This is a genomic window from Kitasatospora sp. NPDC056138, from assembly GCF_042264695.1.
Lineage (GTDB): Bacteria > Actinomycetota > Actinomycetes > Streptomycetales > Streptomycetaceae > Kitasatospora.
The window spans coordinates 1-57671 of the sequence record NZ_JBHJVK010000028.1 but is presented as its reverse complement, the minus strand read 5'-3'; the positions used below and the strand labels follow the sequence as shown (position 1 = coordinate 57671).

Annotated in this window: 29 protein-coding genes (1 of these 29 running past the window's edge); 19 read left to right on the top strand and 10 right to left on the bottom strand. The window is 73.4% G+C overall.

What is annotated here, in order from left to right:
* The 4 genes from ACFC1R_RS18990 to ACFC1R_RS18975 all read left to right on the top strand — a co-directional run.
* Nucleotides 1-1521, top strand: the 3' portion of a protein-coding gene (locus ACFC1R_RS18990) for a GMC family oxidoreductase (RefSeq protein WP_375939949.1). Its footprint begins 12 nt before the window's first position; only the last 1521 of its 1533 coding nucleotides appear in the window; its start codon lies off the left edge, out of view; the stop codon is at nucleotides 1519-1521.
* Nucleotides 1521-2819, top strand: coding sequence for a glycine betaine/L-proline ABC transporter ATP-binding protein (locus ACFC1R_RS18985; RefSeq protein ID WP_375939947.1), 1299 nt, complete (start codon nucleotides 1521-1523; stop codon nucleotides 2817-2819). Before ACFC1R_RS18990 ends, ACFC1R_RS18985 begins: the two co-directional genes overlap by 1 nt.
* The gene (locus ACFC1R_RS18980; protein WP_375939945.1) at nucleotides 2816-4807 is read left to right on the top strand and encodes an ABC transporter permease subunit; all 1992 of its coding nucleotides are present in this window, start codon (nucleotides 2816-2818) and stop codon (nucleotides 4805-4807) included. The genes ACFC1R_RS18985 and ACFC1R_RS18980 overlap by 4 nt, the downstream gene beginning before the upstream one ends.
* 93 nt (nucleotides 4808-4900) lie before the next feature.
* Complete coding sequence (locus tag ACFC1R_RS18975; RefSeq protein WP_375940016.1) at nucleotides 4901-5848, top strand: ABC transporter substrate-binding protein; 948 nt, start codon at nucleotides 4901-4903, stop codon at nucleotides 5846-5848.
* 70 nt (nucleotides 5849-5918) lie between these two features.
* Here ACFC1R_RS18975 and ACFC1R_RS18970 read toward each other — a convergent pair whose 3' ends face one another.
* Entirely contained in the window at nucleotides 5919-7076 is a 1158-nt protein-coding gene (locus tag ACFC1R_RS18970; RefSeq protein WP_375939943.1) for an alpha/beta hydrolase, read from the bottom strand.
* Nucleotides 7077-7387: 311 nt separating this feature from the next.
* Between ACFC1R_RS18970 and ACFC1R_RS18965 the strand changes: the two genes are divergently transcribed.
* Nucleotides 7388-8104 carry a DUF2993 domain-containing protein gene (locus ACFC1R_RS18965; RefSeq protein ID WP_375939942.1) on the top strand — a complete coding sequence of 239 codons (717 nt, stop codon included), beginning with the start codon at nucleotides 7388-7390 and terminating at the stop codon, nucleotides 8102-8104.
* A gap of 87 nt (nucleotides 8105-8191) precedes the next feature.
* On the opposite strand, the gene ACFC1R_RS18960 is transcribed toward ACFC1R_RS18965, so the two are convergent.
* Nucleotides 8192-8872 (bottom strand): response regulator, encoded by a 681-nt coding sequence (locus tag ACFC1R_RS18960; RefSeq protein WP_375939940.1) that lies wholly within the window; start codon nucleotides 8870-8872, stop codon nucleotides 8192-8194.
* The gene (locus ACFC1R_RS18955; RefSeq protein ID WP_375939939.1) at nucleotides 8869-10167 is read right to left on the bottom strand and encodes a sensor histidine kinase; all 1299 of its coding nucleotides are present in this window, start codon (nucleotides 10165-10167) and stop codon (nucleotides 8869-8871) included. The genes ACFC1R_RS18960 and ACFC1R_RS18955 overlap by 4 nt, the downstream gene beginning before the upstream one ends.
* Nucleotides 10168-10342: 175 nt before the next feature.
* On the opposite strand from ACFC1R_RS18955, the gene ACFC1R_RS18950 reads away from it, so the two are divergent.
* The 3 genes from ACFC1R_RS18950 (at nucleotide 10343) to ACFC1R_RS18940 (ending at nucleotide 14001) form a co-directional block, all read left to right on the top strand.
* Nucleotides 10343-11101 (top strand): hypothetical protein, encoded by a 759-nt coding sequence (locus ACFC1R_RS18950; RefSeq protein WP_375939937.1) that lies wholly within the window; start codon nucleotides 10343-10345, stop codon nucleotides 11099-11101.
* A 513-nt stretch (nucleotides 11102-11614) separates the two neighbouring features.
* Entirely contained in the window at nucleotides 11615-12142 is a 528-nt protein-coding gene (locus ACFC1R_RS18945) for a hypothetical protein (RefSeq protein WP_375939935.1), read from the top strand.
* A 692-nt stretch (nucleotides 12143-12834) separates the two neighbouring features.
* On the top strand, nucleotides 12835-14001 hold the full coding sequence (locus tag ACFC1R_RS18940; RefSeq protein WP_375939933.1) for an alpha/beta hydrolase: 1167 nt from the start codon (nucleotides 12835-12837) through the stop codon (nucleotides 13999-14001).
* A 143-nt stretch (nucleotides 14002-14144) separates the two neighbouring features.
* Here the strand turns inward: ACFC1R_RS18940 and ACFC1R_RS18935 are convergent, their stop codons facing one another.
* The gene (locus ACFC1R_RS18935) at nucleotides 14145-15314 is read right to left on the bottom strand and encodes a methyltransferase domain-containing protein (RefSeq protein WP_375939932.1); all 1170 of its coding nucleotides are present in this window, start codon (nucleotides 15312-15314) and stop codon (nucleotides 14145-14147) included.
* 474 nt (nucleotides 15315-15788) lie between these two features.
* On the opposite strand from ACFC1R_RS18935, the gene ACFC1R_RS18930 reads away from it, so the two are divergent.
* From ACFC1R_RS18930 to ACFC1R_RS18915, 4 genes are all read left to right on the top strand, one after another.
* Complete coding sequence (locus ACFC1R_RS18930; RefSeq protein ID WP_375939930.1) at nucleotides 15789-17165, top strand: ATP-binding protein; 1377 nt, start codon at nucleotides 15789-15791, stop codon at nucleotides 17163-17165.
* Complete coding sequence (locus ACFC1R_RS18925) at nucleotides 17162-18250, top strand: tetratricopeptide repeat protein (RefSeq protein ID WP_375939928.1); 1089 nt, start codon at nucleotides 17162-17164, stop codon at nucleotides 18248-18250. The genes ACFC1R_RS18930 and ACFC1R_RS18925 overlap by 4 nt, the downstream gene beginning before the upstream one ends.
* Before the next feature lie 347 nt (nucleotides 18251-18597).
* Nucleotides 18598-19128 carry a hypothetical protein gene (locus ACFC1R_RS18920; RefSeq protein ID WP_375939926.1) on the top strand — a complete coding sequence of 177 codons (531 nt, stop codon included), beginning with the start codon at nucleotides 18598-18600 and terminating at the stop codon, nucleotides 19126-19128.
* A gap of 813 nt (nucleotides 19129-19941) precedes the next feature.
* Nucleotides 19942-21354: a family 2B encapsulin nanocompartment shell protein gene (locus ACFC1R_RS18915; RefSeq protein ID WP_375939924.1), complete on the top strand. Its 1413-nt coding sequence runs from the start codon at nucleotides 19942-19944 to the stop codon at nucleotides 21352-21354.
* Here the strand turns inward: ACFC1R_RS18915 and ACFC1R_RS18910 are convergent.
* Nucleotides 21269-21448 carry a hypothetical protein gene (locus ACFC1R_RS18910; protein WP_375939922.1) on the bottom strand — a complete coding sequence of 60 codons (180 nt, stop codon included), beginning with the start codon at nucleotides 21446-21448 and terminating at the stop codon, nucleotides 21269-21271. The genes ACFC1R_RS18915 and ACFC1R_RS18910 overlap by 86 nt on opposite strands.
* Here ACFC1R_RS18910 and ACFC1R_RS18905 point away from each other — a divergent pair.
* From ACFC1R_RS18905 to ACFC1R_RS18895, 3 genes are all read left to right on the top strand, one after another.
* Nucleotides 21375-22643, top strand: coding sequence for a family 2 encapsulin nanocompartment cargo protein terpene cyclase (locus ACFC1R_RS18905; protein WP_375939920.1), 1269 nt, complete (start codon nucleotides 21375-21377; stop codon nucleotides 22641-22643). The two genes, ACFC1R_RS18910 and ACFC1R_RS18905, sit on opposite strands and share 74 nt — an antisense overlap.
* A 10-nt stretch (nucleotides 22644-22653) precedes the next feature.
* Nucleotides 22654-23556: a geranyl diphosphate 2-C-methyltransferase gene (locus tag ACFC1R_RS18900; RefSeq protein WP_375939918.1), complete on the top strand. Its 903-nt coding sequence runs from the start codon at nucleotides 22654-22656 to the stop codon at nucleotides 23554-23556.
* 306 nt (nucleotides 23557-23862) lie between these two features.
* Complete coding sequence (locus ACFC1R_RS18895) at nucleotides 23863-24948, top strand: alpha/beta fold hydrolase (protein ID WP_375939916.1); 1086 nt, start codon at nucleotides 23863-23865, stop codon at nucleotides 24946-24948.
* Here ACFC1R_RS18895 and ACFC1R_RS18890 read toward each other — a convergent pair.
* Genes ACFC1R_RS18890 through ACFC1R_RS18870 form a run of 5 tightly spaced genes read right to left on the bottom strand, consistent with a single transcriptional unit; the run spans nucleotide 24938 to nucleotide 31538 of the window.
* Nucleotides 24938-26242, bottom strand: coding sequence for an NAD(P)/FAD-dependent oxidoreductase (locus tag ACFC1R_RS18890; protein WP_375939914.1), 1305 nt, complete (start codon nucleotides 26240-26242; stop codon nucleotides 24938-24940). The two genes, ACFC1R_RS18895 and ACFC1R_RS18890, sit on opposite strands and share 11 nt — an antisense overlap.
* Complete coding sequence (locus ACFC1R_RS18885; RefSeq protein ID WP_375939912.1) at nucleotides 26239-27030, bottom strand: ABC transporter ATP-binding protein; 792 nt, start codon at nucleotides 27028-27030, stop codon at nucleotides 26239-26241. The genes ACFC1R_RS18890 and ACFC1R_RS18885 overlap by 4 nt, the downstream gene beginning before the upstream one ends.
* A complete protein-coding gene (locus tag ACFC1R_RS18880; RefSeq protein ID WP_375939910.1) occupies nucleotides 27027-28919 on the bottom strand; it encodes a dipeptide/oligopeptide/nickel ABC transporter permease/ATP-binding protein in 1893 nt (630 codons plus the stop codon). The genes ACFC1R_RS18885 and ACFC1R_RS18880 overlap by 4 nt, the downstream gene beginning before the upstream one ends.
* 52 nt (nucleotides 28920-28971) lie before the next feature.
* Entirely contained in the window at nucleotides 28972-29940 is a 969-nt protein-coding gene (locus ACFC1R_RS18875) for an ABC transporter permease (RefSeq protein WP_375939908.1), read from the bottom strand.
* A 14-nt stretch (nucleotides 29941-29954) separates the two neighbouring features.
* Nucleotides 29955-31538 carry an ABC transporter substrate-binding protein gene (locus ACFC1R_RS18870; protein ID WP_375939906.1) on the bottom strand — a complete coding sequence of 528 codons (1584 nt, stop codon included), beginning with the start codon at nucleotides 31536-31538 and terminating at the stop codon, nucleotides 29955-29957.
* A 211-nt stretch (nucleotides 31539-31749) separates the two neighbouring features.
* On the opposite strand from ACFC1R_RS18870, the gene ACFC1R_RS18865 reads away from it, so the two are divergent.
* The 4 genes from ACFC1R_RS18865 to ACFC1R_RS18850 form a co-directional block, all read left to right on the top strand.
* A complete protein-coding gene (locus ACFC1R_RS18865) occupies nucleotides 31750-33444 on the top strand; it encodes a DUF885 family protein (protein WP_375939904.1) in 1695 nt (564 codons plus the stop codon).
* A 300-nt stretch (nucleotides 33445-33744) separates the two neighbouring features.
* Nucleotides 33745-34107: a DUF5132 domain-containing protein gene (locus ACFC1R_RS18860; protein ID WP_375939902.1), complete on the top strand. Its 363-nt coding sequence runs from the start codon at nucleotides 33745-33747 to the stop codon at nucleotides 34105-34107.
* A 188-nt stretch (nucleotides 34108-34295) separates the two neighbouring features.
* A complete protein-coding gene (locus tag ACFC1R_RS18855) occupies nucleotides 34296-36569 on the top strand; it encodes an ATP-binding cassette domain-containing protein (protein ID WP_375939900.1) in 2274 nt (757 codons plus the stop codon).
* A 103-nt stretch (nucleotides 36570-36672) separates the two neighbouring features.
* A partial coding sequence (locus ACFC1R_RS18850; protein WP_375939898.1) for a non-ribosomal peptide synthase/polyketide synthase occupies nucleotides 36673-57671 on the top strand: 20999 nt, incomplete at its 3' end.

Below are 57671 nucleotides of genomic sequence, written 5' to 3'. Positions count from 1 at the left end.
GACTACGTCGTGATCGGCGGCGGCACCGCCGGCTGTGTCATCGCCTCCCGGCTGACCGAGGACCCGTCGGTCCGCGTCGCCGTCATCGAGGGGGGTCCCAGCGACGTCGACCGCCCCGAGGTGCTGACCTTGCGCCGCTGGCTCGGCCTGCTGGGCGGCGAGTTGGACTACGACTACCCGACCACCGAGCAGCCGCGCGGCAACTCCCACATCCGCCACAGCCGGGCCCGGGTACTGGGCGGCTGCTCGTCGCACAACACCCTGATCAGCTTCAGACCGTTGCCGTCCGACTGGGACGAGTGGTCCCGGGCCGGTGCGCAGGGCTGGGACGCCGAGGCCATGGCCCCGTACTTCGGCCGCCTGCGCAACAACATCGTCGCGGTCGACGAGAAGGACCGCAACGCGATCGCCCGCGACTTCGTCGACGCCGCGCGGGCGGCGACCGGCGTGCCGCGGGTGGAGGGCTTCAACGCCGCGCCGTTCCACGAGGGTGCCGGGTTCTTCGACCTGTCGTACCACCCGGAGGACAACAAGCGCTCGTCGGCGTCGGTCGCCTACCTGCACCCGTTCCTGGAGCGGCCCAACCTCCACCTGATGCTGGAGACCTGGGCCCACCGGCTGGAGTTCGCCGGCACCCGGGCCACCGGGGTGCGGGTCCGGACCGAGGAGGGCGAGGAGCTGCTCGTCGAGGCGGAGCGCGAAGTACTGCTCTGCGCGGGCGCGGTGGACACCCCGCGGCTGCTGCTGCACTCCGGCATCGGGCCGAAGCAGGACCTGGAGGCGCTCGGCATACCCGTCGTGCACGACCTCCCCGGCGTCGGGGAGAACCTCCTCGACCATCCGGAGTCGGTGATCGTCTGGGAGACCCACGGACCGATCCCGGAGAACTCCGCGATGGACTCCGACGCGGGGCTGTTCGTGCGGCGGGACCCGGCCTCCGAAGGCCCGGACCTGATGTTCCACTTCTACCAGATCCCCTTCACCGACAACCCTGAGAGGCTGGGCTACACCAGGCCGGCCCACGGGGTGTCGATGACCCCGAACGTCCCCAAGCCGCGCAGCCGCGGCCGCCTCTACCTGACCAGCGCCGACCCGGCCGTGAAGCCCGCCCTGGACTTCCGGTACTTCACGGACGAGGAGGACTACGACGGCCGGACCCTGGTGGACGGCATCCGCATCGCCCGCGCGGTCGCGGCCAGCGAGCCGTTGGCGGGCTGGCTCAAGCGCGAGGTCTGCCCGGGGCCGGAGATCACCTCCGACGAGGAGCTCTCCGCGTACGCCCGCAAGGTGGCCCACACCGTCTACCACCCCGCCGGAACCTGCCGGATGGGCGACCCCGACGACCGACTCGCCGTGGTCGACCCGCAGTTGCGGATCCGCGGGCTGGACGCGATCCGCATCGCCGATGCGTCCGTCTTCCCGACGATGCCCGCCGTGAACCCCATGATCGGAGTCCTGATGGTGGGCGAGAAGGCCGCGGAGTTGCTTGCCGCAAGCCCGGCCACGGGAGGTGGTGCGTGATGTCCTCCAAGAGCGCCGAGAGCGCCGAGAGCGTCCGGAGCGCCGGCAGCGCCGACCGGACCGGCGAGCCCGTGTTCTCCGTGCGTCACCTGTGGAAGGTCTTCGGACCGAAGCCCGACCGGGTACCGGGTTCGCCGGAGGCGGAGCTCGACGCCGAGGACCTGCGCGCGCGTACCGGGTGCACCGTCGCCGTCCGCGATGTCTCCTTCGACGTGCACCGGGGCGAGGTCTTCGTCGTCATGGGGCTGTCCGGCTCGGGCAAGTCGACCCTGGTGCGCTGCCTGACCCGGCTGATCGAGCCCACCGCGGGCGAGGTCGCCATCGACGGCGAGGACGTACGGGCCATGGACCGCGCCAGGCTGCGGGATCTGCGGCGCCACCGCGCGGCCATGGTCTTCCAGCACTTCGGTCTGCTGCCGCACCGCACGGTGCGCGACAACATCGCCTACGGACTGGAGATCCGGGGCACCCCGAAGGCCGAACGCCGCGCCAGAGCCTGCGAGATGGCGGAGAAGGTCGGTCTCGGCGGGCTCGAGGGCCGCCGCCCCGGACAGTTGTCCGGCGGCCAGCAGCAGCGGGTCGGGCTGGCCCGCGCACTCGCCGTCGATCCCGAAGTGCTGCTGTTCGACGAACCGTTCAGCGCACTCGACCCGCTGATCCGCCGTGACATGCAGGAGGAGGTCGTCCGGCTGCACCGCGAGGAGGGCCGCACCATGGTGTTCATCACCCACGACCTGTCCGAGGCGCTGCGGCTCGGCGACCGGATCGCGCTGATGCGCGACGGCCGGATCGTGCAGTGCGGCACTCCGGAGGAGATCGTCGGCTCGCCGGCGGACGACTACGTCCGCGACTTCGTCCGCGACGTCCCGCGCGAGCAGGTGATCACGGTACGGCGGGCCATGCGGCCGGCCGGCCGCGGTGAGACGGAGACCGGGCCGGCGCTGGCCCCCACGACGCCGGTGTCCGAGGCCATCGAGGCCGTCGCCCGCAGCGGTGCTCCGGCCCGGGTGGTCGACGACGGCCGCTGCCTGGGCATCGTCGACCACGAGCGGCTGCTCGCCGTCGTCGCCGGACTCGACCTGACGGCTGCCCCGACTGCTCCTGAGGCCGTATCACCGGCTGTCCCGCCAGCTTTCCCTGAGGCCGTATCACCGGCCATACCTGAGGCCGTACCGCCAGCCGCTCCTGAGGCCGTAGCACCGGCCGTTCCGCCAGCCGTACCACCGGCGGTCCCGGAGGCCACCGCGACGGCCGGACCCCCGGGTACGGCGGCGGGCGACGGGAAGGGCCTGGCATGAGCTCCTCGACCACGACGGCGACCACCCCGCAGCACCGGCCCGTCCGCGACGCCACCCGCCGACTCCTGACCCGGCCCGGGTTCGCGGCCAGGCTGCTGCCGCTCGCGGTGATCGCCGCGGTCGCGTCGGTCGTGGTGCCACTCGCCGTCTCCCGCTGGGGGAACGGCAGTTGGCCGCAGCCGCTGACCGTCGACCTGTCGCATCCGCTGGGGAGTGCCGGCAGCTGGATCGTCGACAACCGGGACACCAACCCGTTCTTCCTCTACTTCCTCGGCTACCTCAGCTACGGCGTCGGCGACGCCGTGCGCGGCGTCTACCTGCTGCTGCTCGCACTCGGTTGGGCCGGTGTGACCACCGCAGGCACCCTGCTCGCCTGGCGGTTCGCCGGGCCGCGGGTGGCCGCCACCACCCTCGTCTCGCTGGGGGTGTGCGGGCTGCTCGGCATGTGGGTGCCGACGATGCAGACCCTCGCGCTGATGGTGGTCGCGGTCCTCGCCTCGGTCGCCGTCGGTGTGCTGCTCGGACTCGGCGGCGGGCTGTCCGACCGGATGTTCCGCGCCCTGCGGCCGGTCCTGGACACCATGCAGGTCCTGCCCGCCTTCGCCTACCTGCTGCCGTTCGTGTGGATCTTCGGCATCGGTGTGCCGCCCGCCGTCCTGGCCACCGTCGTCTACGCGGCCCCGCCCATGGCCCGGCTCACCGCGCTCGGGCTCCGCGGAGCCGACCGCGGCGTCCTGGAGGCCGCCACCTCGCTCGGCACCACCGGCCGCCAGCGGCTGCTGACCGCCCGTCTGCCGCTGGCCCGCCCGCAGGTGCTGCTGGGCCTGAACCAGACCATCATGGCGGCCCTGTCGATGGCCGTCATCGCCTCGGTGATCGGGGCGGGCGGCCTGGGGGACCGGGTCTACCAGGCGCTCTCCACGGTCGACGTCGGCCACGCGCTCGCCGCCGGCCTCCCGATCGTGCTGCTCGCCGTGGTCCTGGACCGGACGACCGCCGCCGCCGGAGCGCGGATCGGCTCGCCACAGCGGACGGGCCGGCTCCGCGGGTGGCAGGTGTGGACCGGCACGGCGGTGCTGACCGCGGCCGCCGCGCTCGCCGCCCGGTGGACGGGGGCGAACTCCTGGCCCGGCGGCTGGACGGCCGACATCGCCCCGTCCGTCAACAGCGTGGTCGACTGGCTCACCGCCCACCTCTACACCGGAATCCCGGTGTTCGGCGGCACCGCGGACCTGGCGGCGGACTTCACCGGCTGGGTCCTCGATCCGCTGCGCAGCGGACTCCAGAGCCTGCCGTGGTGGTCGGTCCTGCTGATCGTCGGCGCGCTCGCCCGGCTGATCGGCACCTGGCGCACCGCCCTCACCGCCGTCCTGGCGATGGCCGCGACCGGGGTGCTGGGCGTGTGGAGCCCGTCGCTCGACACCCTCTCGCAGGTGCTGGCGGCCGTCGCGGTGACCGTCGTCCTGGGCGTCGCGGTCGGCATCCTCGCGGCGCGCAGTCACCGGACCGAAGCGCTGCTGCGCCCGGTGCTCGACGTCCTCCAGACCATGCCGCAGTTCGTGTACCTGATCCCGGTGGTCGCGCTGTTCGGCGCGGGCCGGGCCGCCGGTACCGCGGCGGCCGTCGCCTACGCGGCTCCCGCCGTGGTCCGCATCACCGCGCAGGGACTGCGGCAGGTGGACGCGGGCGCGATGGAGGCGGCCCGCTCGATGGGCGCGGGCGGCACCCAGCAGCTGTGGCAGGTCCAACTGCCGCTCGCCAGGCCCGCCCTGCTCCTGGCCGTCAACCAGGGCGTGGTCCTGGTGCTCGCCGTTGTCGTGATCGCCGGCATGATCGGGGGCGGTGCCCTCGGCTACAACGTGATCTTCGGCCTCGCGCAGGGAGACCTGGCCACCGGCCTGATCGGCGGTGCCGCCATCGTCTGCCTGGGCCTGATGCTCGACCGCGTCACACAGCCGACCCCGACGCCGAACCCCAAGGAGCGCTGAGCCGTGGCTCCCACGCGTACCCACCGCAGTCCCCGCACCCCCGCCCGCACGCCTGCCCCCGCCCGCACGGCCGCCCGTGCCCGTCGCAGGACGATCGGCGCACTGCTCGCGGCCGGGGGACTGGTCGCGGTCACCGGCTGCGGCGCGGCCGACATGACCAAGCAGAGCTCACCGTACGCCGATGTCTCGGACGCGAAGTCCGTCACCCTCTCCGTGCAGTCCTGGGTGGGTGCACAGGCCAACGTGGCCGTGGCGCAGTACCTGTTGGAACACGAGCTGGGCTACCGGGTGGACACCGTCCAGGTCGACGAGGTCCCGGCCTGGGACGCGCTCAGCCAGGGCCGGGTGGACGCCATCCTGGAGGACTGGGGCCACCCGGCGCAGGAGAAGCAGTACATCCAGGACAAGAAGACGGTCGTGCCGGCCGGGGACGAGGGCGTCACCGGCCACATCGGCTGGTGGGTGCCGCAGTACCTGGCGCAGGAGCACCCGGACATCCTGGACTGGCACAACCTCGACAAGTACGCGGCCACCATGCGCACCGCCGAGAGCGGTGCCAAGGGCCAGCTCCTCGACGGCTCGCCGTCCTACGTCACCAACGACAGGGCGCTGGTGAAGAACCTGCAGCTGGACTACCAGCCGGTGTTCGCCGGTTCCGAGGCGGCACAGATCACCCAGATCAAGCAGTTCGCGAAGGAGGGGAAGCCCTTCCTCACCTACTGGTACACCCCGCAGTGGCTGTTCAACGAAGTACCCATGGTGGAGGTGCAGTTGCCGCCCTACACCGACGCGTGCGGCGCCAAGGCACCGGCCGACGTCGACTGCGCGTATCCGACGACGCCGCTGCAGAAGTACCTCAACGCCACGTTCGCCAGAAACGGCGGCAAGGCCGCCCGGTTCCTGGAGAACTTCCACTGGAACAAGGACGACCAGAACGAGGTCTCGCAGCTGATCGCCGAGCAGAAGCTGTCACCGGAGGCGGCCGCGAAGCGGTGGGTGACCGCGCACCCCGACGTGTGGAAGGCGTGGATCCCCCGGTAGCACGGGCCCCGGGGCGGCTGCGGGGATCCGCGCGGGCTCAGGCCGCGCCGATCACCCGCACCGGCCGGCCTCACCGGGGCGTGATGACTCCGGTCAGCCACTTGAAGGCCGGGACGACCAGCGGATTCCAGGTCGCCGTCAGGTGCGGGCCGGTGGTCTCGACCGGGGTGACGGTGGTCGGGCTCTTCGCCGCGTGCTGGAGGGCCACCGCGTCCTCCAGCCCGTCGCCCTTCTTCCCGGTCTCGTAGAGCGCGACGTTCGGCGGGGTGGGGGCGTGGGCGAGGAGGTAGAGGGGGTTGGAGGTCTCGCGCAGCCCGGAGTCCTTGGCGGTCAGTGAGTTGGACTCGCCTATCGGGTCGTTGTAGCCGGACATGCTGATCGCGGCGCGGTAGCGGTTCGGGTGGGCCAGGGCGAGACGGGTGGCGCAGTGCGCGCCCGCCGAGAAGCCGGCCAGGGCCCAGCGGTCCGGGGTGGTGTCGGCCCGGAAGTTGTCCACGATCATCTGCGGGACGTCACGCGAGAGCCAGGTCTCGGCGTTGACCTTGCCCGGGGTGTCGGTGCAGCCGGTGTCGATCGTGCCGAGCAGGTTGACCCGGGGTGAGACCAGGATGAAGGGCGTGACCTGGCCGGACTTCATCAGGGGTTCGAGGTGCTTGGTCGCCTCCATCGTGCCGAACCAGGTGCTGGAGGCGCCCGGGTAGCCGGCGAGCAGCTCGACGACGGGGAAGGTCCTGTCCTTGTAGGCGGGGTCGTCGTACTGCGGGGGTGTCCAGACCAGGACCTCGCCGTCGATGCCGGAGAGCCGGCCCTTGAGGTCGGCCTGCTTCACGCTCCTGGGCACGGCGTCGGAGTCCGGTGCGTGGAAGGACTGGGGCACCTTGGGCGCGGGGGAGGCGGAGGCGGCGGCCCGGTCCCCGGCGAGGCCGCTGTCCTTCGGGGGCACGGGTACCGCCCGGACGTGGTTCGAGCTGCCCAGCAGGTCGCCCCAGTTCTCGTAGTTCAGGTTCTCCTTGTTGATCAGGACGAGGACCATGGTCACGGCGGCGAGCTCGCAGAGCAGGATGGTGGTGAGGTAGCGGAGGGCCCGCAGCGGGCCGCGTCGCTGTTCCGCGGTCCGCACCCGCCCGAAGAGGACCCCGCCGCCGCCCCACTGCGCCATGGCCAGCACGGTGCACACCACGAACAGGACGATGGTGAGGATGAGGAAGGGAGTGCCTGTCAGATTCATCGCGTTCGGTTACCCGGTTCCTGTGTCACCCGGGTCCGACCGCCCGGCGACAGAGTGACCGCGAGGAACAGCCGTTCGGTTGCCCGTTCCTGAGACAAACCTGGGAGTCACCCGCCCGCGCCGCCCCGCACGTCCACTGCGGCCCGCCCGTGCGGCGGTGGCCGCGGTGTGCGGCATCGGCGGCGACCTCGCACAGACCCGCTCACACCACGCAACCACCGCCGGGCTAGCCTTCTGGCGAACCGTCGGCTCGTGCCGACGGCACTGCCGGTGCCCGGTGGGACTCGGCATCGACTCGGGGGGAGACGGGGATGGGTCGGCGCTGGCCGAGGACAGTCGCGGTCGTGGTGGTGGTCCTGGCGGGCCTGTGCACGGCGGCGGACCGGATCGCGGTGCACTACGCGGAGAGCGAGGCGACGCAGCTCGTGCGGCAGAAGTACGGCTACGGCGCGGGGACGACCGACGGGTTCACGGACGTGTCGATCCACGGTTTCCCGTTCCTGACCCAGGCGGCCGGCCGTGAACTGGACCACGTCACGCTGACCGCGGGGAACTTCACGCTCAACACGGCCGCGAACGCGCAGGGCGACTACCTCAACGTGGCGAAGCTCAGCCTCGACCTGCACGACGTGAAGATGACCTCGCTGAGCGCTCGCACGGCCGAGGCGAACCTGGTCACCGGTGACCTGACGCTGTCGTACGAGGACCTGTCCGGCGTGCTGACCCGCCTGATGGGCAACGGCGGCGCCCTCACCGTCGGCCCGGCGCCGGGATCGGACGGGCAGCAGGCGCGGGTCAGCGTCACCGGCACGTGGGACGGCCGACCGCTGGAGACCACCGCGACCCTGACGGCGCAGGGCGAGGACATCGTCGTCAGCGTCCCCGGCATCGGCAGGACCTCCTACGACTGGCGGGTCGACCTGCCGCAGAACGCTGGCTTCGACACCGCGCGCTCCACGCCGACCGGGGTCGACCTCGCGCTGATCGGTCACCAGGTCGTTCTCGGTGCGTCGTCCCGAGGGCGGTGACCGGAGCACCGGTCACCGTACGGCCCGGGGGTGACCGGGTCGCCACCCGGAGCACGGCCCGGGAGCAGTCGGGGCCGGCTGTGGTGGTCAGGTCTTCTCGGCGGCTCGGGACCGGGGCGTCACGAGTCCGGTCTCCCAGGCCCAGGCGGCGATGCCGACCCGGTTCCGTACGCCCAGCTTGGCCTGGATGTTGGCGATGTGGGTCTTGGCCGTGCCGGCCGACACGAACAGCTGCGCGCCGATCTCGCCGTTGGTCAGGCCGTCGGCGACCAGGCGGGCCACCTCCTGCTCCCGGGCGCTGAGCACGACCTCGCCCGGGACAGCCGGCTCGGCGGACGTCAGCTGCCGGAGCAGCCGGACCGTGACCTGCGGGCTGATCAGGGTGTCCCCGGCCATCGCCGCCCGGACGCCCTCGATCAGCAGGTTGGGGCCGGAACGCTTCAGCAGGAATCCGCACGCCCCGTGCACCAGTGCCGTACGGACGTACCGGTCCAGGTCGAAGGTGGTCACGATGATGACCCGGATCGGCTGCGCGACGTCCGGGCCGGCCAGTTGCCGGGTCACCTCCAGGCCGTCCAGGCGGGGCATCCGGATGTCCGCCAGGACCACGTCCGGGCGGAGGCGGTGGGCGAGTTCGAGTGCGGTCACACCGTCGGCCGCCTCCCCGACCACGGTCATGTCCGGTTGCGAGTCCAGGACCAGCCGGAAACCGCTGCGTACGTCGTCCTGGTCGTCGGCCAGCAGGATTCGAGTCACCACGTCGCTCATGATGCCCCCTCGGCGCCGGTGCCGGGTGGCCAGGCCCCGCCCTCCGGCAGGACGGCCAGGACCTGCCAGCCCCCGCCGTCCGGGCCGGGCCCGGCGGAGAACGTGCCTCCGGCCGCCCGGACCCGCTCACCGAGCCCGATCAGGCCGTATCCGCCCACCGTGCGGTGCCGGGAGCGGCCGAACCGGCCGGCCGACGGCAGCGGCCCACCCCGGGCGGCGCCCGCGTCGTCGACCACCCGGACCTCCACGGCCGCCTGCCCCTGCGCCGTGCGGGCCGGCGCGAGGGTCACCTCGACGCGGGTCGCGTGCGACGCGTGCCGCCGGATGTTGGTCAGCGCCTCCACGACGACCCGGTAGGCCGTGCTGCCCGCCTCGCGGGAGAGTGCGTCGAGCGCACCCGGCGCGAGGTCCAGCCGGGCACGGGCCTGGCCGGAGGCGGCGAACCGGTCCACCAGTTCGGGCAGTTGGCGGACCCCGGGGACCGGTCCTCGGGCAGCGGCCGCGCTCGTCGTGCCGTCGTCCCCGCCCTCGTGCAGTGCCTGCACCATCCGGTCCATCGCGGCGAGTGCGTGCAGCCCGGCGGCCTCGATCCGTTCGAGCGCGGGGACGGCCTGCGCGGGGTCGCTCCCGGCCACGAACAGCGCCGCCTGGGCCTGCGCCACGATGCCGCTGACGTCGTGGGCCACGAAGTCGTGCAGATCGCGGGCGAGTTCCAGCCGCTGGTCGCGACGGGCCGTGGCCACCGCCGTCCGCCGACGCTGCTCCACCCAGCGCGGATAGCCGCCGAACGCGGCCGCACCCGTCGCGGCCAGCGACCAGAACGCACAGGCGGCGATCCCTTCGGGCAGGGTCACGCCGCCGAGGTAGGGCACGATCCAGAGCGTGATCGCACCGCCGGCCAACGCTCCGACCGGCCGCACCCGGTGGGCCGGTGCCCAGCGCACGGTGGCGGCGAGCAGGAGCAGCAGCCCGCCGGTGGTGGAGAACCGGACGATCGCGCCCTCGTGGCCGCCCGTCTCGCCGGGCAGCAGCCCGAGGGCGGTCGTCGCGAGGGACAGCCCCGCCAGGACCGCCGTCGGCCCCACCCTGGTCCTGGTGCGGGGCCAGCCCGCCGCCAGCCAGAGCAGCAGCGCGACGGCGAAGGCGGCGGGCGCCGTGTCGCGCGGGCCGACCCCGCACACCAGGCCCGTCACACCCGCCGCCGCGCCGCCGACCGTGCCGAGTGTCGGCGCGGCCGCCTGCCGACGCCACGTCATGTCCCCGATGTGCCGGTCCCGTTCGGCTGAGAGTCTCACCGGACGATCGTACGGACGCCGGCCGTCCACCGTGCTCTGCCGATCGGCAGAGCCGGGTCGCCCACTGCCCCGGGGGATCCGCCGATCGGCAGATGGTCCGGGGGAGGCCACGGAGGCGAGGCTGGGTGCAACACCGAGCGGTGGCCACCAGGGCCGCCGATGAAGGGAGTTCGCCGTGTTCCGTCCGACATTCCCGCCGCACCGCTCCTCTGCGGGCGGCTCCGCCGCGCGTGGCCCCCGGGCGCCGAGGACGCGTCGGCCCGGCGCTGCCGCGGCTGCGGCAGGGCTGGCGCTCGCGGTAGTGGGCGGCGTCACCTCGGCCTCGGCCGCCCAGAGCCCCGAGGCGAACGGTGCCGGGCGGCCCGCGCAGCCGGCGAGCGTGAGCGGCTCGGCGCGCATCTTCTACACGTACGCCCAGGACGACGAGATCCGGTTCACGTTCGACGCCGTGTCCGCCCCCTACACCCGGCCCGTACCAGGCAATCCCGAGCTCGCGAACGGGATGCCCACCGATGCGCGCGGCACGGTCCGGTACTCGCACCACTCGGCTGCCCAGAACGTCACCTACACCGCCGAGGGCACGGTCGACTGCCTGGTGACAGGCGGCCGGACCGCGACCCTGACCGCCGTGATCACCAAGTCGGACATCGGCAACGTCGGCCAGCGCGTGGGCTTCAGCGTCTACGACGGAGGCAGGAAGGACGTCCCCGGCCACAGCGAGGACCGCCTGGGCTTCTCCTGGGGCGTCGCCAACCTCGACATCGATGCCGCAGGCGTGCCCGTCCAGCCGGTGGTCGGCACCTGCATGGCCCCCGCCCCGTTCGCCCCGGTCCTCCAGGGCGGCTTCACGGTCCACCACGCCGACCTGCCGCCCAGGCCGACGGACCCCGCCCCGGGACACGGAGGAACAGCCGGCGGACGACGAATCCGGTGAAGGCCGACTCCTCCGTCCTCCGGTCGGTGTCGCGGTAGGCGGTGCGACAGGGAGACGGACGGGTGCGGGGGACTGGGGGCCGGTGCGGTCGCGACCGGTAGCCGCAACAGTGTCGTTGAGCTGCGGTATCCATGGATTCAGGGGGAGCATCGTGGTCCGCTGTGCCACCGGGGGCCGCGACGCGGGGCGGCTGCGACTCCGGTGGACATGCCCGGGAGGGCGGCGGAGCATGGAAGGAAGGGAGAGCACACCGGTCCACGTGTGACCGCGCGGACGCCGCGCGGCGGCGCGTGTCGCCCCGCGACGACACGTCCGGTCGGGCCGGGGCAGTGAGCGCGGCACACTGCGGCACACGGAGTCCCGGACGGCCCTTGATCCGTGGACCAGGCGTGAACCGCGACGGTTCCCGAGCCCGGGCAGTGTGCTCATGTGCGTCCCGGCCTGTCCCCTACCTTTTCGTCGCCAGGGCCGCCGCCGCACCGGCGTGTCCCTTCCGCCCCGGGAGGAAGAACGATGATCCGCACCCGTCGTCCCGCGATGCTCACCGCAGTGCTCCTGTCCTCACTGGCCCTCGGGCCGGCCGTCGCCGCGCACGGCGCGGCAGCGCAGGCGCCCGCCCTCGCCCCCGCCAAAGCCAGATGCCTGCTCACGCAGGACTCGGCCAACTCGAAGCCCGACGACCCGAAGTTCACCCTCTCCGCTTCCGGTTTCAAGTCCGACAGCGTGTCGTTCTCCGGAGGCAACGGAGGAGGCGGAGCGAAGCTCAGCAACGGGTCCTTCTCCATCAACAACCTCGGGCCCGGCCGCTACACCGTCACGGGCGACAAGGACGGCTCCGTGAGCTGCGGCAGCACGCCCGGGCTGAAGAACGACCAGAAGGCGGCCAACAGCCAGTACAAGAAGGGCTTCTCGGACGGGTTCGCGGCGATCAAGGCCAACTGCACCGCGAAGCCACCGCAGAGCCTCACCACAGTGGACCCGAACTACCAGATGGGCTTCACCGACGGAGCGGCCCTGGCGGCCAAGCAGTTCTGCAAGTAGCCCTCGCGCCTGGGGATCGGGCCCCGGTGGACACGTGCCGGAGGTGCGATCCGCGCTCAGGAGCGGAACGAGGCAGAAGGGTACGAACCGGAGGACGTCGGGCCACGTGCCTCATGCGCCCGCTTCCGTGATCAGCCTCCTGACCCTGCGTCCGGTGACCGTGAACCCTGGACCACCGTGACCGCAGGGTCGCCGCGCGCATCCACCGGCGGTTGGCAGGCACTGACGGCCTGGCTGCGCCGGTGGCGGGTCGGGTGGCGCAGTACCGCGTGACGGCAGGTGGCGCACCCGGGGGGCTCCCGCCTCGCGAGGCTCCCCGCATGCCGCATGCCGCATGCCGCATGCCGCATGCCGCCTGCCGCCTGCCGCCTGCCGCGTACCGGGTCGGCCCCGCAGCCGGCCCGGACCCGGCAGCCGGTTCCCCTCCGCGCAGTCGCCCGAATTCGCGTGAAGACGCGTGCAACGAGAGTGACGTCCCGTCACGTCTCACTGGGTGGAGGATTCACCGTCCGGCCCGTCCGGGCCGATGAGGACACCGACGGGGACGTGAACCACTGCTCCGACGAGATCGGTCCGGCCCGTCCGGACCCTCAGCGGGTGGGACGCCGCCCCTGTCGGTGTCCGGGCAGCCGGGGCGGGGATGCAAGGGCGGTGCCTCGGTCGCCGCGTCAGGGAATGGGAACGAACGCCGTATGGGATTGACCTCGCACAAGGTGCTGGCGCTGTCCGCGCTGGTCTCGCTGCTCATGATGGCCGGGACGGTCCGGCTCTGGCCGAGACTCGCCGGCAGCGGCTGGGCGGTCGTGCTCGGCCGGATCGCGACCATCCTCGGCACCCAGCTCGCGGTGGTGTGCACGCTGGCGCTGGTCGCGAACAACTACGGTTCCTTCTACGGTAGTTGGTCCGACCTGCTGGGCACGGGCCAGGACGGCGCGGTCACCATCCACGACAAGTTCTCCAACGACGGCAAGCCGACGGGCGTGCAGACGCTCGGCAAGGAGCATGTGCACGGCGGCAGCACGGTCAGCCGGGAGCCTGCCGTGGTCGGCCGGCTGGAGCGGGTCAGCATCCCCGGAGCCGCCACCGGTCTGAGCACCGAGGGCTACGTCTACCTGCCGCCGCAGTACTTCCAGTCCGCCTACGCGGACAAGAGGTTCCCGGCCATGGTGGCGATCACCGGCTTCCCTGGGATCGCCAAGAACCTGATCACCAACCTCAACTACCCCGCCACCGAACTCAGGCTGATCAACGAAGGGAAGATGAAGCCGACCGTCCTGGTCATGATGCGCCCCTCGCCGGTGCTGCCGAGGGACACCGAGTGCGAGGACGTGCCGCGCGGTCCGCAGACCGAGTCCTACTTCACGCGGGACGTCCCGAGCGCCGTCCGCGCCTCCTACCGGGTCGCCGCCGATCCGCACGGCTGGGCGGTGATGGGCGACTCCACCGGGGGCTACTGCGCGCTCAAGTTCGCGATAAAGCACCCGGACGCCTTCGCCACCGCGGTCTCGCTCTCCGGCTACTACAAGGCGGACGAGGGCTCCGACACCGGCGACCTCTTCGGCGGCAGCCGGGAACGCCGGGAGGCGGCCGACCTGATCCGGTGGCTCACGCACCACCCGCAGCCGTCGGTCGCGGTGCTGGTCGGCGGCACGAAGAAGGGGGACGGCGACTACTACCGGGCCACCGAGGCGTTCATCGACGCGGTGCAGCGACCGATGAACGTGTCATCGATCACGCTGGAGAGCGGCGGGCACAACTTCAACACCTGGTCCCGGATGCTGCCCGCCTCGCTGGCCTGGCTCAGCAACCACCTGACCGACCCGAACGCGGCCGCCGCGCCGCAGCCCCCGGCGCTCTGAGGCCGCACCCCGGAACCGAGCGGTCACCCGGGCACCGCCGGCGTCCTCCCCGAATCCCGCGGACCGTCACCCGGCCGGGCCGCAGGACGCACACCGGGTGCCGTGGACACCCGCCACGGGCGGACCGTCACCCCCGGAAGTCGTCAGCCGGTGACCCCGGGTCTCCGGCTGGACGCGGGCCAGCGCGGCCCGGTCTCGGGGTCGCGGCACCACACGAACTGCCCGCCCGGCGTCACGGTCATCCCGTACTCGTACACGTCGGGCCGGCCGTCGTCCTCCCACTGCCGCCAGGCCGCCTCCAGCGCGTCGGCGAGCCGGCGCGGCCCGCCCTGGTGCGCCACGGCGCCGCCGCCGGTCCTGGCCGACAGCGCGGCCCAGGAGTCGCGGCCGTCGTGAAGCCACGCCGAGGTCCCGTCGGAGTCCACGGCCGTGGTGACGTCCAGCTCGGGCAGGGCGACACGCAGCGCGAACCGCAGGTCCCAGTCGGTGCGGAGCGGACCGAGGTCCCGGTCGACCGGGCGCCGGTGCCGCGGATCGCTCCGCCCGCGGATCTGCCGGTAGGTGCGGGCAGGGGCTGCTCCTGTCCGGGTGGGCATGAACTGGGCCAGGCCCTGCATCCAGCCGGTGGCCGAGCGCCGGTCGTCGGCGACCGTGAGGGCCACGTGCCCCAGCCGCCCCCAAGGGGTGACGACCCGTCCGCCCGGGACGCACTGCTCCACCCACGCGAACGGGACGCGTTCGACCGCGTACGTGGCGATGACCCGGTCGTACGGGGCACCGGCCAGCCATCCGGCAGCGCCGTCGCCGACCCGTACCCGCGCGGCGCTCCCGGCCTTCTCCAGACGCACCCGAGCCGCGGCCGCCAGCCGCGGATCCACCTCGACGCTCGTCACCAGGCCGTCCCCGGCGGCGCGGTGGGCGGCGAGAGCGCAGTTCCAGCCGGCACCGGTCCCCAGCTCCAGGACCCGCTGCCCGGGGTCCAGCAGCAGCGAGTCCAGCATGTCGACCACGACCGCCTGGCAGGACAGACTGGATGTCGCCAGGCCACCGGTCACCTGGGTGACCGCCGCGTCGTCCGGACTGCCGTACAACTCCCGCGCCCACGCCGGGCCGTCGCCGTGACGGTCGACGGGCACGTACGCGTGCCCGTCCCATCGCCACAGCCGATCCGGCGCGAACAGGTCCCGGGGCAGGGCCTCAACCGCCTCGCGGATCCACGCCGACCGCTCCGGCCACGCGCCCCGCTGCTCCATCGCCCCGGCAAGCCGCGCCCGGTACGCCGCCAGGTCGAGTCCGGCCTCCGCCGCCGTCATCACGCCCTACTTCTTGTGCTTTCCGCTGCCCGGCGGAGGAGCCGGGACCTGCCCGTCCGAGTTCCCCGGAGGCGGGGTGCCCTCGCTCGGTGGTGGCGGCGGCTTCTCGTGGCTCCCCACGGGTACCTCCCTCGTCTGCAGGCTGCCGTCCTGACAGCGCGCCCCAGCATGCCCGGGTCGTTGACGCGCGGGAAGGGCGCACGGGGCGCACGGCGCGGCGCGGGAACTCCGGCCGTGCAACTGGACGGAGCCGTGGGAGTGCTGCCCCGGAGCCCGCGCGCCGACCACCGGCCACGGCCACTGCGGCTCGCCCGAGCTCAGCGGCACCACACGACCCGTCAGCCGGAGAACCGCGGGCAGCCGAACGGTGTGGTGACTGCCCGTCACGGTGTGCTGCCGGGACAGGCTTCCGGGTGTCCCGGCAGGGTGGAACCTGCGTGACGCGGGCGCGCGGCGGGTTCGTAGGGTGGTGCCATGCTCGACGAAACCCCCGACTCCTCCAGCGGCCCCGCGGCCGCCGAATCCCCGCTGATCGGCAGCCTGCGCGCGGCCGTCGCCGCAGCGCCCCGGGACGTACCCCTGCGGTTGCACCTCGCCGAGCTGCTGCTCGGTGCCGGGCACGGTGACGCAGCGGTGGCGGAGGTGGCCGTCGCGCTCAGCCAGGCCCCCGCGGACGCGCAGGCGCGGGCCCTGATGGCGCGGGCGATGGGCGGGCCGGCGCCCTCGGCGCCCGTCGGGCAGCCCCACATCGAGCAGCCGGTGGCTTCCGCCGGGCAGCCTGCGGCGCCCGCCGGGCAGCCTCCCGCCGAGCAGTCTGCGGCTCCCGTCCAGCCGGGCGGCAGATTCGACTGGGCCGCCGCCGAGCAGGAGGTCGGGGACGTCCTCCCGCCCCGGTTCGTCCCGAAACCCGACGCCCGCAAGGCACCGCTCGCCCTCGACGGCAGTGGGGACCCGGGGGACTCGGACGCGTACGACGTGGACGCGCCCGACGACGCGGTGCGCCTCGCCGACGTCGGCGGGATGCAGGAGGTCAAGGACCGCCTGGAGGCCGCCTTCCTCGCACCCATGCGCAACCCGGAACTGCGCAGGCTGTACGGAAAGAGCCTGCGCGGCGGGCTGCTCCTGTACGGACCGCCCGGCTGCGGCAAGACGTTCATCGCCCGGGCCGTCGCCGGGGAACTCGGCGCGAACTTCATCTCCGTGTCGATCAGCGACGTGCTCGACATGTGGGTCGGCAACTCCGAGCGCAACATGCACGAGGTGTTCGAGACCGCCCGCCGGAAGGCACCGTGCGTGGTCTTCCTCGACGAACTGGACGCGCTGGGCGCCAAGCGCAGCCGCACCCAGCACAGCGGCATGCGCAACACCGTCAACCAGCTCCTGACCGAGCTGGACGGCGTCGGCGACGTCAACGACGGGGTGTTCGTGCTCGCCGCGACCAACGCCCCGTGGGACGTGGACACCGCACTGCGCCGCCCCGGCCGGCTCGACCGCACACTGCTGGTGCTGCCGCCCGACGGCCCGGCCCGCGACACGATCCTCCGCTACCACCTGCGCGAACGCCCCATCGAATCGGTCGACTTGGGCAAGCTGGTCAAGGCCACCGACGGCTTCTCCGGCGCCGACCTCGCGCACGTCTGCGAGAGCGCGGCCGAGTCGGCGCTGCTCGACTCCGCGCGCACCGGCACCGTACGCATGATCAACACGAAGGACCTGCTGGGCGCCGCGAAGACGATCCGGCCGTCCACCGAGCCGTGGTTCGCGGCCGCCCGCAACGTGGCGATGTTCGCCAACGAGGGTGGCGCGTACGACGAGTTGCTCGCCTACCTGAAGAAAGCACGGAGACTGTGACCGCACCACACCCGCTCGTCGAGCAGGCGGCAGCCCTGATGGAGCTGGAGCGTTTCGACGAGGCCCGCACGCTGCTCGCCCGGCGGCTCGCCGAGGACCCGGCCGACGTACGTGGCTGGGTGCGCCTCGCCCGGTGCCACCTGTCGGTCCGAGAGTACGAGGAGGTGCTCACCGCCACCGGCGAGGCGCTCGCCCTCGCGCCGGAGGAGTTCGACGCCCACTACATGCGCACGTACGCGCTGCGGCGGCTCGGCCGACCGGACGAGGCGCTGGCCGAGGCCCACGAGACGCTCCGGATCGACCCGCAGAGCTGGCAGGGATACGTCGCCCTCTCGGAGGCCCTGGGCGCTTGGCAGCCGCGCTGGCCCGAGGTGCTCGACGCGGCGGCGACCGCCGTACGGATGGCCCCGGACTCGGTCGGTGCGCACAGTGCGCTGTGGAAGGCCGGGCTGATGAACGGCCGCTCGGACGTGGTGCGGCAGGCGGTGCTCGAGATCCTGCGCATCGACCCGCAGAACGCCTGGGCGCTCGGCGAGCGGGCCGCCCACGTCGCGGCGGACGCCGCCGCACCGCCGCTGACCGGCGCGGGCTCCAGGCTGCCGGCCGCCGCCGACGCGTACGCCACCGCGCTCGCCGCCGACCCCCAGGCCCACGGGCTGCGCAAGGGCCTGGACCGGGCGGTGTTCCGGATGCTGCGCGGTACCCGCTGGCTCGCGCTGCTCTGTGTGGTGATCGCGGCGCTCGCCGCACGGGTCTTCCCGACCGGCGACGACCCGACGGCGCTGCCGGGCCCGCTCGGCACCCGGCTCTACGCGCTCGTCCTGATGGCCGCCGTCTGGGGCTTCGGCGCCTGGCGCCGCTACCGGGGGATGCGCAGCGGGGTGCGGATGAGCCTGTGGTCGCTGGTTCGGCGGGTCGGCTGGGTGCGGCTGATCGTCGGACAGTCGGCGTGGTGCACGCTCACCGCCGTGGTCATCGTGACCGTGCCGTGGTCCGAACGCCTCGTCCCGCAGGTGCTGTTCTGGGTGGCGCTGGTGCCGACCCTGCTCACCGTGTGGTTCGAGCGCGCGGCGATCCGCTCGTGAGCGGGTAGCGCCGGGCCGGGGCGCCGTTCGAGGCCGGGCGGTGCCCACGGGCGGTGCTTGCGGAGGGGCCCTGTGGGTCCGCGAGCACACCGCCAGGTTCGGTGCGCGGTCGGTGCGGCGCGGCCCGGTCCGGTGCGGCCCGCTCCGGTGCGGGAAACGCGGCTGGGTTCGAGCGTGGGCTGGGACTGCGGATTGCGGATAGCGGATAGCGGACTGCCGCGCCGACGCCGTCGGCTTGAGGTGCCGTTCACCGCATCGCTATATTGAACGCGTTCAAAGCGCTGGGCGGTCATGCTCGGTGGGGGCGAGACGTCGGGGGGCTGACGGTGGTGACGGGGGCGTCCGGGGTGGTGCCGGCATCCGGTTCCCAGGGGCTGGAGGAGCTGCTGGCGCTGGCGGCCATGGGGCTGGTGAGCGCGCCGTTCGTCGGAGCCGTGGCCGGCCTCTGGTTGCTGGCTCGGCTGGTATCGGCCTTCCGGGCGCCGGAGTTGTGGAAGGCACCGGGCACCGCGGTTCTGGCGGGCCTGGTGGCGGCGTCGGTGGCGGGCTGTGCCTACGGCCAGGGGATCCTCTCGGGGTTCGGCAACGAACCGGACGAGACCTGTGCGCTGCGGGGGGTCGGCGGTGACTACATCAGGGAGCGGTTGTTCCCGATCAGTGAGCAGTGCGTGATGTACGGCGCCGACAGCGGCACCGAACTGGTGCCGGGCTGGGTGAATCCGGTGGTCGTGGTGTTCACGCCGGTTGCCGTGCTGGCATTCGCCACCGCGGGGGTCCTGTGGGTGCGTCGGCGCCGGGCCGACCGTCGGTGGCGGGGCGAGGTGGAGTGGGCCGAGGCGGAGGCCGGGAAGTGGCAGCCGGTGCCGGACGGGAAGTGACCTCGGCAACGGGCTCTCCCGGGTTGGGCCCTCGTGCTCGCGGGAGGGCCGCGCCGGGGTGAGCACGCCGAGGGCGTCCAGTGCACCGCACCTTGGTCCCCGCCAGGGCGGGCGTGGTGGTGGTTGAGTGGCGACGCAGTCGCCGGAGGCCGCCGAAAACGCGGTGGGGGTGGACGGTTGTGTCCACGGCCCGAGCGGCGGCTGCCGCAGTGCCGCACGCATCCGACGCGCCGGTGTTCGAGGCCCCGTCGGAAAGGCCCGCACTGTAGCGGCTCGTCAGGCCGTCGGCGGACACCCGCTGTTGGATTCCGGCCAGGCCCTCCGCATTGTGCGCCGGCTGCGCACACCGCCCCCGCAGTACGAGCACCCGGCGGCGAACGCTCCTTGCTGCAACGGGGAAGGACCGGCTCGTCCGGCCCGTCAGGATCGGAATGTCACCTTCCGGATCCCCTCGCCGGGCCACTCCGTGTCGCCCGCCCGGATCACGGTCAGGTGCTTTGAGCTGGCGGAACCGTTCGGCCTCCGGTCCGGAGCAGTCTGCTCGCGCCGAGCGAAGTTGGCTGGTTCCAGTCGCACTCACATGCTGTGTCGACCAACGTTGATAACGTCTGGCACTGCCGCTCGGAGGTCTTCGGAAATCTCTGACGGTCATTCAATTCACTGATCCGACGGCTTTCGTCGGCACTTCGCGCAGTCCCGGCACGCCGCCCCGCCGCACCGTCCGGTGCAGTGGGGCGCGGCGCGCCGCTGCGCGCACATTGTCATGCACACGTCTTTGAATTCCCGCCGCTCTGACTTCCTTCAGGAGAGACCGTGACCTCGGAACCGGAAACCCGCCCCCTCCCGGACTCCGTCCGGCTCAGCCTCAGCACCGCAGCCGCACGGAACCTGGCGACGACCACGAAGTCCGCGCCGCAGATGCGCGGGATCACCTCACGCTGGCTGCTGCGCCGACTCCCGTGGGTACAGGTGTCCGGCGGTACCTACCGGGTCAACCGCCGGCTCTCGCTCGCCGTCGGCCGGGGCCGGGTCTGCTTCGTCCAGGCGGGTGCGGACGACGTCCGGATCATTCCCGAGACGCTGCGCGAGATTCCGGCACTGCGGGATTTCGAGGACATCGGAGTCCTCGCCGAGCTGGCCGGACGGTTCACCGTCCGGGAGTTCCGCAGCGGCGACGTCATCGTCGAGCAGGGCAGCCCGGTGCAGGAGGTCTACATCGTGGCGCACGGCCGGCTCGACCGGTTCGGCACCGGGAAGTACGGCGCCGAGAAGACGATGGGCGTGCTGGCCGACGGCGACCACCTGGGCGACGAGGCCCTGCTGCAGAGTGAGCCGCAGTGGAGCGCCACCGTGAAGGCGGCCACCGCCGGCACCATGCTGGTGCTGCCCTGGGACTCCTTCCGGGAACTGTCCGACCGCTGCGCGCCGCTGCGCGACCACATCGACAGGTTCCTCGCCAACAGCGCCCGGAAGGTCAACTCCAAGGGCGAGGTGGAGGTCGCGGTGGCCGCCGGCCACGAGGGCGAGGCCGAGATCCCCGGCTCCTTCGTGGACTACGACCTGGCGCCGCGCGAGTACGAGCTGTCGCTCACCCAGACCGTCCTGCGGATGCACACCCGGGTCGCCGACCTCTACAACGACCCGATGAACCAGTTGCAGCAGCAACTGCGGCTCACCGTCGAGGAGATCCGCGAGCGCCAGGAGTGGGAGCTGCTGAACAACCGGGAGTTCGGGCTGCTCCACAACGCCGACTACGACCAGCGGATCAACACCTGGTCCGGACCGCCCACCCCGGACGACATGGACGACCTGCTGTCGATGCGCCGCGGTACCGACCTGTTCCTCGCCCACCCCAAGGCGATCACCGCGTTCTTCCGTGAGTGCACCAAGCGCGGCATCTACCCGGACAGCACCGACGTCGGCGGCCACCAGGTCCCGGCCTGGCGCGGCGTGCCGATCTTCCCGTGCGGCAAGATCCCGATCGCCGACGGTCACGTCTCCTCGATCGTCGCGATGCGCACCGGCGAGCAGGACCAGGGTGTGATCGGCCTGCACCAGACCGGTATCCCGGACGAGTTCGAGCCCAGCCTGAACGTCCGGTTCATGGGCATCGACGACAAGGCGGTCATGCGCTACCTGGTCACCGCGTACTACTCGGTGGCGATCCTGGTCCAGGACGCCGTCGGCATCCTGGAGAACGTCGACATCGCTGCACCGCGGTCCTGACCCGACACCCAGGAGAACCGATGCCAGCGTTCACCGACCCTGCGTTCACCGACCCTGCGTTCACCAGCCCTGCGTTCACCAGCCCAACGTTCACCGGCTCCGTATCCGTGACCGGCCATCCGTACCCGACCGGCCCGACCGGCCCGACCGGCCGCCCTTACCCGACCGGGAGTCCGCACCTGACCGGCCCGACCGGGCTGGGCACCTCCGCCGCCCGCGTTGCCGAGCTGCTGCGTCCGCGCACTGCACCCGCGCCGGCTTCCGGCACCGCGCCCGCAGCGGCCCCCGGCAGCGCGTCGATGCCCGGCAGGCCCACCGCGAGCGACAGCCGCGCCCTCCCCGAGCTCTACTGTCCGCCCCACCTGCGCGACGATCCCGCGCTGGCCCGGGAAGTCAACGACCGCCTGGTCCACTGGGCCGAGGAAGTCGGCATCTACGCCGAGCAGTTGGAGAAGTTCCGGCAGGCCGACTTCGGGCGCCTGCTGATGCTCACCCACCCCGACACCGACGATCCGGCCCGCCTCCTCGCGGCCGGGCGCTGCATGGCGGCGGAGTTCGCCGTCGACGACTACTTCTGCGAGGAGGCCACCACCGGCGAGCACCCGGAGCGGCTCGGGCCGCAGCTGATGCTGGCCCAGTCCGCGATCGACCCGGCCCAGCTGCCCGGACCCCACCGCGAGGCGTACCGGCGGGCGATGGAGGCCTCGCCGGTCTGGAACGCGCTGCGCCGCTCGGTGGCCGACCTCTCGGAGTACGCCAGCGGGGCGCAGATCAACCGGCTCCGGCAGGAGATCGCCGGGCTCTTCCTCGGCATGGACGCCGAGGCCGGCTGGCGGATCGGCGGCCGGCCGCCGGCGGTCTGGGAGTACCTGGCGAACCGTCAGATGAACAGTTTCCTGCCGTGCATGACGTTGGTCGACGTGATGGGCGGTTACGAACTGCCCGCCCAGGTCTACGGCGCCCCCGAGGTGCGCCGGGCGACCCTGCAGGCCGCGCTCGCCTCCGTACTGCTCAACGACGTGTACTCGATGCACAAGGAGGACGGCGCGCAGGGCGTCGAGTACAACCTGCCGACCGTGATCGCCGCCGAGGACGGCTGCACGTCCGCCGAGGCGGTCCAGCGCTCCGCCGACCTGCACAACGAACTCGTGCACTCCTTCGAAGCCTCCGCCGCCGCCCTCAGCCTCACCGGTGACCCGGTGCTGACCCGCTACCTGGGCGCGCTGTGGGCGTGGCTCGGCGGCAACAAGGAGTGGCACGCCGGCAGCCCCCGTTACAACCAGAGCTGAGGAAGAAACGATGACCACCCTCGAAACCACCGCCACCATCACCACCACTGCCGACGAGGCCGACGACGACGCCGCCTCGGTGCTCACCACCAGGTACCAGCAGTCGGTGGCTGAGTACTGGAACAAGGAGAAGCACCCGGTCAACATCCGCCTCGGCGAGGTCGACGGCACCTACCACCACCACTACGGCCTCGGCGACGTCGAGTGGTCCGTCCTGGAGGGCGACCCGGCCGGCCGCGAGGACCGGATCGTCAAGGAGCTGCACCGGCTGGAGGCAGCCCAGGCCGACTACCTGCTCGACCGGCTCGGCGACCTCGGCCCGGCCGACCGGATCCTGGACGCCGGTTCCGGCCGCGGCGGCACCGGCTTCATGGCCAACCAGCGCTTCGGCTGCCGGGTCGACGGCATATCGATCTCCGAGGAGCAGGTGAAGTTCGCCAACGGCCAGGCCCGGCAGCGGGGTGTGGCCGACAAGGTGGCGTTCCACTTCCGCAACATGCTGCACAACGAGTTCCCGGACGCCACGTTCCAGGCGGTCTGGAACAACGAGAGCACCATGTACGTCGACCTGTACAAGCTCTTCGCCGAGCACGCCCGGGTGCTGAAGCCCGGCGGCCGGTACGTGACCATCACCGGCTGCTTCAACGACGTCCACGGCCGCCAGCCGTCCCGCGCGGTCAGCCAGATCGACGCGCACTACATCTGCGACATCCACCCGCGCAGCGACTACTTCGCGGCCATGGCGGCGAACGACCTGGTGCCGATCAGCGTGGTCGACCTGACCGCGGCGACCATCCCCTACTGGGAGCTGCGCGCGCAGGCGGCGGTGGCCAGCGGTATCGAGGACGCGTTCCTCACCGCGTACAAGGAGGGTAGCTTCCACTACCTGATGATCGCGGCCGACCGGGTGTGAACCTCTCCGGGCCGGTCATCGGCTGACAGGCCGTCGGCAACGGTGGCGCGGTCCCGGGCTCCGGCCCGGGGCCGCCCGTCCCGTCGTGCCGCACCGCCCCTGCTGCGGTCGCTCACGCTGTCCGTACCGCCCTGCGCCCCACGTCCCCCCGCCCTGGGCGCGTGCTCGTTGGTTCCCGTCCACGAAGCCGGTCGCAGGCCCGTCCGGTGGTGTGTTCGCCGATGGTGTGTCCACAGGTCGCGTCAGGGGGTACGGACGGGGGAAGAAGACGAGCAGAGGTCGGCTCTCGGACGCCGAGGAGGACCGATGCGCCGGAACGGACGGGCGGGGAACGCCCTGCTCGCACTGCTGAGCCGGGACTGGCTGGGAGTGCCGGTCGCGCTGCTGGTGGCGGGGGGTGCGGGTGCCGGGCTGTTCGGGGTCGGTGAGGTCTGGGCGGTGGCACTCGGGTGCTTAGCGGTGACTGTCGGTGTGGTGCTGGCGGTCGGTGCGGTGCGGCACCTGGTGCTGGTGGGCCGCGGAGCGGGGGCGGGCCGGCCGTCGGGGCGGCTGGTCGAGGTGGGTGGGCACCGGATGCACGTCCTCGCCGAGGGGGTTGCCGGGGACGGGCCGACCGTGGTCTGGATGCCGGGCGGGCACGCGCCGGGCGAGGAGTTCGGGCAGCTGCACGCGATGACGGCGGCCCGGACCCGCTCGGTGCTGGTCGACCGGTTCGGCTCGGGCCGAAGCGACGTCGGGCCCTTCCCGAGGACGACGGCGGCCGAGGCGGAGGAGCTGCTGGCTGCGCTGGAGGCGGCGGGGGAGCGGGCCCCGTACCTGTTCGTCGGCCATTCCTTCGGCGGGCTGCTGGTCGCGAACGCGGCCAGGAGGCGCCCCGACCTGGTGGCCGGGCTCGTGCTGCTGGATCCGACGCCGCTGGAGGTCATTGCCTTCGCGCCGCCCAGCCGGCTGGTCGCGGGCATGCGCCGCAGGTTCCTGCTGACCGCGGTGCGGCACCTGTTCGGTGCACAGCGTGGCCGTGGCGGCCGGACCGGCCAGTACTGCGCCGCCGCATCGATCTTCGGCGAGCTCTCGCCCACCGGCCTGGCCAAGGTGGGCTGGGAGACCGTGGTGTACGACGGGGATCTCGGAGACCTGCCGTTGGTGCTGGTCATACCCCGGGACCTGACAGGAGGCGAGGCGGTGCTGGCCGCCGCCGGGGACGCGGTCGAGGCCGAGCGGATCGCCCGCTTCTACCTCCGGGCCAGGACCCGCTACCTGGCGGCGTCGACAGCGGCCCGGGTGGTGTACACACCGCAGGGCACCGGCCACGACTTTCCGACCGAGTCCCCCGAGTTCGTCGTCGGGGTGGTCGAGGACCTGGTGCGGGAGCTGCGTGTGGTCAGCCCATGACCGTACGGGCGGAGTCGGCCCGGATCGGGCGCCGACGGGAGAAGGCGCCCAGGTCCACGACGTTGCCGGTGTGTTCGCAGCGGTAGCGGACCGGGTCGCCGTCGTGATCGTGGCCGGCTTCGACCAGGTCGATCAGGGTTGCGAGGAAGCGGCCCACCAGCGGGGCGTTCTTGAACTGGTTGCCGCTCGTGCCCATGGCGACGTAGTAGCCGTCCAGGGCGGTGCGGTCGTAGATCGGGGTCCAGTCGTCGGCGACGTCGTACACGCCCGCGACGCCGAGCGGCCGGTTGGGGACCCTGATCTCCGGGAAGCGGCGGGCCGCGCGTGTCACCTGGGCGCGGAAGCGGTGGGCGGTGGGGCGCGGGTCGGCCTCGTCCGGGTCGTCGATCCACTCCGGTGGGTCGCAGGCCGGCTGGGTGCCGCCGACGAGGAGGTGGCCTCCGGCGGCCGGTCGCAGGTAAGCGCCCAGGTCGGGGTCGGCGAGGACGGGGCCGAGGCCGTCCGCGCGGCCGCTCGGCGCGGGGATCTGGTGGACCTCCTCACGCAGCGGACGCACGCCGATGGTGAAGTCGCCCCCGACGCCTGCCAGCCGGTTGAGGCCTCCCGACCACGGGCCGGCCGCGTTGACCACGACCGGCGCACAGATCCGTGCCCCGTCGGCGAGGCGGATGCCCGCCACCCGGTCCCCGTGCCGGTCGACGGCCACCACCGTCCGGTGGAACAGGAAGCGTGCACCCAGCTCGCCCGCCGCGTCGGCGAGGTTCTGGGCGGCGAGCTGGGGGTCGTCGACGAACCCGGCGTCCGGGATGAACAGGGCACCGAGCTCACCGGTCGGGCCGTCGAAGAAGGCCTCGTCGTCCACCGGCTTCGGCGGCCAGTAGCGCCCGGGGTCGATCCCGGGGAGGCGCCTGCGGAGCGTCGGGCTGTCCCACCGCTCGTAGCGGACGCCGGCGCGGTCGAACAGGGCCGTGGTTCGGGACGGTTCAAAGACGGGTGCGTCGAGCAGTACGGCGCCGGTGCGCCGGAAGGCCGCGAGCGGGCGACGGGTGGTGAGCCGCAGGTGTCCGGGCCAGGACGTCCACAGGTGGCGGGCCTCCCAGGCGGTGGCGACGCCGTCGAAGGTGGAGTAGTTGAACCGGATGATCGCGCTGGAGGCGCTGGTCGATCCGTGGCCGGGCGCGCCGGCCTTGTCGACGACGACCACCTGTCGTCCGGTGCGGGCGAGTTCGAGGGCGACGGCGGCGCCGATCACACCGGCGCCGACCACCACCGCGTCCGGTCGGCCCGCGGTCACCGGGGCCTCCGGGAGGTCGGCGAACCGGACAGCCGGGGCACGGAGGCGAGCAGCGTCCGCGTGTACGGGTGCTGCGGGGCGCGCAGGAGGAGCTCGGTGGGAGCCGTCTCGACGATCCGGCCGCGGTGCATCACCGCCACCGCGTCGGAGACGTAGCAGACCGCGGGCAGGTTGTGGCCGATGAACAGCATGGACAGCCCCAGCCGCCGTTGGAGGTCGCGCATCGTGTTGAGGACGGAGGCCTGCACCGACGCGTCGAGCGCCGAGGTGATCTCGTCGGCGATCAGGAGCCCGGGTTCGACGGCCAGGGCGCGGGCGACGGCGACCCGTTGGCGCTGGCCGCCGGACAGCTGCCGCGGCAGGCGGTCGGCGAGCACGGGGTCCAGCCCGACGAGTTCGAGCAGGCCGGTGACGCGTTCGGTCCGGGCCCACCGGTCGAGCCGGTGGAAGACGGTGGCCGCTTCGACCAGGGTCTGGCGGACCGTCATCCGGGGATCGAGCGCGGTGTCCGGGTCCTGGAGGACGACCTGGACCAGGCGGCCGAGCCGACGCCGGGCGCGAACGGTGTGGACGCGGACCTCCTCGCCGTCGAGCAGGACCCGTCCGCCGTGCACCGGAGTGAGCCCGACGACCGCGCGGGCCAGGCTCGACTTCCCCGAGCCGGACTCGCCGACGAGCCCGAGCGTGGTGCCGGGCGGGACCTCCAGCGAGACGCCGTCCACCGCGGTGACCGGGCCGCGGGGTCCGTGGTGGCGGACGGTGAGGTCGCGGATCCGCAGGTCGGTCATGACGGATCCGCCTGCACCGGGTCCGGCTCCGCGTGGTCCGCTCCCACCTGGTCCGCTCCCGTCCGGCCCGCCCTCACCTGAGCCTCTCCCACCTGCGGCGGATGCCAGCACGCGACCCGCTGGACCGCGTCGAGGCCGTCCAGCGGCGGAGCCTCCTGCGCGCAGCGGTCCTGCCGGTACGCGCACCGGGGCTCGAACGGACAGCCCGGGGCTGGTGAGCGCGGATCGGGCGGCGCACCCGCCACGGTGGGCAGCGGCCGGTCGCGGTCCGCGTGGAGGTCCGGCACCGACCCGACCAGGGCCCGGGTGTAGGGGTGCCGGGCGGCCGTGGCGAGCCGGTCGGCGGGCAGGGCCTCGACGATGACTCCCGCGTACATCACCAGGACCCGGTCGCACGACTCGCCCACGAGCGCGACGTCATGACTGATGAACAGGACGGCGGCGGAGGTGTCCCGCCGGACGTCGGAGAGCAACTCGGTGATCTGTCGCTGCACGGTGACGTCGAGGGCGGTCGTCGGCTCGTCGGCGATGATCAGGCCGGGCCGGACCATCAGCCCCGACGCGATCATCACGCGCTGGCGCTGGCCGCCGGAGAGCTGGTGGGGGCGTGCCCGCAGCAGGGCGGGGGGAAGGGCCACCCGGCGCAGGGCGTCCGAGGCGTCCCGCAAGGCCTGCGTGCGGCCCGTGCCGAGGTGGGCCCGGGCGGACTCGGTGAGCTGGGTGGCGACCCGGAGCGACGGATTGAGCGCCGTGGCCGGGTTCTGGAAGACCGTCGCCAGGCCGGTTGCGAGGTGCCGGTCGCGCTGTTTCGGCGTCATGGTGCCCAGGTCGGCGCCGAGCAGACGGAGGGTCCGGTGGGACACCCGGGCTCGTTCGGGGAGCAGGTCGGCGATCGCGAGCGCGGTGAGCGACTTGCCGGAGCCGGACTCGCCGACGAGCCCGACCATCTCGCCCGGCCGCAGCGAGAGGCTCACACCGCGAACCGGCCGGATCACACCGTCCGGGGTGGGGAGTTCGACGCTCAGGTCCTCGACCTGGAGCACGAGACCGTCCTCGGCGGGCCCGCTCGGCGCGATCGGTCGCCGGGGCGTGCGGGGGGCAGGGCTGCGCCGGGCGACGCCTCCCGCCAGGACCTCGCCGAGCAGTTGGAACGTCAGCGCCGCGTAGAGGATGGCCAGGCCGGGCGCGAGGGCGGGCAGCGGCTGTGCGTAGATGCGGTCGAGTCCCTGGTCGAGCAGCCGGCCCCAGTCGTAGCCGGGCGGCTGGACGCCCAGGCCGAGGAAGCTCAGCCCGGAGAGTGCGACCAGGGAGGTGCCCGCCGCCGTGGTCGCACTCAGCAGCAGCGGCTCGGCGATGCCGGGCAGGACGTGCCGCCACAGCAGCCGGTGCCGGCGCAGGCCGAGGACCCGGGCCGCGGCCAGGTGGTCGGTGCCCGCGACGGCGGCGGCGAGCGTCTGGGCGAGCCGGGCGAAACCGGGCACACCGGCGGCGGCGAGGGCGAGCATCGCCCCGCCGCCGCCCGCGCCGAACACGACCGCGAGGAAGAGTGCGACCAGGAGCGCGGGGAAGGCGAGCAGGAGGTTGACCAGTGCCGCGAGCAGGCGGCGGGTGCGGGGGCCGACGACGGCGGTGGACGCGCCGAGGAGGACGCCCGTACCCGCGCCGATCGCGGTCGCGGCCAGCGCGAGCAGCAGGGAGGGCCGGGAGGCGGTCAGGACCCGGGCGAGCAGGTCCCGTCCGAGGCCGTCGGTGCCGAACAGGTGGGCCGCGGAGGGGCCTTGCAGCACCGCCGAGGTGTCGGGGCGGTCCGCGGCCGTGCCCCAGAGGAGCGGGCCGGCCAGTGCGAGCACGACCAGCGACGCCAGCATGGCCGTCGCGACCCAGGCCATGGGCGAGCGGAGGTGCCTGACGGGAGGGAACGAGGGAAGGGGCATCGGCTCCTCAGCTCTCCCGGATCGCCGAACGCGGGTCGAGCAGTGCCAGCAGCACGTCGACCAGGAGTGCGGCGAGCAGGACGGTCGTGCCCAGGATCAGGACCATCGCCTGGATCACCGGGTAGTCCTGCGAGCCCACGGACTGCGCCATCGCCGAACCGATGCCGGGCCAGGCGAAGACCTTCTCCACCAGCACGGTGCCGGCGATCATGGCGGGCAGCAGGCCGCCGGCGACGGTGAGCGCGGCGGTGGCCATGTTCGGTGCAGCGTGCCGCAGGTGGCGGCGCACCGGTGACAGCCGCTTCCCCCGTGCGGTGCGCATGTAGTCCTCGGAGAGGACCTTCAGCGCCTCCACCCGGACGATGCGCACCAGGACGGCGGTGGGCGCCGCGGAGAGGGCGAGGACCGGCAGGACGTAGGACCCGGCGCCCGCGGTTCCGGCCACCGGCAGCAACTGGAGACCGACGGCCAGCAGCGCGGTGAGCCCGGTGGCCAGCACGAAGTCCGGGATCCCGGCCAGGCCGGCGGTGAGCGTCGTGAACGCCAGCTCGCTGCGCGGGTGCCGGCCGTCACGGGTGCGGACGGCGGCGAGCAGGCCGCAGGGCAGGGCGACGGCGAGGGTGACGAGGAAGGCCAGGCCGGCGATTTCGAGGGTGGCCGGCAGCCGGGTGCGGACGAGCTCCGCGACCGGTGTCCCGGTGACCAGCGAGGTGCCGAGGTCGCCGTGCACGAGGCCGTCGAGATAGTGCCGGTACTGGGACAGGAAGGGTGCGTCGAGCCCGAGTCGGTGCCGACGCGCGGCCACCAGAGCGGGGGAGGCGTCGACGCCGAGCGCCGCGCGGACCGGGTCTCCGGGCACCAGGCGGATCATCGCGAACGACGCGGTGAGCACGACCCCGAGCGAGAGGAGCAGCCGGGCGGTGCGCCGGCCGAGGAACACCGTCCACGGGTGCCGCAGAAGGCGGGGTACGGACACGCTGGATCCCCCGGTCATCGGTGCAGGCGGATGCTGGTGGGGATGATCTGGCCGCCGAAGGTGGTGGCGAAGGTGGTGCGGCGCCCGTACACGGTGCTCCAGTCGTCGGCGATCGGCAGGGCGTCGGCCGAGCGGAAGAGCACGGCGGCGGCCCGGTTCCAGGTGGCGCAGCCTTCGGCGTCCGTCTCCCGAAGCGCCCGGGCGACCAGGGAGTCGTACTCGGGATTGACCACGCCCGCGAAGTTGAGGCCCTGGGCAGGGGGCGGACCGGAGAAGAACGGGACGAAGCCGACCGGCAGGGCGAAGCCGGGGGAGGTGCCGACCACGACGTCGAAGTCGCCGGTCTGGTACATGGCGTTGACGAGGGCGGGCAGGCTCTCGGTGACCAGCTCGACGTCCACGCCGAGTTCCGTCCAGGACCGGGCGATCAGCTCGGCGACGGGTGACAGCGTCGGGCCGAGGTCGGGGGAGGTGATCAGGCGCAGCCGGAGCGGCCGGCCGTCCCTGGTCAGCCGGCCCTCGGCGGCGCGGGCCCAACCGGCTGCGCGCAGCGCCTCGGTGGCGTCCTGTGCGGGCAGGTTGGCGGCGGCGAGGTCGGCGTGGCAGACGGAGCCCTGCGCGCCGAAGTCGGTGGCGGGCGTGCCGGTGCCGCCGACGGCGACGTTGGCGAGTCCCTGGCGGTCGAGCGCGGACACCAGGGCCCGGCGCAGTGCCGGGTCGGCGAGGGGGTGGCCGGGGCGCTGGTTGAAGAAGGTCAGCCCGACGACGGTCGCCACGTCGGCGGCGGCCAGGCCGCGGCCGGTGAGCCGGGTGCGGTCGGGTCCGTTCACGGTCGCGATGTCGACGCCACCGGTGAGCAGCAGGTTCGCGGCGGTGGAGGCCTGGGGCACCACGGAGACGACGATGCGGGCGGGAAGACCGCTCTCCGCGGTGGTCGCCCCGGCCGGCCCCCAGGTGTAGCCGTCGCGCACGGTGAACTCGTACGGCCCGCCGGGGGTGTAGCGGGTCAGCACGTACGGTCCGGTGCCCCGGGTGGCGCGGTCCAGGGACCGGGGCCGGTCGAGGCCGGCGGGGCAGACGATCGGCAGCAGCCCGAGCGTTCGGGTGAGGAACGGGAAGGGAGCGGCGGTGGTCGCCGACACGGTGCCGGTCGAGTCGTCGGCGCTCGCGGTGTACGGGACGCCGGGGAGGACGGCCTGGGCGCCGGCGAGCTGGTTGGCCGGGTCGCCGGCGTAGGTCAGTGCGCGGGCCACCGCGGTGGCGGTGAGGGGGGTGCCGTCGGAGCAGGTGATCCCCGGGCGGAGGGTGAAGGTGGCCGTGGTGGTGGTGGCCTCCCAGGAGGAGGCCAGGCCGGAGACCAGGGTGCCGTCGGCGGAGACGTCGACCAGCGAGTCGTAGGCGTAGCGGGCCGGACCGGTACCGAAGGCGGTGTAGGGGTCGAAGCTGGCGATCTCACTGGCGGCCGCGATCCGGACGGTCCCTCGGTCCACGAGGGGGGTGCTCGTCGAGGACCGGGCGACGTTGCCGCAGCCGGTCAGCGCGACGGCCGCAGCGGTCACGGTGGCCGCCAGGGCGACCGGCGGGGTGCGACGGGGCATGGCGCCATGGTGTCACCAAGACGTGCCGAGGTAGAGTCAACTCGCCTGTGCGAAAAGCGCGTTCGAATGACGCAAAGGCGCCTGCCGACTTGGCCGGGAGCCGTGGGAGCGGGCGGGAGCGACCGGCGCGATTCGCCCGTTCGAGGGATAGTGCGGCCGCTGCTTCCCGGACCGGGCGACCGGACCGTCCGTCATCGCCACACTTGGCCGCATGAGGACGAACGAACCGGGTCGCGAGATCGGTCATCTGACGGGCCACTACTGGGAGTTCCTGCTGGAGCGCGACCCACTGCTGAGGGTCCGCCAGGGGCTCCCGGTGGAGACGCTGCCCGGGGTGTCGCTCGCCGAGGCCGAGGAGCGGGCGCGGTTCGCCGAGGGCGTCCTGGCCCGGGTGCGGGCGCTCGACGGCGTGGAGCTGTCCGGTGCCGACGCCGACACCGCCGAGTTCCTCGCCGGGCTGGCTGAGCAGGAGCTGAGCGCCCTCCGCTGCTACTGGCTGACGCCCGCCGCCACGCCGTACCGGCTGTTCTCGCTGTCCCAGTACGCCGACGCGGTCCTGTGTCCCTTCCGTTTCTCCGGACGGTCCGACGTCGAGCGCTACCTGGTGCTGGTGCACGAACTGGCCGGGGTGGTCAGCTCGATCGGCGACAAGGTGGCGGGGCAGGCGGACCGGGGCTTCAGGGTGCCGGCCCCCGCTCTCGCGGGCGCGCGCGCCACCGTCGCCGGTCTGCGGGAGTCGGTCGTCCGCCGGGCGGAGGTGGACGACGGCCGGCTCGGCGCACTGGGCCCGGCCGATCGCGGACGGCTTCGGGGCGGTGTGCGACGCCTGGTGCGCGCCGAGTTGGCGCCGTCCTTCGACCGCCTGCTCGCCGTCGTCGACGATCCGGCCTATCGGCGCGAGGCTCCACAGGCCGTCGGCTGGGCCCAGTACGACGGCGGTGAGGAGGCGTACCGGGAGTTCGCCCGGCTCCATGCCGGGGGTGACACGCCGCCGGAGCGGCTCCACGAGCTCGGCCGCGACCAGTGCCGCGAACTGGCCGAGCGGATGCGGGACGTCCGTGGCCTGCTCGGATTCCGGGGCTCCGAGGGCGAGTTCCACGACCGGCTGCGGACCGAGCCCCGCCTGTACGCCCGGACGCCCGAGGAGGTCGAGGCGCGCTACCGCGGCCACCTCGACCGGCTGGCCCCGCTGCTGCCGCGGTGGTTCGCCGTGCTGCCGGCCGCGCCGTACGGGCTGGCCCGGCTGGATCCGGCGCTGGAGGCGGGGATGACCTTCGGGTACTACGAGCTGCCGACCGTCGCCAGCCCCATCGGGCACTACCGCTACAACGGCTCGGACCTGGACCGGCGGTCGCTGCTGGGTTCGGCCTCGCTGATCTACCACGAGCTGGCTCCCGGGCACCACTTCCACCTCGCCCGGCAGGCGGAGGACCTCGGACTGCCGCAACTGCGCCGCGAGGTGGCGGGGTTCACGGCTTTCAACGAGGGCTGGGCCGAGTACGCGGCCGGTCTGGGGTGGGAGATGGGCCTCTACGACGACCCGTGGGACGCGTACGGGCGCCTCGCGCAGGAGCGGTTCACCGCGCAGCGCCTCGTCGTCGACACCGGGCTCAACCTCGGGACGATGGGCCTGGAGCAGGCGCGGGACTTCATGCGCGCCAACTCCACCGAGTCGGATGACCAGATCGCCTCGGACCTGCTGCGGTACTCGACGGACCTGCCCGGGCAGGCGCTCTCCTACCGGGCCGGCTACCTGGAGTTCTGCCGACTGCGGGCCGGTGCCGAAGTCGACCCGGGTGCCGGCTTCGACGTGCGGGCCTTTCACGAGGCGGTGCTGGGAGGCGGCGGACTGCCGTTCCCCGCCCTGCGGCAGCGGGTGGCCCGTGAGCTCGGAAAGCCTCAGTAAGTAGGAAAATAATCCTATTGGCTCGTTTGGTGAGTGCGCATACGGAAATCCGTGCTAATAGGAAAGGTCGGGAGCACTCGCATGAGTGAAACCGGCGGGGACTGTTTGGCCTCGATGGACCTGGTTCGACTACGGTGGCGGAAGAGCGGGCGGTGAACCTCATTCACGAGGAATTCGGAGCGGCAGTCGAACTCGCGAATTCCGACAATGGGTTCTTCCGTCCGCCCAGCTGTGCGCTGCTCCGGTGTTCGCAGTGCCCGGGGTCCCTGTCATACGTATGCGTAGAGAGGATGGAGCATCATGCCACCCGTAGTACCGCCCTTCCTGATCGGCCTTGTCGTCGCGCCACTGGCCAAGCGTCTCCTCAAGCCGCTGCTTCGCGGCGTCGTCAAGACGTCCGTCGGTCTCGCGATGGAGGTGAAGAAGGCGGCCCACGAGGCCGGGGAGAACATTCACGACCTCGCGGCCGAGGTGGCCGCCGAGGTGGTGGCGGCACAGATCATCGCCGGTGACGTCGTAGCCCGTTCGAGCGACGACCGGCGGCCCACCGAGAACGCCACCCCGAGCGGCGGGAAGGACGAGGCCGCCGACCGGGCCGCGGCCGAGGCCGAGGCGAGGGCCCCGAAGATCCGCACGACCGCCGGCGTCGGCAAGGCGCACTGACGGAGTGCCCGGCGGTACCGGCCGCCGCGTGGACGGGCTTCCCGTTCCCCGGGAGTACCCGTCCATGCGGGGTCGGCCGCAGGCTCGCCGGCCGCATCACTTCTCTCTCCAGAACTTCCACTCCGTCGCAGTAATCCGTCATCCCCGTGACGGTTTTCGGCGACCTCCGCAAACAGGTGATCGTACACATGCCATCTCTGCTGGGTGCCGCAGCCGGTTATCGCTCCGTGGATGTGGACGTGCGCCCGCGCTCGGTCATTCCGGGCCGCCAGCGCTGGGACGTCAAGCTGGTTCTCGGACGGCCCCAGGCGGCCGAAATCCTCGCCGCGGCCCTGCGGCGCATCCCCGGGATCACCGAGGCACAGGCCAACCCGATCACCGGCGGGGTCCTCGTCCGCCACGACGCGCGGGTGGCCGCCGCGGACGTCGGCCGACTCGTCCGCCGAGCCGTCACCCTGGTCGTGAACGGCGCGGCCGCCGCCACCCGGCCCGCTGCCGAACCGGTTCCGCGCGCCGATGGCGGCGTCGTGCGCCCCGTGCTCGCCGTCGGGGGTGGCGTGGCGGCCGGGATCGCGCTGATCCGTGGGTCGGCGCTGAGCAAGCAGCTGGTCGCACTGGGCGGCGTGGCGGCGGCCACCGCGGCCGTCGTCCGGACGGCCTGGCGCAGAACGGTCGACGCGACCAGCGACCTGTCCGGGGCCGAACGACACCCCCTGCTGGAGATCGTCGGACCGCACCGCCGGCGCCTCTACCGCGCCTCCGCGCTGGCGGTCGCCTGCCAGATCTCGGAGATGGCGCTCGGCACCTTCCTCGGCTGGACCGCGTTGGTCCTCATCAAGGGCGAGGCCGCGCCGCTGGTCCGCGTCGGTCTGACCACCGCGTCCGCCCAACTCTGGGGTCTGGCAGCTCTGGTGGCCGCCGCCTGCGCCGCCGTGGCGGGCCTCTCGTACTCCTCGAACCTCCAGTGGCGCCAGCTCGGCCAGGACATCGAGCACGACTGGCGCAACCGGACGTACGCCCACGTGCAGCACCTCGAACTGCGGCACCTGGAAGGCGAGCGGACCACCCGGATCGCCGGTGCGCTCACCGACGACGTCCGCCAGCTGGGCGCATTCTTCGCCACCTCGGCCAGCGACCTGCTGCAACTGGGCACCAGCCTGGCCGTCCTGGTGCCGCTGTTCCTGCTGCTGGCACCGCAGATCGCCTGGATCGCGTTCCTGCCCATCCCGGTCATCGCCTGGCTGTCGTTCCACTACCAGGACAAGGTCGCGGCCGACTACGCCGTCTCCGGCGAGTACCGGGCCAGGCTGCACAGCCAGCTGGTGAACACGCTGGAGGCCGGTGCCACCGTCAAGAGCTTCTGCACCGAGGACTACGAGGCCGAGCGCATCGACCGGCTGAGCGGGGAGGCCCAGGAGAGCAACCGGCAGACCGACCGGAGCACGATCCGGCACGCCGAGATCGTTCGGGTCTGCACGACCAGCTCGATGGCCGGAACCCTGCTGATCGGTGGCCGGTCGGTGCTCAACGGCAGCCTGCCGTTCGAGGTGTTCAGCCCGCTGATCGGGCTGCCCCAGATGGTGCTGCTGCGGATGAACCGGCTCGGCGGCATCGTCGACCAGTACCAGCGCACGCTGGCCGCCCACGACCGGGTCCAGCGGCTGCGCGCCCTGCCCGTCGAGGCCGACGGCACCGGCGGACCGTTCGACGGCGAGAAGGTGCACGGCGAGATCGTCCTCGACAAGGTGACGTTCGCCTACCCCGGCCGGCCGCCGGTGCTGGAGGACCTCTCGCTGACCATCCCCGCCGGCCAGGTCACCGCCCTCGTCGGCGCCACCGGCTCCGGCAAGACAACGATCGCCAAACTGCTGATGCGCTTCCAGGACGCGGAGTCCGGAAGCGTGCTGCTCGACGGGCGGGACGTGCACGACCTGACGCGCCGGGACCTGCGCCAGGCGATCGGGTTCGTCGCTCAGGACCCCTTCCTCTTCGACGGCACCATCGCCGACAACATCCGCTACGGCAGCTTCGGCGCCTCGGACGAGGCCGTGGTCGAGGCGGCCACGATGGCCGAGGCGCACGCCTTCGTCGCGACGCTGCCGGACGGCTACGACACGGTGATCGGCGAACGCGGCGCCGCCCTCTCCGGCGGCCAGCGGCAGCGGATCGCCCTGGCGAGGGCGATCCTGAAGGACGCGCCCGTCGTGATCCTCGACGAGGCCACCTCTGCGGTGGACAACGAGACCGAGGCGGCCATTCAGCGGACGCTCCGGAGGTTCGCCGCCGAGCGGACCATGGTCGTGATCGCCCACCGGCTCTCCACCGTCCGCCACGCGGACCGGATCTACGTCATGGACAAGGGCGGCGTCGTGGCCGAACAGGGTACCCACGACGAACTGCTGGCGCAGCACGGCCTCTACGCGTCCCTCTGGCACCTCCAGGCCGGCGAACTCGCCGCCTGAGCACCGCAGCAGCACCCGCCCGCCGACCGCGTGACGTCACCGCGGCCGGCGGGGCCCGGCGTGCCCTGCGCGCACGCCCGCCCACACTTCTGGAGGTACCCCCATGTCCCGTCGCGACGGCGACGTCCTTCCCCTGACTGCGGCACAGCGCGAGATCTGGCTCGCCGAGCAGCACGCGCGGACAGCACTCGACGCCTACCGCATCGGCGATTACCTGGAGATCCACGGACCGGTCGACGCGGAGATCGTCGAGACCGCGTTGCGCCGGGTCGTCGACGAGATCGACGTGCTGCACGTGACGTTCGGCCACGACGGGCAGGACCCACGTCAGATCGTTCGTGCGGAATGGGACTGGACACCGACCCGGCTCGACCTCGGCTCGGAGCCCGACCCCAGGGCGGCGGCCCTGGCATGGATGGCCCGGGACCGGGTGCGCCCGCTGGACCTCACCCGTGACCCGCTCTTCAGCTTCGCGCTGATCGACCTCTCGCCGACGCACCACATCCTGTACCAGAACTACCACCACCTGGTGATGGATGGATTCGGCCTCTCCCTCGTCCGGCGGCGGATCACGCGGGTGTACACCGCGCTGGCCGCAGGCGGACCGGTCCCGCCGTCGTCGTTCCGTTCCCTGGACGTCCTGATCCGCAGCGACGCCGACTACCGCGCCTCGGAGCAGTTCGCCTCCGACCGGTCGTACTGGACGGAGCTTCTCGCCGACCGGCCGGATCCGACCCGGCTCACCGGTCGGGCTCCGCAGAGCGGGAACGGCCCGCATCCCGCGGTGGAACCGGCGGTGCTCCGCGTGGAAGCGCTGCGATCGGCGGCACAGGAGACGGAAGGCCACTGGTCCCGGCCGCTGATCGCAGCGGTGGCCCTCTACACCCACCGGCTCACCGGGGACCGGGACGTGCTGATCGGCCTTCCCGTCACCGGGCGCGAGGGAGCCGGACGCGCGCTGATGTCGGCGCCCGGCACGGTGGCGAACGTGGTGCCCCTCCGTCTGTCGGTGCGACCGGACACGCGGTGGCACGATCTGGTCGCAGAGGCGGCACGGGAGGCCGATGCGGCCCTCGCGCACCAGTGCTACCGCAGTGAAGAACTGTTCCGAGACCTCGGGGTCCCGGGTGCCACCGGGGCGGCGTTCCCGCTCGTCGTCAACATCATGGCCTTCGACTCCGCGCCGAGCTTCGCCGGGCACCCTGCGACGTTGCACTACCTGTTCCCGGAGCCGACCACCGGGCTGTCACTCTGGATCACGGGCCGGCGGGGAGACGACGAACTCCGGGTCGAACTCAAGGGTGCGCCCCAGACCTGGAACAACGACGAACTCGCCGTCCACCAAAGGCGTCTGCTCGCGCTGCTGGACACCGTCGCGAACTGCGCTCCGCAGGAGCCGGTCGGCCGGATCGGACTGATCGCCGCGGACGAGGAGCGGGAACTGCTGGAGCTGGGCGCCGGCCCGGCGGCCGAGGGCTCCGCCGGCAGCTTGCCGGAGGTGTTCCGGGCACAGGTGCGGGCGACTCCGGACGCTGTCGCGGTGGTGGGGCCGGACGCGTCCCTGACGTACGCGGAGTTGGACGCTCGGGCGAACCGGCTGGCGCACGCCCTGATCGCCCGCGGGGTGGGGCCGGAGCGGCTGGTGGCGGTGGCCCTGCCGCGCTCGGCCGAGCTGGTGGTCGCGATCCTCGCAGTGGTCAAGACGGGGGCGGCGTACGTCCCGGTCGATCCGGAGTACCCCGCCGCCCGGATCGGGTACCTGCTCGACGACGCCCGGCCGGTCCTGGTGGTGACCGACTCCCGCACCCGGGACCGGCTGCCGGAGCCCGGTGCCGCCGAGCGGCTGGTGGTCGACGACCCGGGGACGGCCGCGCTGGTCGCGGGTTGCCCGGCAGCGGATCCGGAGGTGGCCGTCGATCCGGAGCACCCGGCCTACGTCATCTACACCTCCGGCTCGACCGGGCGACCCAAGGGCGTGGTGCCGACGTACGGTGGGCTGCTCAACCTGTTCGCCGACCACCAGCGGACGATGTTCCCGCCACTGCTGAAGGAACGGCAACGACTGCGGGTGGCGCTGACCACGTCGGTGTCGTTCGACGCATCCTGGAACCAACTGCTGGCCCTGTTCGCCGGCCACGAACTGCACGTCCTGGACCACGCGACCTGGACCGACCCGGACGCCTTCGTCGACTACGCCCGGAGCCGTGGCCTCGACTTCATCGAGGCCACCCCGTCCTACCTCCAAGTCCTCGTCGCACGGGGACTGCTGGACGATCCGCAGTGGCGTCCGGCGGTGGTCGCAGCCGGTGGGGAGGCCGTTCCGGAGCGGCTGTGGGAGCAACTCCGTGAGGCCGACGAGGTGTCCTGCCTGAACTTCTACGGGCCGTCCGAGTGCACGGTCAACTCGGTCGTCGCACCGCTGGGGTCGAGTCGGCGCCCGGTGATCGGCCGCCCGGTCTCGGGCGCCCGGCTGTACGTGCTGGACGGCGCGTTGCGACCGATGCCGACGGGTGCGGTGGGCGAGCTGTACATCGCCGGCGAGGGCCTGGCGCGGGGCTACCTGAACCGGCCGGGTCTGACCGCCGCGCGTTTCACGGCCGACCCGTTCGGGCCGGCCGGCTCCCGCATGTACCGCACCGGTGACCTGGTGCGGTGGGACGCGGACGGGAACCTGGAGTTCCTCGGCCGTACCGACGACCAGGTCAAGATCCGGGGATTCCGGATCGAACTCGGCGAGATCGAGGCCGTGCTCGTCGAACACCCGCAGGTCGCACAGGCCGCCGTTCTGGCGCGGGCCGAAGAGGGCACCCGGCTGGTCGCCTACGTCGTGCCGGCATCCGGTGCCGAGGTGGCCGCGGCCGCGCTGCGCGAGCACCTGCGCGAACGGCTGCCGGAGTACATGGTGCCGGCCGCGTTCGTGACGCTGGACGCGCTGCCGCTGACACCGAACCGGAAGCTCGACCGCCGGGCCCTCCCGGCGCCCGAGCAGATCGCCGCCGCCCCGGGCCGCGCCCCGCGCACCGCGACCGAGCACCTGCTCGCCGGCCTGTTCGCCGAGGTGCTCGGTGTGCCGGCGGTCGGCGCGGACGACAGCTTCTTCGACCTCGGCGGGCACTCGCTGCTGGCCACCCGACTGGTCTCGCGGGCGCGGTCGGCGCTCGGCGTGGAACTGAGGCTGAGCGACCTGTTCGACGCGCCGACGGTGGCGGAACTGGCGGCGGCGGTGGACGTCGCGGACCGGGCGCGCCCGGCGCTGGAGCGGCGCGAGCGGCCCGAGCCGGTCCCGCTGTCCTTCGCGCAGCGTCGGCTGTGGTTCCTGCACCGCATGGAGGGCCCGAGCGCCACGTACAACATCCCGCTGACCCTGCGGCTGTCCGGCAACCTGGACCAGCGGGCCCTGGACGCCGCCCTGGCGGACGTGGTCGAGCGGCACGAGAGCCTGCGTACCGTTTTTCCGGTGGTCGACGGCGTGCCGTGCCAGCGGGTGCTGGACCCCGACGAGGCACGGCCGCTGCTGCGGATGACCGAGGCCGGCGAGCGCGACCTGCCGGATCTTGTGGCGGAGGCGGCCCGGCACGGCTTCGAGCTCTCCGCGGAGCCGCCGCTGCACGCCGAGCTGTTCCGGCTCGGCACCGAGGAGCACGTGTTGCTGCTGGTGGTGCACCACATCGCCGGTGACGGCTGGTCGGCGGGGCCGCTCCTGCGGGACCTGAGGACCGCCTACGCGGCCCGTGCCGAGGGGGCGAAGCCGGAGTGGTCGCCGCTGCCCGTCCAGTACGCCGACTACGCCCTCTGGCAGCAGGAGCTGTTGGGCGACGGTGCGGACCCGGACAGCCTGCTGAACGGCCAACTCGCCTACTGGAAGGAGCAGCTGGCGGACCTGCCCGAGCAGGTCGAGCTGCCCTTCGACCGGCCCCGGCCGGCCGCGATGTCCTACCGGGGCGCCCACCTGCCGGTGCGGATCGACGCCGAGCTGCACCAGGGCCTGCGCGCGCTCGCCCGGGACGGCGGCGCCAGCCTGTTCATGGTGCTGCAGGCCGGCCTGGCCGCCCTGCTGGGCAAGCTCGGCGCGGGCAGCGACGTCCCGATCGGCACGCCGATCGCCGGCCGCACCGACGAGGCCCTGGACGACCTGGTCGGCTTCTTCGTCAACACCCTGGTGCTGCGCACCGACCTGTCCGGCGACCCGTCGTTCACCGAACTGCTGGGCCGGGTACGCGGCGACGCGCTGGCCGCCTACGCGCACCAGGACGTGCCGTTCGAGCACCTGGTGGAGGCGTTGAACCCGACCCGGTCGCTGGCGCACCACCCGCTGTTCCAGACCATGCTCGCCCTGCAGAACGCGCCGCTCGGCGCCCTCGACCTGCCAGGCCTGCGGGTGACGACCGACCTGGTCTCCACCGGGACGGCCAAGTGCGACCTGACCTTCATGGTGACCGAACAGCCCGGCGCGGACGGGCTGTCGGTCCTGGTGGAGTACAGCACCGATCTGTTCGACGAGGCCACCGTGGCGGGGATCGTCGACCGGTGGCTGCGGCTGCTGCGCGCCGTCGTCGCCGACCCCGGCCGACGGATCGGCCAGGTGGACGTGCTGTCCGCCGACGAGCTCCGCGCGCTGCTGCCGGCCGACGCCGGCCGGAGCGCGGAACTGCCGGAGAGCAGCCTGGCCGAGCTTTTCGAGCGGCAGGTGCGGGCCGACCCGGCCGCACTCGCCCTCACGGACGGCGAAGTCACCCTGACGTACGGAGAGTTGAACGGCCGGGCGAACCGCCTGGCGCGCGCACTGATCGCCCGCGGGGTCGGCCCGGAGCAGCTGGTGGCACTGGCCCTGCCGCGCACGGCGGAGCTGGTCGTGGCCGTCCTCGCGGTGCTCAAGGCCGGCGGCGCCTACGTGCCGGTCGACCCGGCGTACCCGGCCGCCCGGATCGCCTACCTGCTCCAGGACACCCGGCCCGCGCTGCTCGTGACGACGAGCCGGATCGGCGGGCTTCCGGCGGCGGACCACCTGGACCGGCTGCTGCTGGACTCCGCCGACCTGGACGGGCTGCCGGACACGGACCCGGGGGCCACCGTCGATCCCGGCCACGCCGCCTACGTCATCCACACCTCCGGCTCCACCGGCAACCCCAAGGGCGTGGTGGTCCCGCACCGCAACGTGGTGCGCCTGTTCCGGACGACGGAGGACCTGTTCGGCTTCACCGCCGACGACGTCTGGACCCTCTTCCACTCCTACGCCTTCGACTTCTCGGTGTGGGAGCTGTGGGGCGCGCTGCTGCACGGCGGCCGCCTGGTGGTCGTGGACCACGAGACCAGCCGCTCGCCCGGCCGGTTCCTGGAACTCCTCGCCCGCGAGCGGGTGACGGTGCTCAACCAGACGCCGTCCGCCTTCTACCAGCTGATGCAGGCGGACGCCGAGCAGCCGCGTGAACTCGCCCTGCGGACCGTCGTGTTCGGAGGTGAGGCGCTGGAGCCCGCCCGGCTCGCGAGCTGGTACGAGCGGCACCCGGACGACGCGCCGCGGCTGGTCAACATGTACGGCATCACCGAGACCACGGTGCACGTCACGTACGCCGCGCTCGACCGGTCCGGCACCGCCGCCGGCCAGATCGGCACGGCCCTCCAGGACCTGCGCGCGTACGTGCTCGACGACGGCCTGCGACCGGTCGCGCCGGGGGTGCCCGGCGAACTGTACGTCGCGGGCGCCGGCCTGGCACGCGGCTACCTGGACCGGCCCGGCCTGACCGCCGGACGGTTCGTGGCGGACCCGTTCGGACCGCCGGGATCCCGGATGTACCGCAGCGGCGACGTGGTGCGCCGAGCCGCAGGGGGGTCCGCCCGGCCGGTGGGGGCACCTCCCGGCCTCCCCGTGGGGGCACCCCCGGCCGAAGGCTGGGGGACTTCGGCCGGGGGGACCCCCATGGCTGGGGGCGCTGGGGGAGGGAGCCTGCGCTACGTCGGCCGGGCCGACCAGCAGGTGAAGGTGCGCGGCTTCCGGGTCGAACTCGGCGAGATCGAGGCGACGCTGGCCGTGCACCCCGACGTCGCCCAAGTCGCCGTCCTGGCGCGGCAGGACCGGGCCGACGACACCCGGCTGGTCGCGTACCTGGTGCCGGCCCCGGGTGCCGCGCCGCGCGCGGCCGGGTTGCGTGGGCACCTGAGCGAGCGGCTGCCGGAGCACATGGTGCCGTCGGCGTTCGTCGTGCTGGACGCGTTGCCGCTGACCGCCAACGGCAAGCTGGACCACCGGGCCCTGCCCGCCCCCGACCTCGCCCCGGTCCGGCCGGGGGGACCCCCAAGCCGCGCGCCGCGCACCCCGCAGGAGCAGGTCCTCTGCGAGCTGTTCGCCGAGGTCCTGGGTGTGGCGTCGGCCGGCGTCGAGGACGGCTTCTTCGACCTGGGCGGGCATTCCCTGCTCGCCACCCGCCTGGCCGCCCGGATCCGCGCGACGCTCGGCGTGGAGATGCCGCTGCGCACCCTGTTCGAGGCGCCGACCCCGGCCGGCCTGGCCGCCGCCCTGGTGGCGGCCGGACCGGCGCAGACCGCCCTGGTACGGCGCGAGCGCCCCGAGGTGATCCCGCTGTCGTTCGCGCAGCGACGGCTGTGGTTCCTGCACCAGCTGGAGGGCGCCAGCGCGAACTACCACATCTCCCTGGCCTGGCGGCTGTCCGGGGACCTGGACCGGAGGGCCCTGGAGGCCGCCCTCGCGGACGTGGTCGGGCGGCACGAGAGCCTGCGGACCGTCTTCCCGGCCGTCGACGGCGTCCCGTACCAGCAGGTGCTGGACGTCGTGGCGGGCCGCCCGCGGCTGCTCGTGAGCCGGACCACCGAGGCCGAGCTGTCCGCCCTGATGGCGGCGGCGAAGGACCGGCCGTTCGACCTGGCGGGCGATGCGCCGCTGCGGGTCGACCTGTTCGAGCTGGCGCCGGACGAACACGTGCTCCAGGTGGTGCTCCACCACATCGCGGGTGACGGCTGGTCGCTGGGCCCGCTCGCGCAGGACCTGACCGCCGCCTACGCGGCGCGCCGCCGCGGCGAGGAGCCGCGGTGGGAGGAGCTGCCGGTCCACTACGCCGACTACACCCTGTGGCAGCAGGAGCTGCTCGGCGAATCCACCGACCCGGACAGTCCGTTCGCCCGCCAGGCGGCCTATTGGACGCGGCAGTTGGCCGGTCTCCCGGAGCGGATCCAGCTGCCCGCCGACCGGCCCCGCCCGGCGGCCGCCTCGCACCGGGGCGGCTTTGTGCGCGCCGGACTGGACGCCGAACTGCACCGCGGTCTGCGCGAGCTCGCCCGGGAGCACGGCACCAGCCTGTTCATGGTCCTCCAGGCCGGGCTGGCGGCGCTGCTGAGCAAGCTCGGCGCGGGCGACGACATCCCGGTCGGCAGCCCGGTCGCCGGTCGGACCGACCAGGCACTGGACGAGCTGGTCGGCTACTTCGTCAACACCCTGGTCTTCCGCACCGACACCTCGGGCGATCCGACCTTCGCCGAGCTACTGGACCGGGTCCGGGACACCTCGCTGGCCGGGTACGCCCATCAGGACCTGCCGTTCGAGCACCTGGTCGAAGCCCTCAACCCGGTGCGCTCGCTGGCGCACCACCCGCTGTTCCAGGTCATGCTGGTGCTGCAGAACGCACCCCGTGCCGACTTCGCGCCGCCCGGGCTGCACGTCGACGACATGCCGCTGACGACGACCACCGCCAAGCTCGACCTGATCTTCACCATGTCCGAGCGGCAGGCGCAGGACGGTCCCCCTGGGTCTGACGGCTCGGGAGGTGCCCCCACCCCGGAGGGGATCGACGGGCTCATCGAGTACGCCGGCGACCTCTACGATCCGGCCACCGTCGAGACGATCTTCAGGCGCTGGGAGCGACTGCTCCGCGCCGTGGTCGCCGACCCGCAGCGGCGGCTCAGCCGGGTCGGCGTGCTTTCCGCCGAGGAGCACGGCGACCTGGAGGCACTGGGCACCGGACCGGAGGTGGAGCTTCCGGCCGTGAGCGTGCCGGAGCTGTTCCGGGCGCAGGTGCGGGCGACGCCGGACCTGGTGGCGCTGGTGTGCGGGGACGTCTCGCTGACGTACAAGGAGTTGGACGCGCGGGCGAACCGGCTGGCACACGCCCTGATCGCGCGGGGCGCGGGGCCGGAACGGCTGGTGGCGGTGGCCCTGCCGAGGTCGGCCGAGCTGGTGGTGGCGATCCTCGCGGTGCTGCGGGCCGGGGCGGCCTACGTCCCGGTCGATCCCGAGTACCCGGCCGCGCGGATCGGGCACATGCTGGACGACGCCGGCCCGGTCCTGGTGGTGACCGATGCCCGGACCCGGGGCCGACTGCCGGAGGCCGGTCCGGCCGGGTGGCTGGTGCTCGACGACCCGGCGACGGCCGCCCTGGTGGCCGACTGTCCGGAGACGGACCCCCTGGTCGCCATCGACCCGAGGCACCCGGCTTACGTGATCTACACCTCCGGCTCCACCGGCAGGCCCAAGGGCGTGGTGTCGACCCACGGCGGCCTGCTCAACCTGTTCGTCAGCCAGCGTCCGCTGCTGTTCCCCCGGCGGACGAAGCAGCGGCTGCGGATCGGGCTGACGACCTCGGTGTCGTTCGACGCCTCCTGCGACCAGCTGTCCAGCCTGTACGCGGGCCACGAACTGCACGTCCTGGACGAGGCGACCTGGTCCGACCCGGACGCCTTCGTCGACTACGTCGCGCGCGCCGGGCTGGACTACGTCAACGCCACCCCGTCCTATCTGCAAGTGCTCGTCGCACGAGGGCTCCTGGACGACCCGGGGCGCCGTCCCTCGGTGGTCTCGATGGGCGGGGAGGCCGTTCCGGACCAGCTGTGGGAGCGGTTGCGGGCCGTCGAGGGAGTGTCCTGCCTGAACTACTACGGGCCGTCCGAATGCACGGTGGACGCCGTCGTCGCACCGCTGGAATCGAGTCCGCGCCCGGTGATCGGCCGGCCGCTCGGGGGCATCCGGCTGTACGTCCTCGACAGCACGCTGCAGCCGGTGCCCGCGGGCGTGGCGGGTGAGCTGTACCTCGCCGGAGCGGGTCTGGGCCGCGGCTACCTGAATCAGCCGGGGCTTACCGCGGGACGGTTCGTGGCGGACCCGTTCGGTCCGAGCGGCACGCGTATGTACCGCACCGGCGACCTGGTGCGCTGGGACGCGTCCGGCAACCTGGAGTTCCTCGGCCGGACCGACGACCAGGTCAAGGTGCGCGGCTTCCGCATCGAACTCGGCGAGATCGAGGCGGCGTTGGCGGAACACCCGCAGGTCGCCCAGGTCGCGGTGACCGTCCGGGAGGACCGGGTGGGGGACGCGCGGCTGGTCGCCTATCCCGTTGCCGTCGCCGGGGCGGAACTCCAGCCGGACGAGCTGCGGGCACACCTGCGCGAGCGGCTGCCGGACTACATGGTTCCGGCCGCCTTCGTGTCCCTGGAGAGCCTGCCGCTGACAGCCACCGGCAAGCTGGACCGGCGCGCGCTGCCCGCACCCGTCCACACCGCGCCGCGGGCCGGCAGGGCCCCGCGCACCCCGCAGGAGCAGGTTCTCGCGGAACTGTTCGCCGAGGTGCTGGGCGTGGCCGAGGTCCGGGCCGACGACGACTTCTTCGACCTCGGCGGGCACTCCCTGCTCGCCACCCGGCTGGTCGCCCGGGCGCGTGTCACGCTCGGGGTGGAACTGGAGCTGCGCGCCCTCTTCGAGACGCCGACGGTGGCCGGGCTGGCCGCCGGGCTCGGCGGAGCCGGCCGGGCGAGGCTCGCGCTGCGCCCTGCGGAGTGGCCGATGGGGGCACCCCCGGCCGATGGGGGCACCTCCAAGCCTCCCCAAGCCTTCGGCCGGGGGTACCCCCATGGCTGGGGGCCCCGGGGGACGGTCCCGCTGTCCTTCGCGCAGCGACGGCTGTGGTTCCTGCACCAGTTGGAGGACGCCGGCTCGGTCTACAACATGCCGCTGGCGTGGCGGCTGACCGGTGAACTCGACCGGACCGCCCTGCAGGCGGCGCTCGGCGACCTCGTTGCCCGGCACGAGAGCCTGCGCACGATCTACCCCCAGGTCGACGGGGTTCCCCGTCAGGAGGTGCTGGACGCCGGAACGGCCCCACCTCGGCTGGCCGTCACCCGGATCGCTGAGGCGGACCTGTCGGAGCTGCTGACGGCAGCGGCGGTGCGCGGATTCGACCTCGCGACCGAACCACCGCTGCGCGCGGAGCTGTTCGAGGCGGCGCCGGACGAGCACGTGCTGCTGGTGGTGATGCACCACATCGCCGGTGACGGTTGGTCGCTGGGCCCGTTGTCCGCCGACCTGGCCACCGCGTACGCGGCACGCCGCCGCGGCGAGGAGCCGCAGTGGGCGCCGCTGCCCGTGCAGTACGCCGACTACACCCTGTGGCAGAACCGGCTGCTCGGCGACGCGGCCGATCCGGACAGCCTGTTCGCCCGCCAGACGGCCCACTGGACGCGGACGCTGGCCGACCTTCCGGAGCAGCTCCGGCTCCCTGCGGACCGCCACCGCCCCGCGACCCCCTCCTACGCCGGCGGGCACCTCGAGGTCGAACTGGACCCCGAACTGCACGCCGGCCTGGTCCGGCTGGGCCGGGAGCGCGGCGCCAGCGTGTACATGGTGCTGCAGGCCGCCCTGGCATCGCTGCTGGACAAGCTCGGCGCGGGCACGGACATCCCGGTCGGCAGCCTGATCGCCGGCCGGACGGACCAGGCGCTGGACGACCTCGTCGGGTTCTTCGTCAACACCCTGGTGCTGCGCACCGACACCTCGGGCGACCCGACCTTCGCGGAGCTGCTGGCCCGGGTCCGGGAGGGCGCGCTGGCAGCCTACGCCCACCAGGACCTGCCGTTCGAGCACGTCGTCGAGGCCCTCAACCCGGCCCGGTCGCTGGCCCGTCAGCCGCTGTTCCAGGTGCTGCTCGCGCTGCAGAACGTGCCCCGCACCGAGTTCGCGCTGGACGGTCTGGGCTCCGAGATCCTCCTGGTGCGCACGCCCACCGCGATGTTCGACCTCGGCTTCCACCTGCTGGAGCGCGGCGGCACCGGCGGGCCGGCCGAGGGCATCGTCGGGCGGGTCGAGTACAGCACCGACCTGTTCGACCACTCGACGGTGGAGACGCTGGTCGCCCGGTGGTTGCGGTTGCTGGCGGCTGTGGTCGCCGAGCCGGACCGGCCGCTGAGCCGGATCGACGTCCTCACCGCCGAGGAGCGGCACGAGCTGCTGGTCGCCTGCAACGACACCGCCCGTCCGGTCCCCACGGCTGATCTGCCCGCGCTGTTCGAGGCGCGGGTCCGGGCGACCCCCAAGGCCCAGGCCGTGGTGTTCGAGGACACCGTGCTGACCTACCGCGAGCTGAACCGCCGGGCCAACCGCCTGGCCCACGCGCTGATCGCGCGCGGCGTGGGCCCGGAGCAGGTCGTAGCCCTGCGGCTGCCGCGCTCGGCCGAGCTGGTGGTCGCCGTCCTCGCGGTGCTCAAGACGGGCGCGGCGTACCTGCCGGTCGACCCGGACTACCCGGCCGCCCGCATCGCGTACATGCTGGAGGACGCGCGCCCGGCCGTGGTGCTCGACGACCTCGCGGCCGTCACACCGGCCGACGAGCAGCCGGAGCACGATCCGGCCGTCCCCGTGGACGCCCGGCACCCGGCCTACGTCATCTACACCTCAGGCTCCACCGGACGGCCGAAGGCCGTGGTGATGCCCGCCGCCGGACTGCTGAACCTGCTGGAGTGGCACCACGAGGCCGTCGGCGGCGAACCCGGCACGCGGGTCGCGCAGTTCACCGCGATCAGCTTCGACGTCTCGGTGCAGGAGGTGCTCTCCGCGCTGCTGTACGGCAAGACCCTGGTGGTGCCGACCGAGGACCAGCGGCGCAGCGCCGAGCTGTTCGCGCACTGGCTGGACCGGCACCGGGTGGAGGAGTTGTTCGCACCGAACCTGGTGGTCGAGGCGCTGGCCGAGGCCGCCGAGGAGGCCGGGCTGGAACTGCCGCACCTGCGGCTGGTCGCCCAGGCCGGCGAGGCGATGCGCCTCGGCGGTGCCGTGCGCCGCTTCCAGGCCCGCCGGCCGGGCCGGGTGCTGCACAACCACTACGGCCCCGCCGAGACCCATGTGATCACCGCCTACCCGCTGCCGGCCGACCCGGCCGACTGCCCGCTGCCCGTGCCGATCGGCCGTCCGATCGCCAACTGCCAGGTGTACGTGCTGGATCCGGCGCTGCGACCGGTCGCCCCCGGTGTGCTGGGTGAGCTGTACCTCGCCGGGACGGGCCTGGCCCGCGGCTACCTGGACCGGCCCGGGCTCACCGCCGGGCGCTTCGTCGCCGACCCGTACGGTCCGGCGGGCGCCCGGATGTACCGCACCGGCGACCTGGTCCGCTGGCGCGCCGACCGCGAGCTGGAGTTCGCCGGCCGGGTCGACCACCAGGTGAAGGTGCGCGGGTTCCGGGTCGAGCCGGGCGAGATCGAGGCCGAGCTGACCGCGCACCCGGGCGTCGCCCAGGTCGCGGTGCTCGCCCGGGAGGACCGGATCGTCGCGTACGTCGTCCCCCTGGCCGGGAGCGGGGCGAGCGCGGCGGCGCTGACGGCGTACCTGCGCGACCGGGTGCCGGACTACCTGGTGCCGTCCGCGTTCGTGCTGCTGGACGCGCTGCCACTGACGCCGAACGGGAAGCTGGACCGGGCGGCGCTGCCCGCGCCCGATACCGGTCCCGCCGGGAGCGGCCGTGCGCCGCGCACGCCGCAGGAACAGATCCTGTGCGAGCTGTTCGCCGAGGTGCTGAGCCGGCCTCGGGTCGGAGTCGACGACGACTTCTTCGACCTCGGCGGGCATTCCCTGCTCGCCACCCGGCTGGTCTCGCGGGTCCGGGCGACCCTCGGGGTCGAACTGGAGCTGCGCAGCCTGTTCCGGACCCCGACACCCGCCGGGCTGGCGGCCGGTCTGCACGACGCCGGCGCCGCGCGGCAGGCCCTGGTACCCCGGCCCCGCCGCGAGCCGATGCCGCTGTCGTTCGCCCAGCGCCGGCTCTGGTTCCTCCAGCAGTTCGGGGCGCCGAGCGCCACCTACCACATGCCGCTGGCGCTGCGGCTGTCCGGTGACCTCGACCGGGCCGCGCTGAGCGCCGCGCTCGCGGACGTGGTGGCCCGGCACGAGACCCTGCGCACGGTCTTCCCGCACACCGCCGGAGTGCCGTACCAGCGGGTGCTGGACACCGTCGAGGTCGCCGTCCCGCTGGCCGTACGCGCGGCCGGCGAGGCGGAGGTGCCCGCCCTGCTGCGCGAGGCGGCGGTGCGTGGCTTCGACCTGACCTCGGAAGTACCGCTGCGGGCGGAGCTGTTCGCGGTCGCGCCGGACGAGCACGTGCTGCTGCTGGTCATGCACCACATCGTCGGGGACGGCTGGTCCATGGGTCCGCTGGCCCGCGACCTGGCCACCGCCTACACCGCCCGGCGGGGCGGCGGGGCGCCGGCCTGGCCGCCGCTGCCGGTGACGTACGGCGACTACACCCTGTGGCAGCACGAGATCCTGGGCGACGAGCACGACGCCGACAGCGTGTTCGCCCGCCAGGTCGCCTACTGGACACAGGCGCTGGCCGGGCTGCCCGAGCAGTTGCAGCTGCCCGCCGACCGGCCGCGCCCGGCCGCCATGTCGTACCGCGGCGACCTGCTGGAACTCCGGATCGACGCCGAACTGCACACGGCGCTGGTGGAGTTGGCGCGACGCTCGGGTGCGAGTCTGTTCATGGTGCTGCAGGCCGCGCTCGCCGCGCTGTACACCCGGCTGGGCGCGGGCACGGACATCGCGATCGGCAGCCCGATCGCGGGGCGTACCGACGAGGCGCTGGACGACCTGGTCGGGTTCTTCATCAACACGCTGGTGCTGCGCACCGACACGAGCGGTGATCCGGGTTTCGCCGAGTTGCTGGGGCGGGTGCGGGAGACGGCGCTGTCGGCGTACGCGCACCAGGACGTGCCGTTCGAGCACCTGGTGGAGGTGCTGAACCCGTCCCGCTCGCTGTCCCACCACCCGCTGTTCCAGACCGGGCTGGTCGTGCAGAACGCGCCGGGTCGTGACTTCGAGCTGCCGGGTCTCCAGGTCTCCGGGGTGAACGTGCTCACCGGGACCGCGCGGCTCGACCTGACCTTCGGGTTCGCGGAGGAGCACGGGCCCGACGGCGCGCCGGCCGGGCTCAGCGGTGCGGTCGAGTACAGCACCGACCTGTTCGACCGCTCGACGGTCGAGGCCCTGGTCGCCCGGTGGACCAGGCTGCTGGCCGCGGTCGCCGCCGCGCCCGACCAGCCGATCGGCGGAATCGACCTGCTGTCGGCCGAGGAGCGCTGCGAGCTGCTGCCCGCCGTCGAGGACGGGGCGGCCGAGGTGAGCCTGCCGGAGCTGTTCGCGGCGCGGGTGGCGGCGACTCCGGACGCGGTCGCGCTGGTCCGTGGCGACGAAGAGTTGACGTACCGTCAGCTTGGTGCGCGGGCGAACCGGTTCGCGCATGCGCTGATCGCCCGGGGCGTCGGCCCGGAGCGGGTCGTGGCGGTGGCGCTGCCGCGGTCGGTGGAGTCGGTGGTGGCCGTCCTGGGTGTGCTGAAGGCCGGGGCGGCGTACCTGCCGGTGGATCCGGCGTACCCGCAGGCACGGATCGACTTCATGCTGGCGGACGCCCGTCCGGCCGTGGTGGTCGACGACCCGGCGATGGTGGCCGAGGGGGACTGGCCGGAGACCGACCCTGTGGTCGCGCTCGACGTCCGGCACCCGGCGTACGTGATCTACACCTCGGGCTCGACCGGCCGGCCCAAGGGCGTGGTGGTGAGCCACAGCGGCGTGTCGGGCCTGGTGGCGGCACAGGTCGAGCGGCTCGGCGTGGCGCCGGGCAGCCGGGTGCTCCAGTTCGCCTCGCCCAGCTTCGACGCGTCGTTCTGGGACCTCTGCAGCGCCCTGCTGACCGGTGCCGCCCTCGTCCTGGCCCCGTCCGAGGCCCCACTGGAAGCGCTGACGGACCGTCGGCTCGACGTCACCCACGTGACGCTGCCGCCCTCGGCCCTGGCGGCGCTGGACGACGCCGAGCTCACGGCCGCCACCCTGGTGGTCGCCGGTGAGGCGTGTGCGCCGGAGCTGGTGGCCCGGTGGGCGCCCGGGCGCCGGATGATCAACGCCTATGGTCCGACCGAGACGACGGTGTGCGCGACGATGAGCGACCCGCTGTCGCCCGGCTCGGGCGTGCCGCCGATCGGCCGGCCGGTCGCGGGCTTCCGGGCGTACGTGCTCGACGAGCGACTTCGCATCGTGCCGCCGGGTGTGGCAGGGGAGTTGTACGTCGCCGGCCCCGGTCTGGCCCGCGGGTACCTGAACCGGCCCGGGCTCACCGCCGGCCGGTTCCTCGCCTGTCCGTTCGGTGCGTCGGGCATGGGGGCACCCCCGGCCGAAGGCGGGGGGAGGATGTACCGCACCGGTGACGTGGTGCGCCGCCGGGCCGGGGGCGCCGGGGGAGGCGAGCTGGAGTACGTCGGCCGCGCCGACGACCAGGTGAAGGTGCGCGGTTACCGCGTCGAACTCGGTGAGGTCGAGGCCGCGCTGGCCGGGCACCCCGGGGTTGCCCAGGCCGCCGTCGTGGCCCGGGACGATCGGCTCATCGGCTATGTCGCGGCCCGTCCCGACGCGGCCTCCCCCAGTGCGCCCAGCCACGGGGGTCCCCCCGGACGAAGTCTGGGGGAGGCCGGGAGGTGCCCCCTCGGGCCGGGTGGACCCCCGAGCCCGGCGGAGCTGGCGGCGTACCTGCGCGACCGGCTGCCCGACTACCTGGTGCCGGCCGTCTTCGTGGTGCTGGACGTGCTGCCGCTGACCCCCAACGGCAAGCTGGACCGCTTCGCGCTGCCCGCTCCCGACCTCGGCTCGGCCGAGGCCGGTCGGGCGCCGCGCACGCCGCAGGAGCAGATCCTGTGCGAGCTGTTCGCCGAGGTGCTGGGCCTGCCGCGGGTCGGGGTCGACGACGACTTCTTCGACCTCGGCGGACACTCCCTTCTCGCCACCCGGCTGGCCGCGCGGGTGCGCTCGGTGCTCGGCGTGGAGCTCGGGCTGCGCGCGCTCTTCCAGGCGCCCACCGTTGCGGGGCTGGCCGAGGCGCTGGCCGGGGCCGGCCACGCTCGTCCGGCGCTGACCGTCCACGAGCGGCCTGAGGCGGTGCCGCTCTCCTTCGCCCAGCGCCGGCTCTGGTTCCTGCATCGCATGGACGCCGCCGCGGCGACCTACCACATCCCGCTGGCGCTGCAGCTGACCGGGACGCTGGACCGGTCCGCGCTGGACCAGGCGCTGGCTGACGTGGTGGCCCGGCACGAGAGCCTGCGGACGGTGTTCCCGGAGGTGGACGGCGTCCCGTGCCAGCGCGTCCTGGACCCGGCCGAGGCCCGGCCCCGGCCCAGGCTGACCGAGGTCTCGCAGGCCGAACTGCACGACCGGCTCGCCGAGTTCGCCCGGCGGCCCTTCGACCTGGCGGCGGAGCCGCCGCTGCGGGCGGAGCTGTTCGCTGTCGAGCCGGACGAGCACGTCCTGCTGCTGGTGATGCACCACATCGCCGGTGACGGCTGGTCCACCGGCCCGCTGGCGCGGGACCTCGCCGAGGCGTACGCCGCCCGGAGCGAGGGCCGGGGGCCGAGCTGGTCGAACCTTCCGGTGCAGTACGCCGACTACACCCTGTGGCAGCGCGACCTGCTCGGCGACGCCGCAGACCCGCAGAGCCGGTTCGCCGAGCAGCTGGACTACTGGAAGCGGCAGCTGTCCGACCTGCCGGAGCTGGTCCAGTTGCCCGCCGACCGGCCGCGGCCGGCCGTCGCCGGTCGGCACGGGGACCACATCGGCCTGGAGCTCGACTCCGAACTGCACGCCGCCCTGGTGGAGTTGGCGAGGAGCACCGGGACGAGTCTGTTCATGGTGCTGCAGGCCGCGCTCGCCGCGCTGTACACCCGGCTGGGCGCGGGCACGGACATCCCGATCGGCAGCCCGATCGCGGGGCGTACCGACGAGGCCTTGGACGAGCTGGTCGGGTTCTTCGTGAACACGCTGGTGCTGCGCACGGACACCAGTGGTGATCCGGGTTTCGCCGAGTTGCTGGGGCGGGTGCGGGAGACGGCGCTGTCGGCGTACGCGCACCAGGACGTGCCGTTCGAGCACCTGGTGGAGGTGCTGAACCCGTCCCGCTCGCTGTCCCACCACCCGCTGTTCCAGACCGTCCTGGCCGTGCAGAACGCACCGATGGGCCGGTTCTCGCTGCCCGGGCTGGAGGTGGCCACCTACGCGGTCGCGACCGGAACCGCCAAGTTCGACCTCGGGGTGAGCCTCGTCGAGCAGTTCGGTCCGGACGGGAGCCCGGCCGGGATCGTCGGTGCAGTCGAGTACGCCACCGACCTGTTCGACCGCTCGACGGTCGACGCCCTCGCCCGGCGCTGGACGCTCCTCCTGGAGGCCGTCACCGCCGACCCGGAGCAGCCGATCGGGCGGATCGACCTCCTCGACGCCGACGAGCGGCACCGCCTGCTGGAGCGGGGCAACGCGACCGCCCGTGAGGTGGGCGCCGTCCCGGTGCCGGAGGCGTTCGCGGCCCAGGTGGCGGCGACGCCGGATGCGGTCGCCCTCGTCCGTGGCGAGGTCGAGTTGACGTACCGGGAGTTGAACGCGCGGGCGAACCGGTTCGCGCACTCGCTGATCGCCCGTGGGGTGGGGCCGGAGCAGCTGGTGGCGGTGGCGCTGCCGCGGTCGGTGGAGTCGGTGGTGGTCGTCCTGGGTGTGCTGAAGGCCGGGGCGGCGTACCTGCCGGTGGATCCGGCGTACCCGCAGGCACGGATCGACTTCATGCTGGCGGACGCCCGTCCGGCGCTGATGGTCGACGACCCGGCGATGGTGGCCGAGGGCGATGGGCCGGAGACCGACCCCGTGGTCGCGCTCGACGTCCGGCACCCGGCGTACGTGATCTACACCTCGGGTTCGACCGGCTGGCCCAAGGGCGTCGTGGTCGCTCACGGCGGCGTCGCGAGTCTGGTCGCCGGGCAGATCGAGCGGTTCGCGATCGAGCCGGACAGCCGGGTGCTCCAGTTCGCCTCGCCCAGCTTCGACGCCTCGGTGTCGGAGATCTTCACCGCCCTGCTGCGCGGCGCCGCCTTGGTGCTGCCCCCGGCGGCGGATCCGGTCGCCGCGCTGACCGACCCGGGCCTCGCGGTCACCCATGTGACCGTGCCCCCGTCCGTCCTGGCGGCCCTGCCGGAGGGCGCGACGACCGTGTCGACGCTGGTGGTGGCGGGCGAGGCGTGTCCGCCGGAGCTGGTGGCGCGCTGGGCGCCGGGCCGGCGGATGATCAACGCGTACGGTCCGACGGAGACCACGGTGTGCGCGACGATGAGCGACCCGCTGTCGCCCGGCTCGGGCGTGCCGCCGATCGGCCGGCCGATCGCCAACGCCCGGGTGTACGTGCTGGACGAGCAGCTGCGGCCGGTCCCGCCGGGCGTGCCGGGTGAGCTGTACGTCGCGGGTGCCGGTCTGGCCCGCGGCTACCTGAACCGGCCCGGCCTGACCGCCGGGCGGTTCGTCGCCTGCCCGTTCGGTCCTTCGGGCGCCAGGATGTACCGCACCGGCGACCTGGTGCGCTGGCTGGGCTGGGGGACTCCGGCCGGGGGGACCCCCATGGCTGGGGGCGCCGGGGGAGGCCGGCTGGAGTACGTCGGCCGCGCCGACGACCAGGTGAAGGTCCGCGGCTTCCGGGTCGAGCCCGGCGAGATCGAGGCCGCCCTGGCCGAGCACCCCGCCGTCGCCCGGGCCGCCGTCCTCGCCCGGGACGACCGGCTCGTCGGCTACGTCGTCCCGCACCAGGACACCGCCCGGGACGGCGGCCTGGAAGCGGACCACGTGGGCGAGTGGCAGGACATCTATGACGCCCTGCCCATCGCTCCCGAGGAAGCCGCCTTCGGCCAGAACTTCGTCGGCTGGAACAGCAGTTACGACGCGAGCCCGATCCCCGTCGAGCAGATGCGGGAGTGGCGGGACGCCACCGTGGCCCGCATCCTGGCGCTGCGCCCGCGCCGCGTGCTGGAGGTCGGTGTCGGCACCGGCCTGCTCCTCTCCCAGATCGCACCGCACTGCGAGACCTACTGGGCGACCGACTTCTCCGCCACCGCCATCGACGCCCTGGCCGCGCAGGTGGACCGGCAGGAAGACCTGGCCGGGCGCGTGGTGCTGCAGACCCGCCCGGCACACGACACCGAAGGACTGCCGGCCGGACGGTTCGACACCATCGTGATCAACTCGGTGGTGCAGTACTTCCCGTCCGCCGACTACCTCGCGGACGTGATCGGAAGGCTGATGAGGCTGCTCGCCCCCGGCGGCGCGCTCTTCGTCGGCGACGTCCGCAACCTGCGCCTGCTGCGCCCGCTGGCCACCGCCGTCCAGCTGCACCGGACCGGCGGCGCCGACCTCGCGGCCGTGCGCCGGGCGGTCGAGCAGGCCGTGAGGGTGGAGAAGGAGCTCCTGGTCGACCCGGACTTCTTCACCGCTCTGAGGGAGCAGGGCACGGAGGTCGGCGCGGTCCTGGTGGAGGTCAAGCGCGGCAGCCACCACAACGAACTGAGCCGCTACCGCTACGACGTGACGCTGCACAAGCCGCCGGTGGCCCCGGCGGCCCCGGGCCGGTCCGTCGAGCTGGAGTGGGGACGGCAGGTCGCCGGGCCGGCAGAGCTGCGCGAGCTGCTCGCCGAACCGCCCGCCGACGTGCTGCGGATCACCGGCGTGCCGAACCGCCGCGTGCTGCGCGAGGCCGCCCTGGCCCGGGCGGTGCAGGACGGGGACGGCTCGCTCGCCGAGCTGGTGGAGCGGCTGCACGCCCCGGAGGAGGCCGACCTTCCCGACCCGGAGGACTTCCACGCCCTCGGGCGGGAGTTCGACCGCTGGGTGGGCGTCACCTGGTCGGCCACCGAGGCCGACGCCGTGGACGTCGTCTTCGCCGACCCCCGGACGCACCACGGCTCCCCGGTCGAGCCCTACCGGCCGACCCGGACCTCCGGCCGGGCGCTCTCGTCGCTGACCAACCGCCCGACCGGCAGCCGGGGCACCGGCGCCCTCATCGGTGAACTCCGCGACTGGCTGCGCGGACGGCTCCCCGACTACCTGATCCCGTCGGCGTTCGTGGCGCTGGAGGCGCTGCCGCTGACGGCCAGCGGCAAGCTCGACCGCCGCGCGCTGCCCGCTCCCGACCTCGGCTCGGCCAATGTCGGGAGGGCACCCCGCACCCCGCAGGAACAGCTCCTCGCCGAGCTGTTCGCCGAGGTGCTCGGGTTGGCGCAGGTCGGGGTCGAGGACAGCTTCTTCGACCTGGGCGGACACTCCCTGCTGGCGACCCGCCTGGCCTCCAGGGTCCGGGCGACCCTCGGCGCGGAGCTGGAGGTCCGGACGCTGTTCGAGACCCCGACCGTGGCCGCCCTGGCGGCCCGCCTGGACGGCTCCGGAACGGCGCGGCCCGCGCTCACCGCGCAGCCGCGCCCCATGGGGGCACCTCCCGGCCGTCAGGGCCGGGAGAGGGTGCCGCTGTCCTTCGCCCAGCGCCGCCTGTGGTTCCTGCACCGGATGGACGGGCCGAGCGCCACCTACAACATGCCGCTCGCGCTGAGCCTGACCGGCGAGCTGGACCGCCCGGCCCTGCACGCCGCGCTCGCGGACGTGGTCGCCCGGCACGAGAGCCTGCGGACGGTCTTCCGCGAGACGGACGGCGTGCCGTACCAGGTCGTGCTGAGCGGCGCGCAGGCGCACCCCGCGCTGCCGGTGGTCGAGCTCGACGAGGGCTCACTGACCGAGCGGCTGGCGCAGACGGCCCGGCGCGGCTTCGACCTGGCGGCGGAGCCGCCGGTCCGGGCGGAGCTGTACGCGATGGCCCCGGACCGGCACGCGCTGCTGGTCGTGGTGCACCACATCGCCGCCGACGGCTGGTCGATGGGCCCGCTCGCCGGCGACCTGGCCGCGGCCTACGCGGCCCGCTGCCGGGGCGAGGAGCCGCAGTGGTCCCCGCTGCCGGTGCAGTACGCCGACTACTCCCGGTGGCAGCGCGACCTGCTCGGCGACGC

Excerpts from the sequence above, each read along its gene's own strand:
- ACFC1R_RS18870 (WP_375939906.1), bottom strand. The coding sequence starts at position 31,538 with ATGCCCCGTCGCACCCCGCCGGTCGCCCTGGCGGCCACCGTGACCGCT.
- ACFC1R_RS18940 (WP_375939933.1), top strand. The coding sequence starts at position 12,835 with ATGGGATTGACCTCGCACAAGGTGCTGGCGCTGTCCGCGCTGGTCTCG.
- ACFC1R_RS18945 (WP_375939935.1), top strand. The coding sequence starts at position 11,615 with ATGATCCGCACCCGTCGTCCCGCGATGCTCACCGCAGTGCTCCTGTCC.
- ACFC1R_RS18965 (WP_375939942.1), top strand. The coding sequence starts at position 7,388 with ATGGGTCGGCGCTGGCCGAGGACAGTCGCGGTCGTGGTGGTGGTCCTG.
- ACFC1R_RS18865 (WP_375939904.1), top strand. The coding sequence starts at position 31,750 with ATGAGGACGAACGAACCGGGTCGCGAGATCGGTCATCTGACGGGCCAC.
- ACFC1R_RS18985 (WP_375939947.1), top strand. The coding sequence starts at position 1,521 with ATGTCCTCCAAGAGCGCCGAGAGCGCCGAGAGCGTCCGGAGCGCCGGC.
- ACFC1R_RS18900 (WP_375939918.1), top strand. The coding sequence starts at position 22,654 with ATGACCACCCTCGAAACCACCGCCACCATCACCACCACTGCCGACGAG.
- ACFC1R_RS18960 (WP_375939940.1), bottom strand. The coding sequence starts at position 8,872 with ATGAGCGACGTGGTGACTCGAATCCTGCTGGCCGACGACCAGGACGAC.
- ACFC1R_RS18905 (WP_375939920.1), top strand. The coding sequence starts at position 21,375 with ATGCCAGCGTTCACCGACCCTGCGTTCACCGACCCTGCGTTCACCAGC.
- ACFC1R_RS18880 (WP_375939910.1), bottom strand. The coding sequence starts at position 28,919 with ATGGCCTGGGTCGCGACGGCCATGCTGGCGTCGCTGGTCGTGCTCGCA.
- ACFC1R_RS18935 (WP_375939932.1), bottom strand. The coding sequence starts at position 15,314 with ATGACGGCGGCGGAGGCCGGACTCGACCTGGCGGCGTACCGGGCGCGG.
- ACFC1R_RS18970 (WP_375939943.1), bottom strand. The coding sequence starts at position 7,076 with ATGAATCTGACAGGCACTCCCTTCCTCATCCTCACCATCGTCCTGTTC.
- ACFC1R_RS18860 (WP_375939902.1), top strand. The coding sequence starts at position 33,745 with ATGCCACCCGTAGTACCGCCCTTCCTGATCGGCCTTGTCGTCGCGCCA.
- ACFC1R_RS18930 (WP_375939930.1), top strand. The coding sequence starts at position 15,789 with ATGCTCGACGAAACCCCCGACTCCTCCAGCGGCCCCGCGGCCGCCGAA.
- ACFC1R_RS18855 (WP_375939900.1), top strand. The coding sequence starts at position 34,296 with ATGCCATCTCTGCTGGGTGCCGCAGCCGGTTATCGCTCCGTGGATGTG.
- ACFC1R_RS18895 (WP_375939916.1), top strand. The coding sequence starts at position 23,863 with ATGCGCCGGAACGGACGGGCGGGGAACGCCCTGCTCGCACTGCTGAGC.
- ACFC1R_RS18980 (WP_375939945.1), top strand. The coding sequence starts at position 2,816 with ATGAGCTCCTCGACCACGACGGCGACCACCCCGCAGCACCGGCCCGTC.
- ACFC1R_RS18885 (WP_375939912.1), bottom strand. The coding sequence starts at position 27,030 with ATGACCGACCTGCGGATCCGCGACCTCACCGTCCGCCACCACGGACCC.